This is a genomic window from Streptomyces sp. NPDC041784, from assembly GCF_055591025.1.
This window is the reverse complement of record NZ_JBVJAB010000004.1, coordinates 61,233-118,903: the sequence shown is the minus strand read 5'-3', so window position 1 is coordinate 118,903 and position 57,671 is coordinate 61,233. Positions and strand designations below refer to the sequence as shown.

The 57,671-nt window shown below is 69.8% G+C and carries 47 protein-coding genes and 1 pseudogene (2 of these 48 cut by a window edge); 26 read left to right on the top strand and 22 right to left on the bottom strand.

Annotation, left to right across the window (positions count from 1 at the left end):
• The 5 genes from ACZ6D7_RS09945 to ACZ6D7_RS09925 form a co-directional block, all read right to left on the bottom strand.
• Positions 1 to 712, bottom strand: the 5' end (the start) of a protein-coding gene (locus tag ACZ6D7_RS09945) for a peptidoglycan D,D-transpeptidase FtsI family protein (RefSeq protein WP_469486391.1). 746 nt of this gene lie to the left of the window's left edge; the window shows 712 of its 1,458 coding nt (coding positions 1-712); the start codon lies at positions 710 to 712; the stop codon falls past the left edge of the window.
• A gap of 49 nt (positions 713 to 761) precedes the next feature.
• Positions 762 to 2,147, bottom strand: a complete 1,386-nt coding sequence (locus tag ACZ6D7_RS09940; protein ID WP_469486388.1) for an FtsW/RodA/SpoVE family cell cycle protein — start codon at positions 2,145 to 2,147, stop codon at positions 762 to 764.
• Positions 2,148 to 2,508: 361 nt separating this feature from the next.
• Entirely contained in the window at positions 2,509 to 3,753 is a 1,245-nt protein-coding gene (locus ACZ6D7_RS09935) for an ATP-binding protein (RefSeq protein ID WP_469486385.1), read from the bottom strand.
• The gene (locus tag ACZ6D7_RS09930; RefSeq protein ID WP_469486382.1) at positions 3,750 to 4,598 is read right to left on the bottom strand and encodes a hypothetical protein; all 849 of its coding nucleotides are present in this window, start codon (positions 4,596 to 4,598) and stop codon (positions 3,750 to 3,752) included. Before ACZ6D7_RS09930 ends, ACZ6D7_RS09935 begins: the two co-directional genes overlap by 4 nt.
• An 88-nt stretch (positions 4,599 to 4,686) precedes the next feature.
• Positions 4,687 to 5,193, bottom strand: coding sequence for a protein-tyrosine phosphatase family protein (locus ACZ6D7_RS09925; protein ID WP_469486379.1), 507 nt, complete (start codon positions 5,191 to 5,193; stop codon positions 4,687 to 4,689).
• A gap of 134 nt (positions 5,194 to 5,327) precedes the next feature.
• On the opposite strand from ACZ6D7_RS09925, the gene ACZ6D7_RS09920 reads away from it, so the two are divergent.
• Positions 5,328 to 6,131, top strand: coding sequence for a nuclease-related domain-containing protein (locus ACZ6D7_RS09920; RefSeq protein WP_469486376.1), 804 nt, complete (start codon positions 5,328 to 5,330; stop codon positions 6,129 to 6,131).
• A gap of 266 nt (positions 6,132 to 6,397) precedes the next feature.
• On the opposite strand, the gene ligD is transcribed toward ACZ6D7_RS09920, so the two are convergent.
• Positions 6,398 to 7,288: a non-homologous end-joining DNA ligase gene (gene ligD / locus ACZ6D7_RS09915; RefSeq protein WP_469486373.1), complete on the bottom strand. Its 891-nt coding sequence runs from the start codon at positions 7,286 to 7,288 to the stop codon at positions 6,398 to 6,400.
• A 112-nt stretch (positions 7,289 to 7,400) separates the two neighbouring features.
• On the opposite strand from ligD, the gene ku reads away from it, so the two are divergent.
• Positions 7,401 to 8,450: a non-homologous end joining protein Ku gene (gene ku, locus ACZ6D7_RS09910; RefSeq protein ID WP_469486370.1), complete on the top strand. Its 1,050-nt coding sequence runs from the start codon at positions 7,401 to 7,403 to the stop codon at positions 8,448 to 8,450.
• 173 nt (positions 8,451 to 8,623) lie between these two features.
• On the opposite strand, the gene ACZ6D7_RS09905 is transcribed toward ku, so the two are convergent.
• Both ACZ6D7_RS09905 and ACZ6D7_RS09900 read right to left on the bottom strand, forming a co-directional pair.
• Entirely contained in the window at positions 8,624 to 10,000 is a 1,377-nt protein-coding gene (locus tag ACZ6D7_RS09905; protein ID WP_469486367.1) for an acyltransferase family protein, read from the bottom strand.
• Between the two features lie 79 nt (positions 10,001 to 10,079).
• Complete coding sequence (locus ACZ6D7_RS09900; RefSeq protein WP_469486364.1) at positions 10,080 to 12,128, bottom strand: SMI1/KNR4 family protein; 2,049 nt, start codon at positions 12,126 to 12,128, stop codon at positions 10,080 to 10,082.
• Between the two features lie 78 nt (positions 12,129 to 12,206).
• Between ACZ6D7_RS09900 and ACZ6D7_RS09895 the strand changes: the two genes are divergently transcribed.
• The 8 genes from ACZ6D7_RS09895 to ACZ6D7_RS09860 all read left to right on the top strand — a co-directional run bounded on the left by ACZ6D7_RS09895 (position 12,207) and on the right by ACZ6D7_RS09860 (position 23,379).
• Complete coding sequence (locus ACZ6D7_RS09895) at positions 12,207 to 12,626, top strand: DUF6336 family protein (RefSeq protein ID WP_469486361.1); 420 nt, start codon at positions 12,207 to 12,209, stop codon at positions 12,624 to 12,626.
• Positions 12,608 to 12,886, top strand: coding sequence for a DUF397 domain-containing protein (locus tag ACZ6D7_RS09890; protein ID WP_469487909.1), 279 nt, complete (start codon positions 12,608 to 12,610; stop codon positions 12,884 to 12,886). The genes ACZ6D7_RS09895 and ACZ6D7_RS09890 overlap by 19 nt, the downstream gene beginning before the upstream one ends.
• 164 nt (positions 12,887 to 13,050) lie before the next feature.
• Positions 13,051 to 14,247, top strand: coding sequence for an MFS transporter (locus tag ACZ6D7_RS09885; RefSeq protein WP_469486357.1), 1,197 nt, complete (start codon positions 13,051 to 13,053; stop codon positions 14,245 to 14,247).
• 283 nt (positions 14,248 to 14,530) lie between these two features.
• On the top strand, positions 14,531 to 16,312 hold the full coding sequence (locus ACZ6D7_RS09880; RefSeq protein ID WP_469486354.1) for a glycoside hydrolase family 35 protein: 1,782 nt from the start codon (positions 14,531 to 14,533) through the stop codon (positions 16,310 to 16,312).
• A complete protein-coding gene (locus ACZ6D7_RS09875) occupies positions 16,312 to 18,822 on the top strand; it encodes a beta-galactosidase (protein WP_469486351.1) in 2,511 nt (836 codons plus the stop codon). The genes ACZ6D7_RS09880 and ACZ6D7_RS09875 overlap by 1 nt, the downstream gene beginning before the upstream one ends.
• A 188-nt stretch (positions 18,823 to 19,010) precedes the next feature.
• The gene (locus ACZ6D7_RS09870; RefSeq protein WP_469486348.1) at positions 19,011 to 20,132 is read left to right on the top strand and encodes a LacI family DNA-binding transcriptional regulator; all 1,122 of its coding nucleotides are present in this window, start codon (positions 19,011 to 19,013) and stop codon (positions 20,130 to 20,132) included.
• Positions 20,133 to 20,281: 149 nt separating this feature from the next.
• Entirely contained in the window at positions 20,282 to 21,547 is a 1,266-nt protein-coding gene (locus tag ACZ6D7_RS09865) for an aldehyde dehydrogenase family protein (RefSeq protein ID WP_469486343.1), read from the top strand.
• The gene (locus tag ACZ6D7_RS09860) at positions 21,544 to 23,379 is read left to right on the top strand and encodes a thiamine pyrophosphate-binding protein (protein WP_469486338.1); all 1,836 of its coding nucleotides are present in this window, start codon (positions 21,544 to 21,546) and stop codon (positions 23,377 to 23,379) included. The genes ACZ6D7_RS09865 and ACZ6D7_RS09860 overlap by 4 nt, the downstream gene beginning before the upstream one ends.
• 36 nt (positions 23,380 to 23,415) lie before the next feature.
• On the opposite strand, the gene ACZ6D7_RS09855 is transcribed toward ACZ6D7_RS09860, so the two are convergent.
• Entirely contained in the window at positions 23,416 to 24,084 is a 669-nt protein-coding gene (locus tag ACZ6D7_RS09855) for a DUF899 domain-containing protein (protein ID WP_469486335.1), read from the bottom strand.
• Positions 24,085 to 24,249: 165 nt separating this feature from the next.
• On the opposite strand from ACZ6D7_RS09855, the gene ACZ6D7_RS09850 reads away from it, so the two are divergent.
• The 4 genes from ACZ6D7_RS09850 to ACZ6D7_RS09835 all read left to right on the top strand — a co-directional run bounded on the left by ACZ6D7_RS09850 (position 24,250) and on the right by ACZ6D7_RS09835 (position 27,040).
• Positions 24,250 to 24,867 carry a hypothetical protein gene (locus tag ACZ6D7_RS09850; RefSeq protein WP_469486333.1) on the top strand — a complete coding sequence of 206 codons (618 nt, stop codon included), beginning with the start codon at positions 24,250 to 24,252 and terminating at the stop codon, positions 24,865 to 24,867.
• 15 nt (positions 24,868 to 24,882) lie between these two features.
• Positions 24,883 to 25,167 carry a DUF7336 domain-containing protein gene (locus ACZ6D7_RS09845; RefSeq protein ID WP_469486330.1) on the top strand — a complete coding sequence of 95 codons (285 nt, stop codon included), beginning with the start codon at positions 24,883 to 24,885 and terminating at the stop codon, positions 25,165 to 25,167.
• 290 nt (positions 25,168 to 25,457) lie between these two features.
• Positions 25,458 to 26,792 (top strand): S8 family peptidase, encoded by a 1,335-nt coding sequence (locus tag ACZ6D7_RS09840; protein ID WP_469486327.1) that lies wholly within the window; start codon positions 25,458 to 25,460, stop codon positions 26,790 to 26,792.
• Positions 26,789 to 27,040 (top strand): hypothetical protein, encoded by a 252-nt coding sequence (locus ACZ6D7_RS09835; protein ID WP_469486324.1) that lies wholly within the window; start codon positions 26,789 to 26,791, stop codon positions 27,038 to 27,040. The genes ACZ6D7_RS09840 and ACZ6D7_RS09835 overlap by 4 nt, the downstream gene beginning before the upstream one ends.
• Before the next feature lie 5 nt (positions 27,041 to 27,045).
• On the opposite strand, the gene ACZ6D7_RS09830 is transcribed toward ACZ6D7_RS09835, so the two are convergent.
• Complete coding sequence (locus ACZ6D7_RS09830) at positions 27,046 to 27,720, bottom strand: hypothetical protein (protein ID WP_469487907.1); 675 nt, start codon at positions 27,718 to 27,720, stop codon at positions 27,046 to 27,048.
• Between the two features lie 229 nt (positions 27,721 to 27,949).
• Here ACZ6D7_RS09830 and ACZ6D7_RS09825 point away from each other — a divergent pair, with 229 nt between their 5' ends.
• The 3 genes from ACZ6D7_RS09825 to ACZ6D7_RS09815 all read left to right on the top strand — a co-directional run bounded on the left by ACZ6D7_RS09825 (position 27,950) and on the right by ACZ6D7_RS09815 (position 31,228).
• The gene (locus ACZ6D7_RS09825) at positions 27,950 to 28,234 is read left to right on the top strand and encodes a hypothetical protein (RefSeq protein ID WP_469486320.1); all 285 of its coding nucleotides are present in this window, start codon (positions 27,950 to 27,952) and stop codon (positions 28,232 to 28,234) included.
• Positions 28,235 to 29,095: 861 nt separating this feature from the next.
• Positions 29,096 to 30,469, top strand: a complete 1,374-nt coding sequence (locus ACZ6D7_RS09820) for a phosphatase PAP2 family protein (RefSeq protein ID WP_469487903.1) — start codon at positions 29,096 to 29,098, stop codon at positions 30,467 to 30,469.
• Positions 30,470 to 30,610: 141 nt separating this feature from the next.
• Positions 30,611 to 31,228 (top strand): helix-turn-helix domain-containing protein, encoded by a 618-nt coding sequence (locus ACZ6D7_RS09815; protein WP_469486317.1) that lies wholly within the window; start codon positions 30,611 to 30,613, stop codon positions 31,226 to 31,228.
• Positions 31,229 to 31,703: 475 nt separating this feature from the next.
• Here ACZ6D7_RS09815 and ACZ6D7_RS09810 read toward each other — a convergent pair whose 3' ends face one another.
• Positions 31,704 to 31,931, bottom strand: coding sequence for a hypothetical protein (locus ACZ6D7_RS09810; protein ID WP_469486315.1), 228 nt, complete (start codon positions 31,929 to 31,931; stop codon positions 31,704 to 31,706).
• A gap of 178 nt (positions 31,932 to 32,109) precedes the next feature.
• Between ACZ6D7_RS09810 and ACZ6D7_RS09805 the strand changes: the two genes are divergently transcribed.
• Positions 32,110 to 32,397 (top strand): SpoIIE family protein phosphatase, encoded by a 288-nt coding sequence (locus tag ACZ6D7_RS09805; RefSeq protein ID WP_469486313.1) that lies wholly within the window; start codon positions 32,110 to 32,112, stop codon positions 32,395 to 32,397.
• A gap of 140 nt (positions 32,398 to 32,537) precedes the next feature.
• On the opposite strand, the gene ACZ6D7_RS09800 is transcribed toward ACZ6D7_RS09805, so the two are convergent.
• The 9 genes from ACZ6D7_RS09800 to ACZ6D7_RS09760 form a co-directional block, all read right to left on the bottom strand.
• Complete coding sequence (locus tag ACZ6D7_RS09800) at positions 32,538 to 32,666, bottom strand: CPCC family cysteine-rich protein (protein ID WP_469486310.1); 129 nt, start codon at positions 32,664 to 32,666, stop codon at positions 32,538 to 32,540.
• A gap of 93 nt (positions 32,667 to 32,759) precedes the next feature.
• Positions 32,760 to 33,551, bottom strand: a complete 792-nt coding sequence (locus tag ACZ6D7_RS09795) for a class I SAM-dependent methyltransferase (protein WP_469486308.1) — start codon at positions 33,549 to 33,551, stop codon at positions 32,760 to 32,762.
• A gap of 13 nt (positions 33,552 to 33,564) precedes the next feature.
• Complete coding sequence (locus ACZ6D7_RS09790) at positions 33,565 to 34,026, bottom strand: transposase (protein ID WP_469486305.1); 462 nt, start codon at positions 34,024 to 34,026, stop codon at positions 33,565 to 33,567.
• A gap of 107 nt (positions 34,027 to 34,133) precedes the next feature.
• Entirely contained in the window at positions 34,134 to 34,250 is a 117-nt protein-coding gene (locus ACZ6D7_RS09785) for a CPCC family cysteine-rich protein (protein WP_469486303.1), read from the bottom strand.
• Between the two features lie 28 nt (positions 34,251 to 34,278).
• On the bottom strand, positions 34,279 to 34,785 hold the full coding sequence (locus ACZ6D7_RS09780) for an RDD family protein (protein WP_469487900.1): 507 nt from the start codon (positions 34,783 to 34,785) through the stop codon (positions 34,279 to 34,281).
• A gap of 299 nt (positions 34,786 to 35,084) precedes the next feature.
• Positions 35,085 to 35,417 (bottom strand): DUF6083 domain-containing protein, encoded by a 333-nt coding sequence (locus ACZ6D7_RS09775; RefSeq protein WP_469487897.1) that lies wholly within the window; start codon positions 35,415 to 35,417, stop codon positions 35,085 to 35,087.
• Positions 35,418 to 35,954: 537 nt separating this feature from the next.
• Positions 35,955 to 36,152: a hypothetical protein gene (locus ACZ6D7_RS09770; RefSeq protein ID WP_469486299.1), complete on the bottom strand. Its 198-nt coding sequence runs from the start codon at positions 36,150 to 36,152 to the stop codon at positions 35,955 to 35,957.
• A gap of 576 nt (positions 36,153 to 36,728) precedes the next feature.
• On the bottom strand, positions 36,729 to 38,414 hold the full coding sequence (locus tag ACZ6D7_RS09765; protein ID WP_469486297.1) for a transglycosylase domain-containing protein: 1,686 nt from the start codon (positions 38,412 to 38,414) through the stop codon (positions 36,729 to 36,731).
• A gap of 182 nt (positions 38,415 to 38,596) precedes the next feature.
• Positions 38,597 to 39,694: a sigma factor-like helix-turn-helix DNA-binding protein gene (locus tag ACZ6D7_RS09760; protein ID WP_469486294.1), complete on the bottom strand. Its 1,098-nt coding sequence runs from the start codon at positions 39,692 to 39,694 to the stop codon at positions 38,597 to 38,599.
• Between the two features lie 267 nt (positions 39,695 to 39,961).
• Here ACZ6D7_RS09760 and ACZ6D7_RS09755 point away from each other — a divergent pair, with 267 nt between their 5' ends.
• Both ACZ6D7_RS09755 and ACZ6D7_RS09750 read left to right on the top strand, forming a co-directional pair.
• Positions 39,962 to 40,498, top strand: coding sequence for a SigE family RNA polymerase sigma factor (locus ACZ6D7_RS09755; RefSeq protein WP_469486291.1), 537 nt, complete (start codon positions 39,962 to 39,964; stop codon positions 40,496 to 40,498).
• The gene (locus tag ACZ6D7_RS09750) at positions 40,488 to 41,375 is read left to right on the top strand and encodes a hypothetical protein (protein ID WP_469486289.1); all 888 of its coding nucleotides are present in this window, start codon (positions 40,488 to 40,490) and stop codon (positions 41,373 to 41,375) included. The genes ACZ6D7_RS09755 and ACZ6D7_RS09750 overlap by 11 nt, the downstream gene beginning before the upstream one ends.
• Positions 41,376 to 41,492: 117 nt before the next feature.
• On the opposite strand, the gene ACZ6D7_RS09745 is transcribed toward ACZ6D7_RS09750, so the two are convergent.
• On the bottom strand, positions 41,493 to 41,807 hold the full coding sequence (locus ACZ6D7_RS09745) for a S1 domain-containing protein (protein WP_469486286.1): 315 nt from the start codon (positions 41,805 to 41,807) through the stop codon (positions 41,493 to 41,495).
• A gap of 913 nt (positions 41,808 to 42,720) precedes the next feature.
• Here ACZ6D7_RS09745 and ACZ6D7_RS09740 point away from each other — a divergent pair.
• From ACZ6D7_RS09740 to ACZ6D7_RS09715, 6 genes and pseudogenes are all read left to right on the top strand, one after another.
• Positions 42,721 to 47,034 (top strand): DEAD/DEAH box helicase, encoded by a 4,314-nt coding sequence (locus tag ACZ6D7_RS09740; protein WP_469486283.1) that lies wholly within the window; start codon positions 42,721 to 42,723, stop codon positions 47,032 to 47,034.
• Positions 47,031 to 48,548: a nuclease-related domain-containing DEAD/DEAH box helicase gene (locus ACZ6D7_RS09735; RefSeq protein ID WP_469486280.1), complete on the top strand. Its 1,518-nt coding sequence runs from the start codon at positions 47,031 to 47,033 to the stop codon at positions 48,546 to 48,548. Before ACZ6D7_RS09740 ends, ACZ6D7_RS09735 begins: the two co-directional genes overlap by 4 nt.
• Entirely contained in the window at positions 48,545 to 51,724 is a 3,180-nt protein-coding gene (locus ACZ6D7_RS09730) for a helicase-related protein (protein WP_469486277.1), read from the top strand. Before ACZ6D7_RS09735 ends, ACZ6D7_RS09730 begins: the two co-directional genes overlap by 4 nt.
• Positions 51,705 to 53,507 (top strand): DrmB family protein, encoded by a 1,803-nt coding sequence (drmB, locus tag ACZ6D7_RS09725; RefSeq protein WP_469486275.1) that lies wholly within the window; start codon positions 51,705 to 51,707, stop codon positions 53,505 to 53,507. The genes ACZ6D7_RS09730 and drmB overlap by 20 nt, the downstream gene beginning before the upstream one ends.
• A 240-nt stretch (positions 53,508 to 53,747) precedes the next feature.
• On the top strand, positions 53,748 to 54,224 hold the full coding sequence (locus ACZ6D7_RS09720) for a transposase (protein ID WP_469486272.1): 477 nt from the start codon (positions 53,748 to 53,750) through the stop codon (positions 54,222 to 54,224).
• Positions 54,225 to 54,604: 380 nt separating this feature from the next.
• Positions 54,605 to 55,019 (top strand): annotated as a pseudogene (locus ACZ6D7_RS09715) (very short patch repair endonuclease).
• A gap of 47 nt (positions 55,020 to 55,066) precedes the next feature.
• Here the strand turns inward: ACZ6D7_RS09715 and ACZ6D7_RS09710 are convergent.
• Positions 55,067 to 57,671 carry the 3' portion of an FtsK/SpoIIIE domain-containing protein gene (locus tag ACZ6D7_RS09710; protein WP_469486270.1) on the bottom strand. It continues 2,444 nt past the right edge of the window, so the window shows 2,605 of its 5,049 coding nt (coding positions 2,445-5,049); its start codon lies beyond the right edge, outside the window; the stop codon is at positions 55,067 to 55,069.

Here is a 57,671-nt window from a genome sequence, read left to right as displayed (position 1 = left end):
GCTCGTCCAGATCCGTGATCACCCCCGCGTCCAGCGCCGCCGCCGCGGTGACCACCTTGAAGGTCGACCCCGGCGGATACGTCTGCCGGACCGCCCGGTTGAGCATCGGCTGGTCCGGATCGCCGTTCAGCCGCGCCCAGGCCCGCTCGGCCCCGGCGTCGTTCCCGGACAGCACGGACGGGTCGTACGACGGACTCGACACCAGCGCCAGGATCCGCCCCGTCGCCGGCTCCACCGCCGCCACCGCGCCCTTGCGGCCGCGCAGCCCGTCGTACGCGGCGCGCTGGGCCCGGCGGTCGAGGGTCGTGACGACGTTCCCGCCGGCCGGGCGGCCCCGCGTCACGTCGTTCCACAGCGGGAACGGCGCCAGCAGCGGATCGGCGCCGGAGAGCACACCGTCCTCGGCGTGCTCCAGGAACGTCGTCCCGTACTCCTGCGAGGCGAAGCCGGTCACCGGCGCGTACAACGGCCCGTCGCGGTACGTCCGTTCGTAGCGCAGCTGCTCGCCGGTGTCCCGGGAGCCGGTCACCGGGGCGCCGCCGACCAGGATGTCGCCGCGGGGCTGGCCGTAGCGGGCGATGGAGTCGCGCCGGTTCGCCGGGTTGCCGTCGTAGACGCCGGACTGGACGACCTGGACGCGCAGGGCGTTGACCAGGAGGGCCAGCAGGAGCAGCGCGCAGAACGCGGCGGCGTGCCGGATGTGCCGGGTCAACGGGCGCCCTCGGCCGTCGTGGGGCTCCCGCCCCCGCGCACCCCGTTCCTCATGGCGCCGCCTTTCCGTCGTACTGCCGCCGCGCCGAATTGCTCACCCTGATCAGCAGCGCCACGATCGCCCAGTTGGTGACGACCGACGAGCCGCCCTGTGCGAGGAACGGCATCGCCATACCGGTCAGCGGGATCAGACCGGTCACCCCGCCCGCGATCACGAACACCTGGAGCGCCACGATCGAGGCGAGCCCGATCGCCAGCAGCCGGCCGAACGGGTCGCGCAGGGCGAGGCCCGCCCGGAAGCCGCGCTCCACCAGCAGGCCGTACAGCAGGAAGAGCGCCGACAGCCCGGCCAGGCCCAGTTCCTCGCCCGCCGTCGCCAGGATGAAGTCGGACTTCACGGCGAAGCCGATGAGATGGGAGTGGCCGAGGCCCAGGCCGGTGCCGAGCATGCCGCCGGCCGCGAAGGAGAAGAGCGACTGGGCGAGCTGGTTGGGGCCGAGGCCCGCCTCGATGGAGGCGAACGGGTGCAGCCAGTCCTCGATCCGGCCGTGGACGTGCGGCTCCAGACGGCCCACGGCGACCGCGCCCAGCGCCGCGAGCAGCAGACCGACCGCGATCCAGCCGGTGCGGCCGGTGGCGACGTACAGCATGATCACGAAGAGTCCGAAGAAGAGCAGGGAGGTGCCCAGGTCCCGTTCCAGGACCAGCACGCCCACGCTCAGCAGCCAGATCGCCATGATCGGGCCGAGCACCCGGCCCGTCGGCAGCTGCATGAACCAGATCTTCCGGCCCGCGTACGCCAGCGCCGTGCGGTTCGCCGCCAGGTACGCCGCGAAGAACACCGCGAGCAGCACCTTCGCGAACTCGCCCGGCTGGATGGAGAATCCGGCGATCCGGATCCAGATCCGGGCACCGTTCACGGCGGGGAAGAAGATCGGCAGGGTGAGCAGGGCCAGCGCGGCCACCACGCACACGTACGCGTACCGCTGGAGCACCCGGTGGTCGCGCAGGGCCGCCACGACCAGGATGAAGAGCGTGATGCCGAGGGTGGACCACACCAGCTGGGTGGGCGCCCCCCGGTCGCCGGGCGTCTCCAGGTCCAGCCGGTAGATCAGCACCAGGCCGATCCCGTTGAGCAGCACACCGATGGGCAGCAGGAGCGGGTCGGCGCAGGGGGCGCGCAACCGTACGGCGGTATGCGCCAGCAGCGCGAGCACGCCGAGCCCGGCGCCGTAGCCGGCGGCGCCGGGCGGGACGGTGCCGTTCCTGGCCAGACCGACCGCGCAGTAGCCGTACACCGACAGCAGGACGGCTACGACGATGAGGGACAGCTCGATGCCCCGGCGCCGGGGGAGGCGGACCGCGGCGGCGGGCGCGTCGGCCGCCGCCACAGTGATCCGCGCACCGGTCCCGGCGCCGACTCCGGCTCGCGTCATGTCCGGAACTTACCCAAATGGGGCTCCTTGTGAGCCTTGGATGTGATGTCGGGTCAGATGGGTCGGACGGGTCGGACGGGTCGGATGGTTCAGACGGTTCAGACCGGTCGGACGGTTTGAGGAGGGTCAGCACCAGCGCGGTGCCTCGCCGATGGTGTCGATGACTATGGCGAGCCGGGTGAGGGCGGAGCGGCGCAGGGGCATGGCGATACCTCCACACGGGGAGTGAAACTGACCAATCGCCACATTAGGAGCACGGCCCGGGCCACGCCCGTCACGCTGGGCCATAGGGGCGCGCGGGCGAGGTCCACCCGCCCCCCGGTCCACCCACCCGCCCGCCGGGGCTCTCGCCCGCCGGTCGCTACGCCGAAGGCAGCGTCAGTGTCGCCACGGCCCCGCCGTCGTCCGCCGCGTTGGTGAAGGTCAGCCGGGCGCCCAGGACCTCCGCCTGGCCGACCGCGATGGTCAGCCCGAGCCCGTGCCCCTTCGCCCCGCCCTCGGTGCGGAACCGCTGGGGGCCGTGCTCCACGAGGTACTCCGGGAACCCGTCCCCGTGGTCCCGTACGGTGACCAGGGCCCCGTCCACGGTCAGCTCCACCGGCGCCCGCCCGTGCCGGTGCGCGTTGGAGACCAGGTTGCCCAGCACCCGTTCGAGCCGTCGCCGGTCGGTCTCCACGCGCGCGTCCCGGACGACCCGGATCTCCGTGTCCGTCCCCGACGCCCGCACCACCCGCCCGGCCAGCGCCCCCAGCTCCTCCGCGTCCAGCTCCAGCCGCTCCCGTCCGGTGTCCAGCCGGGAGATCTCCAGCAGGTCCTCGGTCAGGGTGCGCAGCGCCGCCACCCGGTCGCGCACCAGCTCAGTCGGCCGGCTCGCCGGCAGCAGCTCGGCCGCCGCGTGCAGTCCGGTCAGCGGGGTGCGCAGCTCGTGCGCCACGTCCGCGGTGAAGCGCTGCTCGCTCAGCAGCTTGCTCTGGAGCGTGGCCGCCATCGTGTCGAGGGCGACGGCGACCGCGGCCACCTCGTCCTGCGGCCGGCCCGGGTCCTTCGTGCGGGGGTCGCCCACCCGCGCGTCCAGATCGCCCGCGCTGATCCGCCGGGCGACCTGGGCGGTGGTGTGCAGCCGCCGGGTCACCCGGGTCACCGCGAACGCGCCGACCAGCAGCGTCGCCCCGATCGCCAGCCCCGACGACCACAGGATCGCCCGGTCCAGCCCCTCGATGGTGCGGGCGCTCTGCGCGTAGTCCACCTGGACGGCGAGGGTCCGGCCGCCGTCCACCGGGCCGGCCGCCCACATCGTGGGCCGCCCCCGGTGGTCGGCGACCATCGTGCCGCGCTCTCCGGAGAGCGCCAGCGTCCGCAGGGACGCGGGCAGTCCCGGCGGGTCGACGCCCGCGCCCGGGCCGAGGGTGTCCCCGGCCTCGAACGCCGTCGTCGCGTCCTCCAGCCGGGAGAGCGCGAGGTCGCGGGCCTGGCCGACGGTCTGGTGGGTCACCGAGACATGCACCAGGACGCCGAGCAGGGCGGCCAGCGCACAGCACATGACCGTGATGAACACGGCGGCCTTCACGGCGAGCGTGCCGGACCACCGGGGTCGCGCGAGCCTCATCGGCCACTCGCGGAGCGGGAGGGAGAGGGAGAGGAGGACGAGGAGGACGAGGAGGAAAACGAAGCGGAGGACGAGGCGGAGAACGGGGAGGGCGCCGAAGAGGAGGACGGGGACGGGGAACCGGCGGATCCCGTCGGACGGGGCGAGCGCTTGGGATCACCGGTCCGCAGCATCTCGTCATGGGTGAGCAGCATCGCCCGCTGCTGCGGGTCCCACGTCCACTGGAGCCGGTACTCGTACCCCGCGACCTCCGACGGGGCCCGGATGATCACGGACCGCCCGGCCAGCTCGACGCCGCTCACCGCGTCCTCGTAGGCCATGATCTGGACGAGCCGGTCGCCCCGCGCGGTGTAGACGCGGACGGCGGTCAGATTGCCGGGCAGCTGCTGGAAGCCCAGGGTCATGTCGTCCCGGCCGTCGCCGGTGAGGTCGCGGTAGTACGCCCGCAGCACCGGGCACCGGCGTCCGGCCTCGCCGCCGCGCCCGCAGTCGGCCATCCGCCGGGCCGTCTCGTCGTACGCCCCGTCGGCGTAGTCGCCCGGTGACGCGGCGATCTCCTTGCGCACCACCTCCACCGGGTCCACCGCGCGGATGTCGCCGCCGGGCAGGGTGACGCCCTTCACCACCTCGGTCTCGACCTCGCCCAGCTCGAAGGCCGGGCTGGAGGCGGGGGTCAGATCCGGCCAGAGCTTGTCCGGGCTGACCGCGGTCGGTGTGGCGCCCGCGCCCTGGAGCCCACCGGCGTCACCGCAGGCCGTGGCGGCCGAGGCCAGCAGGGCGACGGCCACTGCGGCGAGGGCGGTACGGGAGGGGCGACGGGGCGGCACGGGACTCCTGTGGTGCATGGTGTTGCGGGGCCCCGTACACCTTATTCGTAGGAAAGTCCTTTTTGTGCACCGGGCGGGTGTGTGCGGATGAAACGATTGTTCATGGTCACTCGGCCAGTTCCTCCAGCAGCCTGGCCGTCGGCAGCCCCGCCCGCAGGTACTCGACGAACAGCTCGTTGTGCAGGGCCCACGGTGAGCGCCGCGACCGTATCAGCCGGATCGCCTCGTCGGCCGAGTGCCCCCGGCGGGTCAGGGTGTGCGCCACCACCAGGCCCGAGCGGTTGTACCCGCTGTAACAGCGGACGAGGACCGTACGGCCCGCGTCCAGCGCGTCGCCCGCGGCCTGGGCCAGCCGGATCACCCCCGCGAGCTGGGTGCCGTCCAGCGGACCGTCCGGAATCGGCCACACATGGTGCTCCACGCCGGCGTCCGGCCCGTGTCCGGACCGGCGCAGCAGCGTCTGGACGAGATCGAACTCGTCGCGCACCACGGCGGACTCCAGCTGGCCCGAACGCCCCCGGAACTCATGGCCGCCCATCCACAGGCCGGGCACGATCTCGTCCCACGGACCGTCCGGTGCCGGTACATCGGGTTGCTTCCTGCGGGTCCGCAACGGCGCCTCCCCAACGCGCTCCCCGAGGGGCTGCGACATCCTTCTGGAGGGACTGCCCAACTCCCTCCAAAGGTAACCGCCTTCTTGCCCGTGGAGCATCCCGCCTGTTCCCATGGTCAGTGGGGTGATGGTGCATGAGCGGACTGCGCGTCGTACCGACCTGGCGGCATGGCCAGGAGCGGCTCTACGTCTGTCTCACGGACGGCAGGAACATCGCCTGGTACGACCGTGAGACGGCCCGGATCAACCTGCTCAGCGACGATCGCAGAGAGGACGTGCTGGAGGCCCTCGGCCCCTTCCTGACCGGCCCGGTCACGATCGGCCCGCCGCCGGTGCCGACCCCGGCGGAGCTGGCCCGGCTCGCCCTCCCCCCGGACGACGACCTGGCCCCCAACCGGCCCGGCGAGGCCCTGTTGGTCGCCCTGGACCGCGACCCGGGCCCCGCCCACCGGCTCCGGACCGACCCCCGCCGACGCGCGCTCGCGGCCGAGCAGACCGTCGGTGAGGCCCTGGACGGCCTCGACGGCGCCGGCTGGCACACCCTCCACTCGATCCCGCTCCCCGGCGGCGACCGCGTCCATCACCTGGCCATCGGCCCCGGCGGCCTCTTCGCGGTCCACTCGCTGTACGCCCGCAAGCAGCGGGTACGCGTCGCCGACCCGCTGGTCGCACTGGGCCGCCACGACCCGGATCCCCTGCTCCGCCGCGTCCGCGCAGAGGCCGACCGCGCCTCCTACGCCCTGACCGCCGAGGTCCGCCCCGTCCTGGCCCTCGTGGGCCCCACGGACATCTCCTTCACCACCCCACCCCGAGAGGTCCGCGTCCTCACGGACACCGACCTCCCCGACCTCTCCCGCCTGGGCGGTGTCCTGAAACCGGCGGACGTGGAGGCACTGCACGCGATGGCGCGGGACCGGAGGACGTGGGGGAGGGTGTGAAGGGCGGTCCTCGGTCCGACCAGTCACTCAGCCCGTCCGATGTTTGAGGGTGGGTCGGGGGCCGACCGCGTCTTCCAGCCCGTCCGGCGTTTGAGGGCGAGGCCCGTTCAGGGCCGAAGCGGGGGCCTGGGGGCGGCAGCCCCCAGCGGGGTCGAGGGGGCGGAGCCCCTGGGGATGGGACGGGTAGGGGCGGCGGGGGCGAGACAAGGCCCCGGGCCCCGCAGACCACGGCGGCGGCGGGTATGTGACACGGCACCGTCCCGCCCTCACGGCAGCGGCGCCGCCCGATCCACATCGAGCAGCGGCCCCAACAGGTCACCGTGATCGTGGACACGGGACGCCACATCCTCCGCCCGCAACACCAACCGCCCGGGCCCCCGAAACTCGGTGACCTCCTCCACCTCCTCCCAGGTCAACGGCGCCGACACGGTCGGCTCGGCCCGCGCCCGCAACGTGTACGGCGTAGCCGTGGTCTTCCGCGCCGCGTTCTGGCTCCAGTCGACGAAGACCTTCCCGGGTCGCAGACTCCGCGTCATCCGGTGCACCACCAGCCGCGGCATCGCCCGCTCCGCCTCCACGGCCAACTCCTTCGCGTACTCCGTGGCCCGCTCGGACGACGCCCCCCGCACCGCCGCCAGCAGATGCAGCCCCTTCGCCCCCGACGTCTTCGCGTACGCCTCGATCCCGTCCGCCGCCAGCCGCTCCCGCAGCCACAGCGCGACCTCGCAGCACTCGGCGACGGCCGCCGGCGCACCGGGATCGAGGTCAAAAACAAGCCGGTCCGCCTGTCCGGGCTCCTGGATCACCCACTGGGGCGTATGGAACTCGGTGACGAGATTCGCCGCCCAGATCAGCGTGGCCAGATCCTGTACGAGCACCATCCGGGCCGGCCCCTCCGACCGCGGCACCTCGGCGGTGGTGACCCACTCGGGCGTTCCCGGCGGCACGTTCTTGGCGAAGAACACCTGTCCGTCCGGCCCGTCCGGATAGCGCAGGAAGGACAGTGGCCGGTCCCGCAGATGGGGGAGCAGGGCTTCGGCCACGGTCGCGTAGTAGTGCAGCACCTCACCCTTGGTGAAGCCGGTCGCCGGATACAGCACCTTCTCCAGATTGCTGAGCGCGAGCCTCCGCCCCTCCACCTCTGTGATCGGCGTCATACGATGAGAATCACACGAAACCGGCACATAAGCCCCGACGTGTCCCGGCCGACCGCTCGCTGCTCTACCGCTCTACCGCTCTACCGCTCTACCGCTCAGGAGGATGCTGCACGTGCGATCCATATGGAACGGCGCCATCTCCTTCGGCCTCGTCAGCATCCCGATCAAGCTGGTGAACGCCACCGAGAGCCACACGATCTCCTTCCGCCAGATCCACACCGAGGACGGCGGCCGCATCCGCTACCGCAAGGTCTGCGAGCTGGAGGACCGCGAGGTCAGCTCCGCGGAGATCGGCAAGGGGTGGGAGGACGCCGACGGCTCGATCGTCCCGATCACCGACGAGGACCTGTCCCACCTGCCGATCCCCACCGCGAAGACGATCGAGATCGTCGCCTTCGTGCCGGGCGAGCGGATCGACCCGCTCCAGATGGACGCCGCGTACTACCTCCAGGCCGGCGGCGCCCCCGCCGCGAAGCCGTACACCCTGCTCCGGGAGGCACTGAAGCGCAGCAACAAGGTCGCCATCGCGAAGTACGCCCTGCGCGGCCGGGAGCGGCTCGGCATGCTCCGCGTGGTCGGCGACGCGATCGCCATGCACGGCCTGCTCTGGCCCGACGAGGTCCGCGCGCCCGAGGGCGTCGCCCCGGACACCTCGGTCACCGTCCGCGACAAGGAACTCGACCTCGCGGACGCTCTGATGGACACCCTCGGCGAGGTCGATCTCGACGACCTGCACGACGAGTACCGGGAGGCGGTCGAGGAACTCGTCGCCGCGAAGGCCGCCGGCGAGACACCGCCCGAGGCCCCGGCCCCACCGTCCGGCGGCAAGGTCCTGGACCTGATGGCGGCGCTGGAGAAGAGCGTGCGGGCGGCGAAGGAGTCGCGGGGCGAGGAGCCGTCGGCGGCGGAGGAGGAGGGCGAGGTCAGAAGCCTCCCTCAACGCAAGTCGGCCCGCAGCGCCCCCAAGCAGACGGGCACGAAGAAGTCGACGTCCACCGCGAAGAAGTCGGCCTCCTCCGGCACCGCCGCGAGAAAGACGACGGCGAAGAAGACGGCGGCGAAGAGCACATCGACGGCAGCGAAGAGCACATCGACGTCCAAGAAGACCACCGCGAAGAAGACACCGGCGAAGAAGACGCCGTCACGCAAACGAACGGCCTGACCCCGGCCGGGTCACGTCACGTCATGTCACGACGTCGCGGGGGTCCCGCCCCCCAGACGCGGGGAACGCCGACGCACGCCACCGAGCGGCCTCACACCCCCACCGCCGACCTCGCACAGCCCGCCCACCATCCCCTCAAACGGCCCCTCCCCGCATCGCCTCCCCGCGTTGCTTCACCCAGCCCCCTCCAACGCCCCCTCGACCCCGTCCCGCACCTTCGCCCCACCACCTACCTTCCTCTCCCCGTGTTCCCCGCGTTCCCTCCCTCCCCAGGGAATCGCCACAAGCGCGACCCCCACCCCCAGCCCCACTGCCGCCGGCACCGGAAACCGCCCCTCGTACGCGAACCCGTGCCCCGCGAAGTACGTCAACGCCCAGGCGCTGATCGCGACCCCCGCCCACACCCGCCCGGCGCCGGCACCCCGCACCCCCGCGGCGGGCCGGACCCGCGCCTCCGTCAGGGCCAGCCGCCGCTCCAGCGGTCGCAGCGCCCGTACGACGGCGGCCAGTACGACCCCCAGCACCACCAGCCAAGGCACCCGCAGCACCCACCAGCCCACCGAGCCGTAGGCGGGCTGCGGCGCGAGCCCGGTCAGATAGAACGCGGCGGCGATCACCAGTACGGGCAGCATGTGCCACAGGTACAGCGTCATGCTGGCGGCGCCCAGCCCCCGCACGGCCCGCCCCACCCGCGCCCGCCCGAGCACCCGCCGTACGGCGGGCGCGACCAGCAGCGCCAGCCCGGCCTGGGCGACGGCCCACGCCAGCATGGCCGCCGACGGCGGATTGGTGTTGCTGGGGTCCTGCCCGGTCACCAGGATCAGGCTGACGGGAAACGGCCCGAGCCCGACGAGCAGGGCGAAGCCCGCCCCGCCCACGGCCGCCATCCCGGCCGGCACGGTACGGCCCCGGCCCAGCAGCCCGTCCCGCCAGCAGAAACCCAGCTGGTAGACGACCCCCCACACCAGCAGGTAGTTGAGCGCCCCGACAGCCTCCGCGAACCCCGACTCCGCGTCCACCGCCACCACCAGGGCACCGATACCGAGCCCGGCCACCCCCATCCCGAACGGCACGGAGAGCCCGCCCCGCCGGTGCAGCGCGTACAGCACCGGAGTCAGCGTGCTCAGCAGCAGGTACACCGGCAGGAACCAGAACTGCATGGCCATCGCCCACCCCACGAGCGCGAGCGTGCCGGGATCCACGCCGACGGCCGCGCAGATCCCGACGGCGAGCAGCACCAGCCCGCTGTACACGGCCGTGGGCAGCAGCAGCCGTATCGCCCGCTGCCCCACCCACCCGGCGGCCGTCCCGCCGGCGGCCCGCGCCCGCTCCCAGGACCCGCCCGCCGCGTACCCACCCGCGAGGAAGAACAGCGGCATGATCTGGAAACCGAGCGTCAGCCACTGCGTCCAGGGCAGGGTCGCCAGCAGCTCCGGCGCGCGGATCTCTCCGTCCGGCAGCCGGACCAGCCCGGTGATCAGCCAGTGCCCCAGGACGACGAGCAGAATCGCCCACGCCCGCAGAAAGTCCACGTACCGGTCCCGGTTCATGTCCGCATGCTTCCGTCCTCTCAACTCCCTCACGCCCGAAAGCCCTTGTCGCAACCAACCCGTGCCCGTTACGACACCGTCAGTGCGTTCCCGGCGTCATCCCCGTCCCCGTTCCCGGCCCCCTCTCACCACTCGGCCGGGATCGTATGAAGCGCAGGACGGCGACCCGTTCGCCAGGTTCCGGTGGCCGCGTCCACGACCGCGTCGTGAAGGTGTGCGTGCGTCCCTTGGTCAGGGCGAACCGGGGCAGCCCGACACCGAACTCGTCCGACATGGCGTCCAGGAACCCCGCTTCACCGGACCCGCCGGACCCACCCGACCCGCCGGACCCACCCGACCCGCCGGACCCACCCGACCTGCCGGACCCGCCGGATCTACGTCCCCCGAAGAAGCGCTCCGGATCGAGCGATTCGGGTATGTCGCCCCGCCGCTCGGCCGCCCCGTCCTCCCGGACGGTGAACGCGTACCGCTCCTCGCCGTCCTGCGCGACGGAGAGGTGAAACACCCCCGGCTGTCCCGGGCGCAGGGCGGGAGCGCTCCACACCACCACAGCCCGGCCCACAGGCCGGTCCACCGCCCGGTTCGCCTCCCGCCCGCCCCGCGAGGCGGCGACGGCGGGCGACACGAACCGCGGCGCGTTGAACGGCTGCGGCCGGTCGTCGAAGGCGAAGCTCCAGTCGGCTCCGGCCAGCCCGACCGCCACCTTCGCTCGGTCCTCCCATTCCGCGGCCTCCTGGCCGGCACCGCGAAGCGACCCGAACTGCGCCTCGAACCGGCTCTCCGGTCCCCGCAGTTCACCGTCAACCCCCACCAGTGCGGGAAGCTCGTCCGGCCGGACGCCCTCGACGAGGAGGAACCGGTACCCCGTCCGGAGGTCATCGGCGCCCGCCTCGGCCAGCCATGACAAACCCGGCGGGTCGATGTCGGCCGCAGGCACGGGAGCCTCCCCTTTCTCTCCGGCCCGTGGAGTCGCCAGCAATTCCCGCCCCCGGTCCCGTACACCGCACACCGGACCGAGGATCGGATCCGCGAGCAAGCCGACCGGCGCCAGCTGCTCCGGCCCCCGGGGCCGCCACTGCGGCAGCGCGGCCCGCAGGATGCGCCATGCCTCGTCCGTCCGCCCCCACCGCGCCTGCTCCCGCGCCTCCTCCACGGCCCGCCCGAACGCCCCACCGGGCGCATACCGGAACGTCCCCGCCCGCATCTGCTCGACCAGTGCCCTGCCCAACTCCTCCACGGACGCGTCCGCATCGACCAGCCACAGGCCGCCGCCGCTCCGCCCGTGGTCCCGCACGTGGTCGGCCGCGAGCACGGGCAGCAGCTCGGGCGCGTACAGCGGATCGCAGGCGAGCAGACCGAAGTCGGCTCGGTAGGGGTACCCCGAGAGCCGACGGATCTGGTCGTGCAGCCCCCGCGCCCGCGGTCTGCCGTACGCCATCGCCTTCGCCAGCACCGCCTCCGCGCGCTCGTACCGCCCACGCAGCGCGTCGAGCCGGGCCTCCTCCACCGAGGCGTCCAACGCGCGCGTCGTGTCGTTGACGAACGCGGTCCCCAGATCGCCCGCCCGCAGACTGTGGAACTCCGTGTGCATGGCCTCCATGAACTCCCGGAAGGAGTCGTAACGCTCGGGCGGCGCGGCACGCCAGGACGCCCAGACGTAGACGGCCCACTCACCGGAGTCGTCCACGTCCCCCGGATCCATCAGCACGTACGTCGCGTCCGACTCCGCGTCCAACTGCAGCGCCCGCTCCCACATCCCCGCGCGCAGTACCTCCTCCGGCGTGGAGTCCTCGTTCAGCTCCTCCCGGTCCCACTGCCCGAGCCCAGCCTCGTCCTCATGCCAACGGACCTGCCCGGTCCCGGCGAGCACCCAGACGAACCCCCCGGCGTGCCGCCACCCGTCGCTCACCTCCAGAAAGGCTCGGTAGGAAGGCGGTAACCGACTCCCGAGCCCCTCCTCGACGGCAGCGATCCGCTGCTCGTCCGCCCCCTCGAACCCCAGCCACCGCTCCCGCCGAAGCCCCTCGTCCCCCTCCCCGAGCGATTCCTCGGGCTTCCGCGCATCGGCCCACTCCCCGCTCCAACGCACCAGGAACTCACGCCAGTCGAACCCACCCGTCACGGCCATGTCCCCATGCTGACACCAGCCACTGACAACGCGAGGGCACCGACCGGGGACGGTATCCAAGACCGATAGGTTGCCGGAATGCCCGCCAAGTCCCCGGCACGCGAGCCCGAAGTGCACGAGCCCAGACTGCGCCTGGGCCGGATCATCCTGCGCGGCTTCCTCTACGGCCTCGCGACGGTCCCCATCCTCCTCGGCGTCACCCTGTGCATCAGGGACCACGAGTCCCGCCGCGCATTCCTCGGCCTCACGGGCGGCCTGGCCGCCTCCGGCGCACTGGTGGCCCTCCTGTTCGGCGCGTCCCTCTGGAAAACCCTCGACGGCGACATCCGCCGCCTCCGCGACTGGCGCACCATCGAGGGCCAGACCGACAGCTACGCCGTAGCCGTCCCCCTCCTCATCCGCACCGGCGCCTTCGCCCTGGCCCTCTCCCCAGCAGCCTTCACCCTCCAGTCCCTGGTGACCGACGCAACGCCCACCACCTGGCTGCACAGCCGCTGAGCCGCCAGCGGGGCGCGGTCACCGAGGCCCGGCCTGCTTGCCTGCGCTTCTCGCCATCCACGCCTGACAGCACCAACGAGCCAGAAGGCCGACGCCGAGCGAGACAAGGACAGCACCCCAATGAGGGCGGCGAGTGCCTGGAGGCCGCCACCGCACCCGGCGCCATCCACATCCGCGACTCCAAGGCCCCCACCCGCGCCCAACTGGCCTTCGCGGCCTCACGGTGGGCCCCGTTCGTACGGTTCGCGGCCCAGGGCTGATCACACGCAGCCGGCGTTGCGCCGGGGTGGCCGACAAGGGTCCACCCCGGCGCTCACTGTTTCCGGGGCCCTTGACGCGCTGAATGTTACCGGTAACATCGACGCCCGTCGGAGCTTCACCACCCGTACCCACACCGTCGTGGGCCGTCCGCCCTGGAGTCCGCGTGACCGACCAGCCCCTGGCCCAGCGCGCCCCGGCGCCACCGGCACCGTCGGACAGCCCGCTCTTCACCGCCCCTGCCGTGGCCGCCTCCTGCATGGGCTTCGTCCTGATCGGCGCACTCCAGGCCCTTTACGGCCCCGCCATCCCGGCTCTGCGCGCGGAGTTCGGCCTCTCGCCCTCCACCGCGGGACTCGCCCTGAGCGCCCACTTCGTCGGCGGGGTGGCCGGCGTCCTCCTCTTCGACCGCCGCTACGGCCGCACGGGCAACCGCCACATCCTCGGCACCTCGTACCTCCTCATGGCCGCCGGCGCCGCAGGCTTCGCCCTCGCCCCGAACTGGCCCCTCGCCCTCACCGCCGCCCTCCTCGCCGGCCTCGGCTTCGGCGGCATCGACTACGGCCTCAACCAGCTCTTCGCCGTCGGCTTCGGCCACCGTTCCACCGCGCTGCTCAACATCCTCAACGCCCACTTCGGCATCGGCGCGATCCTCGGCCCCGCCCTGATCGGCGCGGTCGGCGCCGACCACTACCCGGCGATCTTCCTGGCCTTCGCCCTGGCCAACCTCCCTCTCCTCCTCTGCCTCCGAGGCGTACGCAACCACACGCCACAACCCGCAAAGGGCTCCCGGAGCGACACCCCCGCCACCCACGCCCTGCGCTCGGTACTGGCCGTCTTCGTGGTCCTCTACGTCCTGCACGTAGGCATCGAGGCAGGCGTGGGCGGCTGGGAACCCACCCACCTCGAAACGGCCGGCTACACCGCGGGTCTCGCCGCCACCGCCACCTCCGTCTACTGGCTGATGATGACCGTGGGCCGCTTCCTCATCGTCCCCCTCGCCCTGCGCTTCTCGCCCCAGGCCATCATCACGGTCTCCTGCGCCGGCATGACGGCCTGCCTCCTCCTGGCCGCCGTACCCGACCTGGCCCCCTACGCCTACGCGGGCGTAGGCCTCTTCATCGCACCGATCTTCCCGACCGGCCTCCCCTGGCTCCACCGCGCCGCCCCTCGAGCCCGCCGCGCCGGCGCCCTGGTCATCGCCGCCTCCATGGTCGGCGGCGTCGCGGCCGGCCCGGCCCTCGGCAAGGTCATCGAGTGGTCGAGCGTCACCGCCGTACCCCTCCTCCTGGCGGCCGTCTCCGCCGTATGCCTGGCCGCAACGCGATGGCTGATCCGCGCGACCCGCACCACGACCGGATGACCGCCGCGCCACGACGCGCCCGCGGCCGCCCTACCACGGGAGCGGGTCGTGGCGGTGCGGCGCAGCCCGTCGCGTAGCTCGTCACTGCCCCGTTCGACTGTGGCAGCGGGCAGCAGTACGCCCAACGCGCGACGGGCTCGCCGCACCGCCACGACCCCGACCCACCGACGGCACCGAGCGCGACGGCCCGCCACCCACCTCGCACGCACCCACCTCGCACCCCCCCACCTCGCACGCACCCACCCCGCACGCACCCCCCGCACTCACCCGAAGGGACCGCCCCATGCCCGCCTTGACGACGACACAAGACGGCTTCCTCCTCCACGGTGCCCCGTTCCGCATCATCTCCGGCGCCCTCCACTACTTCCGCGTCCACCCCGACCAATGGCCCGACCGCCTCCGCAAGGCCCGCCTGATGGGCCTGAACACCGTCGAGACGTACATCCCCTGGAACCTCCACCAGCCCACCCCGGACACCCCCGACACCCCCGTCACCCTCGACCTCGACGGCCTCCTCGACCTCCCCCGCTTCCTCCGCCTGGCCGCCGCCGAAGGCCTCCACGTCCTCCTCCGCCCCGGCCCGTACATCTGCGCCGAGTGGGACGGCGGCGGCCTCCCGTACTGGCTCACCACCGACCCCACGATCCGCCTGCGCACCAGCGACCCCCGCTTCACCGACGCCGTGGACCGCTACCTCGATCACCTCCTCCCCCCGCTCCTGCCCCACATGGCGGCGGCGGGCGGCCCGGTCATCGCCGTCCAGGTGGAGAACGAGTACGGCGCCTACGGCGACGACATCGCCTACCTCAAGCACATGGAGTCCGCCCTCCGCTCCCGCGGCGTCGAGGAACTCCTCTTCACCTGCGACCAGACCGCCGGCGACCACCTCAAGAACGGCAGCCTCCCCGGCGTCCTCGCCACCGGCACCTTCGGCAGCCGCGTCGACCGCAACCTGGCCCGCCTGCGCGAGCACCAGCCCCAAGGCCCTCTGATGTGCGCGGAGTTCTGGATCGGCTGGTTCGACCACTGGGGAGGCCCGCACCACGGCCGGGACGCCGCCGACGCGGCCGCCGACCTGGACCGCCTGCTCGCCGCGGGCGCCTCCGTCAACATCTACATGTTCCACGGCGGCACCAACTTCGGCTTCACCAACGGCGCCAACCACCACCACGCCTACGTCCCCACGATCACCTCGTACGACTACGACGCCCCGCTCACCGAGAGCGGCGACCCGGGCCCGAAGTACCACGCGTTCCGCGAGGTGATAGCCCGGCACGCCCCGGTACCGGCCGACCCACCCCCCGCCCCCGCACCCAAACTTCCGCTCGCCACAGTGGAGTTGACCGCCAGCTCCCCCCTCCTTCAGAACCTCGGCACCGCGGTCCGCTCCGCCGACCCCCTCACGGCCGACGAGCTGGGCCAACGAGCCGGATACGTCCACTACCGCGCCACCCTCCCCCTCCTCCCCCTCCCGGGACCCGGCCTGCTGCACTTCGAGTCCGGAGTGGGCGACCGAGCGCAGGTGTTCGTCGACGGCGCCCCCGCGGGCGTCCTCGAACGCGAGCGCTACGACGAGACCCTGCCCATCCACGTCCCCCGCCCGGGCGCGGTCCTGGACGTCCTGGTCGAGAACCTGGGCCGGGTCAACTACGGCCCCCGCATCGGCGTCCCCAAGGGCCTCCTGGGCCCGGTCACCCTCGACGGCGAGCCCTTGCGGAACTGGGACTGCCACGCCCTGCCGTTGGACACCCCACCGGACCCGACCGCCTTCACCCCAGCCGAGGGGGCCGGTTCCGCCGAACCGTCCTTCCACCACGGCACGTTCGAGGTGGCCGACCCCGCCGACACCTTCCTCTTCCTCCCCGGCTGGTCCAAGGGCCAGGCATGGATCAACGGCTTCCCCCTCGGCCGCTACTGGAACCGAGGCCCCCAGCGCACCCTCTACGTCCCGGCCCCCGTCCTGCGCCCCGGCACCAACGACCTCGTCCTCCTGGAACTCCACGGCACGACCACCCCGTACGCCCACCTCACCGACACGCCCGACCTCGGCCCGGAGCCGTCCTGATGCACCACCACCTCCACGTGCCCACCCCCTCCGCGCCCCCGCACCGCGGCCACCTCCCCTTCGCCGACGCCCCCACCGCTCCCGACCCCATCGAGGTGACCAGCCGCTGGCTCACCCGGGGCGGCCGCCCGTGGTTCCCGGTGTCGGGCGAGTTCCACTACTCCCGCCACCCGGCCCGGCACTGGGAGGAGGAGCTGCTGAAGATGAAGGCGGCCGGCGTGACGGCGGTCGCCTCCTACCTCATCTGGATCCACCACGAGGAGACCGAGGGCCGCATCCGCTTCGACGGCGACCGCGACCTGCGCCGATTCGCCCGACTCTGCGCCCGCCACGGCGTGGACTTCATCCCCAGGATCGGCCCGTGGTGCCACGCGGAGGTCCGCAACGGCGGCCTCCCGGACTGGGTGCTGACCCGCACCACCGCGACCCGCACGGACGACCCGGCGTACCTCGCCGCCGTACGTCCATGGTTCGCGGCGATCGCGGCCCAACTGGCGGGCCTGGAACGGGCGAACGGCGGCCCGGTCGTCGCCGTCCAGATCGAGAACGAGCTGTACGACCGCCCGGACCACCTGCTGACACTGAAGCGCATGGCCCAGGAGGCCGGCCTGACGGCACCGCTGTGGACGTCGACGGCCTGGGGCGGGGTCCAGCTCCCGGGCGACGAACTCCTCCCGCTCTACGGCGGCTACCCGGAGGCGTTCTGGACGGAGGCGGACACCGGCTGGCCGGACACCTGCCGCAAGCACTTCTTCTTCACCCACCAGCGCGACGACGAGGGCATCGGCGCCGACCTTCGCCCGGCCACCGTACGCGGCACGGATCCCGAGCCCCACGCGGACCGCTTCCCCTGGGCCACCTGCGAGCTGGGCGGCGGCATGGCGGTGGCGTACCACCGCCGCCCCCGGGTCGACGCGGCCGACATCGGCGCCCTCGGCCTCACCAAGATCGGCTGCGGCTCGGTCTGGCAGGGCTACTACATGTTCCACGGGGGCACGAACCCCAGGGGCGACCTGTCCACGCTCCAGGAGTCCCACGCCACCGACTACCCCAACGACCTCCCCGTCCTGACGTACGACTTCCAGGCGCCGCTCGGCGAGTACGGCCAGTACCGCCCGTCGTACGACGAACTCCGCCTCCAGCACCTGATGCTGGCGGACTTCGGTGCGACGCTGGCCCCGATGGAGTCGGCGCTGCCGGGGGCGGGGCCGCGCGATCAGTACGACCGCGACACCCTGCGTTGGGCGGTCCGCACGGACGGCCGGGGCGCCGGTTTCCTCTTCGTCACCAACCACCAGCCGCACGAGCCCCTCCCGCACCACCCGGGGACGAGCTTCACGGTGGAGTTCCCGGAGAGCGCACCGCTGACCCTGCCCAGCACGCCGGTCACGGTCCCTTCGGGTGCCTACTTCTGCTGGCCCCTGCGCCTGGAGGTGGCGGGCCTGCGCCTGGACTGGGCGACGGCCCAACCGATCTGCACGGTCACCGACCCCGCCCCCGACCCCGCCCCCGACCCCGACCCCGACCCCGCCCCCGAAACCGGAGCCGGAGCCGGAGCCGCCCGCACGGTCCTCGTCCTGGCGGCAACGGACGGCATCGCACCGGAACTGGCCCTGGACGCAAGCACGGTGAGGTCGATCGTCACCCCGGAGGGCGCACGGACCACCACCACCGACGACCGCATCCTGATCACGGACGTGCGCCCGGGCACGGACGCGCTGGTGGAGGTGGAAGTGGAGGTCGAGGCGGCCGCAGAGTCGGCGGACGAGAGCGGTGGTGGCGCAGGCACCCCCCGAACCGTCGCCCTCCTCGTCCTGGACGCGGCAACGGCCCGTACCGCGTACCGGGGCAGGGCCTGGGGCGCGCAACGCCTTGTCCTGTCGTCCGCCGGGGTGGTCTTCGACGAGCCGGCGGACGAGGTACGACTCCACACCCGCACCCCAGCCGAGCCCACGTCCCTCTCCGTCCTCCCGGCCCCGCCGGTCCCCCCGACGGCACCCGGCGCGCAGCTGAAGGAGAGCAGGGACGGCGCCCTGACCCGCTACACCCTGCTTCCGGACACCGCGGACCCGGAGGAACCGCCCACGACCACTCTCCCCTTCACCCTCCTCCGCAGGCCGGGCCCACCCCCCACCCCCGAGACGGGCCCCCTGAACCGCGCGAGTGCCCCCGCGGACCACCACTACGACACCACCGCGGCGGTCTACCGAGTGGACCTCCCGCCCGCCACCACCCCTGAAAGCACCCTCCTGCGCCTCCACTGGACCGGTGACACGGCACGGGCCTACATCGGGGACGACCTGGTGGCCGACCAGTTCTTCACGGGCCGCCCGTGGGACATCGCCCTGGACCGCCTCCCCCCGGGCGCGCCGCTGACGGTGAAGATCCTGCCCCTGGCCGCCGAGGCGAAGGTCCACATCGCGGGGGAGAGGCCGGCGCCCGGCGTGGCGGAGATCCGGTCGGCGGAGTTCGTGACGAGCCAGAGGTGGACCCTGACACCCACCCACTGACCTCGGCCCGCGTCCTCCTGTCCTGCCCCTCCTGCCCTGCCCCCTCCTGCACCCTGTCTCCTCGTCCTCCCTGCCCCTCTCCGGCCCCTCTCCGGCGCCTCCCGGCCCCACCCGGCCTATCCTGTGGTGGCCCGCCGGGAGGGCAGGGCACGGCAGAAGACACAGGCCGAGGGAAGAAGAGCCCCACGATGACCCCAAGCGCCGCCGACGGCCCGGCGACCAAGGGCCGCAGCCGCCGCAACTTCGCGGGCGCCCGTCCCGTGATGGACGACGTGGCGAAGCTGGCCGGTGTCTCCAAGCAGACGGTCTCGCGGGTGCTGAACGACAACCCGGCCGTCCGCGCCGAGACCCGCGAGGCGGTCCGGACGGCGATGCGGACCCTCGGCTACCGCCCCAGCCGCAGCGCCCGCTCGCTGGCCAGCGGCCGTACCCGCATGCTCGGCGTGATCTCCTTCGACGCGGCCCGCTACGGCCCCGCCTCCACCCTCACCGCGATCAACGCCGCGGCGCAGGAGGCGGGTTACCTGCTCAGCTCGATCGCCCTGGACACGGCGGACAAGGACACGGTGCTCCAGGCGGCGGACCGGCTGGCGGCGGAGGGGGCGGACGGCGTGATCGCCATCGCCCCGCAGCTGTGGGTGGCCAGGGCCCTCGCGGAGGCCCACCTGGACATGCCGCTGGTCGTCATGGACAACGACCTCGGCGACGGCACCCCCGTGGTCACCTCCGACGCCCGCACCGGCGCCCGCAAGGCCACCCGTCACCTCCTCTCCCTCGGCCACCCCACCGTCCGGCACGTGGCGGGCCCGACCGGCTGGACGTCGGCGGACCGCCGAGCGGAGAGCTGGCGGGACACGCTCAAGGCGGCCGGCGCCGAGATCCCGGCCCCCCTGATCGGCGACTGGAGCGCCGACTCCGGCTACGACCTGGGCCGCGAGCTGGCGAAGGACCCCACCGTCACCGCGATCTTCGCGTCGAACGACCAGATGGCCCTGGGCGTGCTGCGTGCCCTGCACGAGGCGGGACGCAGGGTCCCCGAGGACGTCAGCGTGGTCGGTTACGACGACATCCCGGAGGCCGCCCACTTCCTCCCGCCGCTCACCACCGTCCGTACGGACTTCACGGACATCGGCACCCGTTCCCTGCACGTCCTGCTGAACCGCATCGACGACGCGTCCCCGCCCGCGCCGCCCCTCACCCTCGTACCCGTCGAACTGCGCGTCCGCCACAGCACCCACCCGGCCGGCACCCACCCGGCCGGCACCCACCCGGCCGGCACCCACCGGGCCGGCACCCACCGGGCCGACTGACGCCCTTCGAACGCCTGTCTGTCCGCCTGCTCGGCACCGGCGCGTGCGTGGACCCCGCACCTGTCGGGTACATCACGCCCACGGCACACCCCCACGGCATAACCACCGGATACCCGAGGCAAGCACGCCATCCGAGGCCAGGAGGAACCATGCCCGAGCCGCACCTCGTGGACCAGGCGAACCAGGCGCATCAAATGAACCGGGCGAACCGGGCGAACCAGTCTGACCAGGCGACGGCCGTCCTGCGCCGCAACCGCACCGAGCTCCTCGCCGCGCTGGAGTCCGTCACCACGAAGGCGGCCGCCACCGCCGAGTTCGACAGCTCCCTCGCCGCGCTGCGCGGCGCGCGGGCCGAGACGGACACCCATCGCCCGCGCACCATCACGGAACTGGGCGTCTTCCTCCCCTCCAACAACATCCTGTACTCGTACGTCCTCTTCGGCCTGATACCGAGCCGGTTCGCGGAGCACATCGTGATGCGGCCGTCCCGCAGGGTGGGGGAGGAGTCGAGGGAGATCCACCGCATCATCACCTCCGACCCCGCCTTCCGCGACCACAGCCCCATCGAACTGACCGACTTGACGCAACGACAGTTCATCGCGAGGTGCGCCACATCGGACGCGGTGGTCTTCAACGGCCGCCCGGAGAACGCCCAGGACGTCGGCGGACGCCTGCCGCCCCGCGCCCTCCTCCTCGCCTTCGGCTCCGGCCCGAACCCGATCGTCATCGGCCCGGACGCCGAACTGCGCACCGCCGCCCGGGACATCGTCCGCACCCGCACCCACAACTCCGGCCAGGACTGCCTCTGCCCGGACGTCGTCTTCGCCCATGACACCATCGCGGACGACCTCCTGACGGCCCTGCGTGAAGCGCTCCGCGCGGTACCGGTCGGCCCGCTGACCGACCCGGCCACGACGGTGGGCCCCCTGTGCTACCCGGACGCCGTACACCAGGCGGCCGCCTTCCTCGAAGCCCACCACGACCGCGTCAGGGAGGGCGGACGCGTCGACCACCGCGCCGGCCTCATCACCCCCACCCTCCTCGACCTCGCCTGGGACGACTCCTTCTTACCCCCCGAATTCTTCGCCCCCGTCGTCTGCGTGATGCGCTACACCACCGCCGCGGACGTCCTGCGCTGGCTGCACACCCCGGCGGAACGCCGCAGAGGCATGTACGTCTCGGTGTACGGCGAGCCGGCGATCCGGCCCGGAACCGCGGCGGGGGAGGACCGGATCGCCACCAGCGTGGCCCTGGACTCCCGCACCGCCCTGGACGCGGAGAACGGCAACGAACCCCTCGGCGGCTACGGCCCGGACGCCGGCCACGTACGCACCCACGGCACCGTCACGGCCCGCCCCCTCCTGCTCTCGGCCGAGTTGGGCAGGCCCCGCACCGAGGAAGGAGCCGAGGCATGAGCGGCACAGTGCCCTCGTACGGCGACGACTGCTGGGACACCGTCGCCCACACCCTCGCCCACTCCGGCGTACGCCACGTCTTCGGCCTCCCCTCCGACGAACCGGGCCTGCTGGACGCGGCGTCGGCCGTCCCCGGCCTCGACGTCACGGTCATCGGCGACCAGCGCACCGCCGCCTGCGCGGCCACCGGCTACGCCCTCACCGCCCGCGAACCCGCCGTCCTGGCCCTCAACTCCGGCCCCAGCTTCACCAACGCGCTGGCCGGTCTGCTGGAGGCGTCCTCCCTCGCCGTACCCCTGGTGGTGATCACGACCGCCGTCCCGAGGGAGAACATCGGCCGCGGGGCGTTCCAGTACGTCGACCAGCTCGCCATGATCGACCGCCTGGCGGCGTGGACCCACCGCGTGGACCACCCCGACCAGATCGCCTGGGCCGTCCGCCAGGCCGTGCACAGGGCGGTGAACGGCCGCCCGGACCTGACCGTGCTGGAGATCGCGGACGAACTGACGAGCGCGGAGCGGGAGCCGGAGCGGGAGCCGAAGCCGGGGCGGGAGCTGAAGCCGGGGCGGGAGCTGAAGCCGGGGCTGGAGCCGGGGCCGGGGCTGGGGCCGGAGGCGCCGGAACCACAGCCCGCCCCCGCCCCCGCCTCTGCCCCCGCCCCCGCCCCCGCCCCTGCCCCCGTCTCCTCCCCCTCCCCACCACCACCCCCCGTACACCGCCTCCGCTCCCTCCCACCCCCCACGGACCTGGACGAGGCGGCCGAAACCCTGCGCGGGGCCCATCGCCCCCTGATCGTGGCCGGTGGCGGCACCCGCTGGCCGCACGACATCGAGGGCGTGGAGGAGCTGGCCGACCTCCTGGAAGCCCCCGTCTTCACCACGGCGGCCGGCCGCGGCGCCGTGGACGAACGCCACCCGCGCTCCTTCGGCCTCCTGGGCCTGTACACCACACCCCCGGCGACGGACCTCCTCGACGCGGCCGACACGATCCTCCTCCTCGGCACCCGACTGGAGGAGACGGCCCGCATGGGCTGGACGTCCTGGCGGACGACCCCGGTGATCCAGGTGGACACCTCGCCGGCGGCCTTCGGCGAGGGCTGCCCGGTGGCCCACCCCCTGCTGGGCGACGCGCAGCTGGTCGTGAACGAGCTGACCACCCGGCTGCGCGGCACCACCCGCCGCGCGGAAACCTGGACGGCCCTGCAACGTCAGATCGCCGGAGCCCAACAGGCCCACCAGCAGGCGGACTTCACCACCTCACCCGTGAGAGCCACCCTCCACCAGCTCTCCCGAACCCTCGGCCCGCACACCCTCCTGGTCCAGGAGAACGGCCTGCACGACATCTGGACCTACCACTACCCGGTCCTCACGGTCGCCCACGGCGCCCGCCCGGTCTGCCCCGGCGAACAGACGATGATGGGCTTCGGCCTGGGCGCCTCCATCGGCGCCGCCCTGGCCCGCCCTCGGGAACCCGTCGTCCTGGTCACCGGCGACAGCGCGCTCCGCCTCGGCATCGGCGCCCTGGACGCCCTCCGCCACCATGCCCTCGGCGTGATCGTCATCGTCCTCGACAATCAGGGCTTCGGCTGGCCCCGCCGTCTGCGCGCGGGCACGCAGGGCCCCCACGTCAGCACGACCTGGGACCCCGACGCCCCCGCCGACCACCTCGCCCGCGCCTTCGGCGGCCACGGCACGACGGTCCACGACGAGGAGTCCCTCACCACAGCCCTCCACGAGGCCGAAGCACGCGCCCGCGACGGCCGCTTCTCACTGATCAGGGTCCCGGTCCCCGACGGAGACGTACCCGTGGGCATCGAGGCGGCGGGCTACTGACGGCAGGCGGCCGAACCCTGTAGAGCACCGCCCGCCTCACGGACGCCCGTACGCGTCATGCCAGCTCCACCACTCATAGGGCGGGGTCTGCGGATACCCCTCGGGCGAGTCCTCCCACTCCTCCTGCCGCCCGAGGGCGGTCATGTCGAGGTAGCTCCAGGTGCTGCCCAGCGCCTCGTCGCCACGGGCGTTGATGAAGTACGTACGGAAGACCCGGTCGTCGTCCCGGATGAAGGCGTTCGTACCGTGCCACTCGTCCACCCCGAAGTCGGCGTCGAAGCCGTCGGTGAGCGTGTACCAGGGCATCGACCAGCCCATCCGCGCCTTCACCCGCTCGATGTCCGCCTGCGGCGCCCGCGAGGCGAAGACGAGGGTGGTGTCCCGGGCGTGCAGATGAGCGAGGTGCCCCACATGGTCGGCCACCATCGAACACCCCACACACGCGTGCTCGGGCCATCCGGTCACCCCGGGCTCGAAGAAGGCCCGGTAGACGACCAACTGCCGCCGCCCCTCGAACAACCCCACCAGGTCCACCCCACCGCCGGGCCCCTCGAACGCGTACCCCTTCTCCACCTCCACCCACGGCATCCGCCGCCGCTCCGCGGCCAGCGCGTCCCGCTCCCGCGTCAGCCGCTTCTCCTTCACCAGCATCCGCTCCCGAGCGGCCTCCCACTCCTGCGCCGAGACAACCGACGGCATCTCCATACCGACCTCACCTCCGGTCCCGTCCGGTCCCCTCCCTCCAGGGTCGACCGCGGGACCCCGGAACGCACGCTCGGCCCTCGGCAAGGTTCCGCACCTGGTCCGCGTTCCGCACCTGGTTGGCGTTCCGGACCTGGTGCGCGAGATCGCTCTGGCTACCATCCGCTCATGAACACTCCTGGTCAGGTGCTCGATCTCCAGCGGTTCACCGTCAAGGTGAAGCGGTGGCTCGCCGGTGCGGCGACGGGAATCTGGCTGCTGCTCCTGCTCGTGGTGATCCCCGAGACCTGGAAGCTCCTCGACCGCGCCGCCCTGCTCGGTGCGAAAGCCACCAGCGGCACGCCGTCCGCGGCGGCCGGAGACGCGGCGTACACGAAGCTGTTCACGGCGGCCTACCTCGGTTCGATCTCACCGGCGATCGTCGCCGTGCTGATCTACCTGCTGTGGCGCACGCGGCACACGGTGCAGGAGCGCTTCCCCACCCTCCTGCTCCTCACTCTCGCAGGCCTGGCGACCTGCCAGGCGGCGTCCCTGACGGCCGCGTGGGGCGACCAGTACACCGGGGCGGCGATCGGCGAGGAACTGGAAGGCGCCGGCATCAGCCTGTGGGGGCGCGACGCCATAGAACGCGGGTGGTACGTGGGTTACGCGGCGTTGGTCGCGGGCGCGGCGGCGCTGTCGTTCTCCTTCTCCCGGCAGCCCCGGCACCAGATTCCGTGGGTCCTGGGCCTGATGCCGTTCGCCGTAGGGGTTCCGTGGGTGCTGCTCGCGGGCCCGTACCTCTGACGTAACCTCCCGCGCATGACGGTCTACCTGCTCTGGCACATAGGGCACCAGAACGAAGCCGGCGCCGATGGGGGCACCGTGCACGTCGACGGCGAGACGGTGTACGTCGACGAGCAGGACGGCGACGACGTCAAGCTCCTCGGCGTCTACTCCACCCTGGACAAGGCGCAGGAGCGCATGCGCCGGGCGAGGCTCCTGCCCGGCTTCTCCGGCGAGCCGGACTGTTTCGTCGTGGACGAGCACACACTCGACGAGGACGAGTGGACCGAGGGGTTCGCGCGCGTCCACCCGGAGCGCTAGGCAGGGGCGACTCGAGAGCGTCGCGCATGGTGGCTCTGTGTTGCGTACCCGTGCACCCAGTGCGACCGTGGTGAGTGAGGGGACGATGCCGTCGGCCTTGCAGGCGATGGCGGCACGTGCCGATACACGGCCCACCCGCGCGCCCCGACATCTCCGGTACCCCCGGTATCTCCGGCATCCCCGAAACCCCCGACATCCCTGGCCCCTGCCACTCGGCGGATCGGCGCGCGTCCATGAACTGGGGAAAGCCTGAGGAAACCGGCGGAAACGCACAGAAGGCGGAAAACATCATGGTGAACGGACCTATGGAGAGGCGCGGCTATGGCGCGCGGCCCGAGCGGTCCTCCGACCACCTCACGGGACCGAGCACGGAGTACACCGGTCGGTACGTGATCCTCCTCGACCCGCGTGAGCAGGACAACGGCCTGAACGCACTGCGTTCCGCGGCCGACATCAAGCCCGTGGAACGGGTCCGAGGAGCCGAGGCCGCGCACGTCGCCGAACTCCTCGAGAGCCCCGAGGTGTCGGTGCTCTTCGAAGACCTGGCCGCCGCCGTCGTCGAAGTACGGCCCGAGCAGCGCCACGCGCTGGTGACCACGGCCGAGGCGGAAGGCTCGATCCTCGCCGCCGAACCGGAGCGCTGGGTCTACGCCTCGCCGGTCACCGCCCCGCAACAGGCGCCGACCGAGTTCTACCCGGCGTACCGCAGTGACGAGAGCGTGCTCGCCCGCCACTCCCAGACCGAAACCGCCGCGTCCCTGGGTGCGGCCTGGGACGAGCAGCTCATGACCTGGGGCCTCCAGGCGACCAGGGCCAACATCTCCGGCCTGACCGGACGAGGAGTGAAGATCGCCGTACTCGACACCGGCGTGGACACCGACCATCCGGACCTGGCCGGACGCATCGACGAGGCGGTCTCCTTCGTACTCGGTGAGAGCGTCGAGGACGTCGACGGCCACGGTACGCACTGCATCGGCACGGCCGCCGGCCCGGCCAACCCCCAGCAGAAGCCCCGCTACGGCGTGGCGACCGAGGCACGCATCCTCGCCGGCAAGGTGCTCGACAACTCCGGCTTCGGCACGGACGGCCAGATCCTGGCGGGCCTGGCCTGGGCGATCGACCGTGGCGCACGGGTCGTCTCCATGTCGTTCGGTGCTCCGGTCCTGGAGGGTGAGCTCTTCCCGCAGACGTACGAGATCGTGGCCAAGCGTGCCCTCGAACGCGGCACGGTGCTCGTCGCCGCGGCGGGCAACAGCAGCCGGCGGCCCGGCTTCGTGGCCCCCGTCGAGCGCCCCGCCAACTGCCCCTCCATCCTTGCCGTGGCCTCGCTCGACAAGGCCCTGAAGACGGCGGCCAGTTCCTGCGGAGGCATCAACGGCCAGGGTGGCGAGGTCAACATCGCGGCTCCCGGCAAGTTCGTGCACTCGGCGGCCCCTGGCGGCGGCTACGCGACGATGTCGGGCACCAGCATGGCGGCGCCGCACGTCGCGGGTGTCCTCGCCCTGCTCATCCAGGCCAACCCCCACGCCTCCGCGGCCGAGCTCACGGCCATGCTGCTGTCCAGCGCCTTCCCGCTGACGCAACCCGCCCGGGATGTCGGCGCGGGCATGCTCCAGGCCCCGTGACCGAGCCGTCCCGGTCCGAGCCGGTCGGGGTCATCCTCGCGGTCGACCCCGCCCGGTTCACCGAAGTCGTCGACGCCCTACGGCGGGCCGGCCTGACGGTCACTGCCGAACAGCCCACCCTCGGCACACTCTCCGGAACCGTCCCGGAGCACCGGATACCAGCCTTGCAGGCCCTCGACGGCGTCGATTCCCTCGACCGGGAACAGACCATCCACCTCCACCCACCCGACTCTCCGCCCCCATGCTGAACGTCTCAACTCGTCGCCCAGCCGATCTCCGCAACGTCCTGCGCGAGGTCGGCCAGGGCGATTTCCGGGTTCAACGCGCTGACCATGTCTTCGGTCAGAGGACGCGAGGAAAAGATGTGACGAACGGCCCTCAAGTCGACAGGGACCCCGTAGTAGTCCTCGGCCCATTGCTGAAACGCTTCTGGTGAGCGATCCACCCATAGTCGGAAGAGGTACCCGGCGCCGTCCGGATCTTCCGTTGCCGTGCTGGGAAAATCGATCGATCCGGCTTTCCAGCCGCCGTCGCCCGTCTCTCGCCACATACACGCAGTGACGAGAGGAATTCCGTCCTCATCCGAGAAGGCGGGCTCCTCGACGTACGGCCTGAAGACGTCGGGAACCTCATCGAGCACTCCGGGCCACGGCCCGTCCTCTGCGGAGGATGCGTAGGGGCTCATCGGTGATTCGTGATCGAACCCACGGACGTAGGCTCCGGCGGCGGAGAAGACGATCGAGTACTCGTCGCCCGATCCGTTCCGCATCGAGGCCATCGACTCGTTCTCGGACCAGTGGTCGTTGAAGGAGTGGTAGCGGTCCGCCCACTCGGGGCTGAGGACTGCTTCCAGGATGGCCATGGAACGGCAGTGCTCACGGAGGACGGCTGTCTCGGGCAGTCGCCGAGCAACATCATGAACGGTCACCCGCTCATCCAAGCGCACACCTTTGACACGTCCGGTGACACGTCTGGTGACACGTCCGGTGACACGTCCGGTTCCGGCGGGGCAGTGTGTCCGGGACGGAAGCCGCCGTTCGGATCGCCCAAGGCGGCTCTTCAGGTGATTGCCGGATGTCTCGTGAGCCAGGCAGTTGTCGCAGGGGTACGACGTCTCAGCAGAGGACGATCCCAGAACCCCCGTGAGGAGCTTGGCGATGTACGCAGCGGTCCGACGGTACGAAGGGGTGACCGATCCGGCCGAGGCGGGACGCGTCGTGAACGAGGGGTTCGTGCCGCTCATGCGCCAGGTCCCCGGCTTCGTGGCCTACTACTGGGTCGATGCCGGGGACGGAGTGATGATCTCGACCAGCGTCTTCCGGGACCGGGCCGGTGCGGAGGAATCGATCGCGAGAGCGGCGGACTTCGTACGGGACAACCTTGCGTCCCTGCTCCCCAACCCTCCCCAGGTCACGGCCGGAGAAGTCCTGGCATCTGCATGACAGCCTTCGGGGCGGCCACATGAGCCGGCCGGCCTCCAAGGGGCGGTGATCCGCGGCACTGCGGCATTGCGGCATTGCGGCACTGTGGCCGCCCGCGCCGAGGACCCGGCGGAACTCGACGCCATGCTTCCTCGACGTCGCCCGCGCGCAAGTGAGCGCCGGCGAGGACCGGCCTGGGCGGTCCCGACTCGCACGTCGGCCGAGTGGGTTTATCCCGACTGTGCACGTATACCCGACCGTGCACGTATATGCGTGTCCGTTCTCTTGACACCCCGCTGGAGGACCGGCATCCACCGCCGACCTCATGGGTGAAGTCGTCGCCGATGCACTGCGCCGCGCCGCGCCCTGACCTGAGCCGATGTGCGGCCGGGCGCATCAGGCGCGCCGCTCGGACGTTGTCGGCGCACAGGGTCTCGTCGGTGTCGCCGAAGGGCTGGAAGGACTCGGCCCTCGGCGGCCGGACCGGGCACCTCTCGTTCGCACGTGGTCAGCAGATCCCGCCGCTCGTCGTGCCCGTGTGAGGGCGCAGGCTCCCCCCTTCCCTCCCCCTTGCCTCCCCGGAAACCGGTCCAGGAACCGGCGGGTGACGTGCGGGGCGACGACGGGCTCGCCGTCCAGCACGGGCCCGGTTCCAGCGCGGTCCATGCCGCATGTCAGGATCCGTGTTCGCCTCGTCGAGCCGGAACGAACGAACGATCGGGCGACGCGTCGCGTGCCACCCCGACAACGAGGCCGGAACCCGAACTGTGGTCTTTCCGTCTTCCCACATCGGGCGGGCTGCTCTTCGTGACCCACATCCAGCAAATAGGAGAAGAATTGAGATATGTACCATCGTGGGTTTCTTCACGAATATCCGGCCGAATCGCGCTCTCCGAGCGGCGTCAATCACGGGCGAGACTCTGGGCCGTAGCGGGTGTCGTGGCCCTCGGATTCCAGATTGCGCTGGAGATCGCCGCACGTCGCTATGGCCTGCCAGGGCCCGTCACCTGCGAGATACGAGAGGTGGTATTCGCCCCCAAATCAGGCACTTTGTTGTATGCCGGTATGGCGTTGATGATGGTGGTGCTCACCTGGCGGCAACGGTTCATCGCGGCTGGTGCCGCGATCGGTATCGACGTCGCCTTCTTGGTGGTCCGGTGGGCGGTCGACGCCAAGGTGACCGAGGGCCATCCCTTCGGCAACGGCGCTTTGTGGGTGCTTCTGGGCTATGCGGTCGTCGCTGTCACCCGCCGCACCGGCCGGGAACGTGTTCTGCTGCTGAAGGGCGTCGGGCTGGGCCTGCTGCTGGTGGCCGGCCGCAAGACAGGTGATACCTGGCTGCTCATCACTTCCAAGGCCCGCCCAGCGGTGCTCGACCAGTACGTGGCAACCGCCGATCACGCGCTGGGCAACCCGTCGTGGGTGGTAGGACGGATCGTCACGGCCACCGGCCCGATCGGCTTCAATTTCCTCGACGTCGTCTACGGTCAACTCGGGTTGGCCGCGGTCCTCGTCGCGCTGTATCAACTGCGTGGCGTGGCGGTCGAGCGCCGCTTCCCGGGCCATCATCTGGTGCGCACCTTTCTGGTGATCGGCCTCCTCGGGCCCGCCTTCTACATGATCTTTCCGGTGGTCGGACCGATCTTTGCCTACGGGACCGGCACCGAGCACTGGGCGACGGTCAGCCTGTGGTCGGAAACGTGGTCCACCGGGCACTGGGCGGTGGCCAACCTGTGGCCGGAATCGCCGCCGCCGATGAATACCCCGCACCCCATACCGTTCGACGAGATCACCCCACGGAACTGCATGCCGAGCCTGCACACAGCCTGGGCGGTCGCGATCTTCATTCATACCCGGAAGGGCCCGCGAGTTCTGCGATTCGCAGGCACGTTCTGGCTGATCGCCACGCTCGCCGCAACACTGGGTTTCGGCTACCACTACGGCGTGGATCTCATTGCCGGAGTGGTATTCACGCTCACGATCGAGGCGGCTCTGCGCTCGCTCGACCGCGGCTGGGATCGATCAGGGATCCAGCTGGTCGCTTACGGTGCAACGGTCTTCGCCGCGCTCTTGCTGTCCTATCGCTATCTGCCGTTGGAGATGGCCAGGCATCCGTGGGTGTCCGGACCACTTCTCCTGCTGGCGCTGACCTCAGTGGTGTACGGCTACGTACGGACCACCAGACGGTGGGAACCGAAGTCCGCTTCGGCGCGGCAGCCGGAACCGGAAACGGAACCACAAGCCGAACTGGTCTGACCTGTATCCAGGGCTGATCGTGGGGACAGGGGACAGGGGACAGGGGACAGGGGACAGGGGACAGGGGACTGGGGACTGGGGACTGGGGACTGGGGACTGGGGCGGACAGGTTGCTGACGTGGTTGCTGACGTGGTTCCTCGGTGCGGGACGGCGGTGGTAGAACATGCGCGGTAAGGGACGGTCTGAGCGGACTTGCAGCTCGGTTGCGGCGGGTGGGGTGTCTTCGCCGCCGAGGGGGGTGTGGCGCCATCACTGGACGTCCCGGTTTCGGGGAGGTGTTACGCGCTCATCGGCGTGCGGTACGTCTGACGTTGGAGCAGTTGGCCGAGGGGTCGGGGGTCAGTGCCCGGACGCTGTCGGACATGGAGCGCGGACGGAGCAGGGGGCCTCAGCAGCGGACCGTGACCGCCTTGGCGGACGCGCTCGCGCTGGAGGGCGATACCCGCAAGCAGCTGATCGAGTTGGCGCGCGAGGGCCGGCTGCGGGATCACTGGACGCGTCCGACCGGGCCTGTGCGAACTGCCCCGGTCGGTCGACGACTTCACCGGCCGTGCCGCGGAACTGATCTGGGTGAGCGAGCTGGTGTACGCCGAGAGTTCGCCGGGTGTCGGAGTGGTGGGGCTCATCACCGGCTCCGCGGGCCTGGGGAAGACCTCGTTCGCCGTCCGTGCCGCCCATTCGGTACGGCCGAGCTTTCCCGACGGGGTCTTCTTCCTCGATCTGTTCGGCATGCCCCAGCGGCCTCTGTCCGCCGATGACGCTCTGCGGTTGTTGCTGCGCGCGCTCGGTGTCGGGGACCAGCAGATCCCGGGCGACATCCAGGGGCGCGCCTCCTTGTACCGGTCGCTGCTGCGGGACAAGCGGGTCCTGGTCGTCCTCGACAACGCGGCGTCGGAGGAACAGGTGCGCCCGCTGCTGCCGGGAGGGGGCGCGGGCCGGGCGCTGATCACCACCCGGCGGTTGCTGTCGGGTCTGGAGGGCGTGCGCAGGCTCGTCCTCGGGCCCCTGCCGTTGCCGGAGTCCACGGAACTGCTGACCGGGATCCTGGGCGAACGCGCCGCGTCCGACGGGGAATCGGCGCTCACCCGGCTCGCCGAGTTGTGCGGCGGTCTGCCTCTGGCGCTGCGGATCACCGGAACCGCCTGGTCAGCCGGCCCGGATGGGATGCCGCCGAGCTGGCGGCCCGGCCGGCGAACGAGGAGCGCAGGCTGGATCAGTTCAAGGCCGCCGACCTCAAGATCGCCAACGCGTTCGGGATGTCGTACGAGCAACGCCGAGGAAGAGGCCGAGCTGGGCGGAGACCTGTACGCGGCCGCACGGACCGCCCACCACAGCACCCGGCTCCTCATCGGCGATGTGCGCGGCAATGGCCTGGCCGCGATCAACAACACCGCCCTGCTGCTGGGTGCCTTCCGCGCGGCCGCCCATCGGCAGGCCACCCTGCCCCGCCTCGCCGTCCACCTGGACGGCGCGTTCCGCTGGACACCAGCCAGTGGCGGCCACAGGCGGAGCAGGACACCAACGAGGACTTCGCCACCGCCGTGCTGCTCGACATCCCCGACCACGATCCGGTCGTCCACCTCATCACCTGCGCCACCCGCCGCCGCTCCTCCCGCGGGGGAATCACGTCACCCCACTCATGGCCGAGGCGAGCCACCTCCCGATCGGATTCGGCGGGGTCGCCGCCTACGACGTCCAGACGTTCCCGTTCGAGGTCGGCGACCTGCTGCTCCTCTACACGGACGGCGTCAGCGAAGCGCGCTATGCCGACGGACTCTTCCACCCCTTCACCGAACGGGCTCCACAGTGGACCAAGGACGAACCCGACGAACTGCTGCGCCACCTCCAGGACGACCCGCTGGCCCACGTCCACGGACACCTCGACGACGACGCGGCCGTCGTGGCCATCCGCCGCCTGGCGGTCTGATCCTCGTCGGCGGCCAACCGCATGCGGAGTCCGGCGTGCAACGCGCCTGAAGGATCTTGGAGGCGAGTGGATGAGACGAACTGGGATGGGCCGCTGCCTGCGTGCCGGCAGCGTCGGCGACTCGGTTCACCACTGCTCAGTCAGTCGGGCCGCGCACCGGGCTCGCCGATAGCGTGCTCGTGGGGCAGCGGGGCACGCACGAACCAGGTGCAGCGCTCGTCGCATGCGCCGATCTCCTGGTAGTTCCGGCGGGCCTCTCGGAGGCTCAAGCCGGCTCAGTGAAGGGAGTGGGGGTCGGGCTGGCACAGCGCTCCACTTGGCCGTTCGGAGACACGGCCGTCTCGGCCGGCCCCATGGCTGGGTCAGCCCGGCTTGACCGCCAGCGTCGCAAAATAGTTCGACATGTATTGAGCGGATGCGTTGGATTGGTGCGGCGCTTCCGCGAAGCCGGTGAGGACGAACCCCGCGGCGAGTTGCCCGCCGATCTGGTCGGTGAGGGTGTGGCTGTATTCAAGAGCGGCATCCGCGCCGAACTTCGTGGCGCGTTCCTCGGCGGAGTACTGCGTGACATCGCTGTAGGGCAGCTTGTGCACGACGATCAGCTCGCCGCGCTCGTCGAGCGCCTCGTGGTCGAACAAGTACCCATCAGGGTTGAGGAAGCCCGCGAGCAGAGTTCCGCCCGGTCGCAGGACGCGGAAGCACTCACGCCACACCGGTGCCAAGTCCGGTACGAATAGGTTGGAGACCGGATGGAATACGACGTCGAATGTTGCGTCGCCGAAGGCGCTGAGGTCGCGCATGTCGCCTAGGACGGTGCGCAGGTCGAGTCCGTCGCGCGCCGCCACCATCTGGTCCTGGCCGAGCTGGCGGGGTGAGTTGTCGAATACGGTGACCCGCGCCCCTGCGGCGGCGAGGATCGGACCCTGCTGGCCACCGCCGGAGGCCAGGCACAACACGTCCTTGCCGGTCAGGTCCGTCGGCAGCCAGGAGCGGTCGACTGGCTCACGCCCGATGAGAACAATCGACCAGTCGCCCATGCGGGCGCGCTCGACATCCTCAGCACTCACCGGCCTCGACCACTCGTTGCCCTCTTGGACATACTTGTCCCAGGCTGCCCGATTGTGGGCAACGGGGTCGACAACACTGTCTTGCACGTTTAACTCCCTGCTACAGCCAAGCGGACACCTGCGGTACCGACAGTTCGGTGCCGCCAGCCAACACGATTGCGGGGTGCGGGCTCAACGAAATTGGCGGGCGTCGAGGTGTCCACGGGCTCGACGGGTGGTTGCGCAGCGAGTGCGTACGGTCGGTGCCTTCGGAGCCGGCGTTGGTGATCCCAGTGTGCAGGAACGCAAGGATCTCTGGCCACCATGTCTCGACGGTTGTGGCCAGGCGCTGCAGTTCGGGAAGGTCGGCCTCGGCGCATCGGCGGTAGAACCGGTACAGCAGATCGCGGACCTGTTCCCGGTCTGGGCGGGTCCGGGCGGTGGCAAGCAGGTCCAGGAGGTCTTCCTTGACGTTCCACGCAACGGTGATCGGCGCGCCGATCACCCTGGGCAGGTTGGACAGCTCGTCGAGGAGAGCGTCGACGTGCTCGCCGCGCATCCGGGCGGCGGAGCGGTTTGCCACGTCCGTAGCCGGCGCTCAAACCCCCACCAATTTCGAAGAGCCCTCAAGCCGCGGTTCGGGCCGCCCCGCACCTCGCTCGCGTCGTGCTCGTCTTGGCCGTCGTCCTCCTAAATGCAGACACGGCAGATCTCGTACGCTCCTCGCTCGGCGAGGGTGATGAAGCCGCAGCAGGGACACCGATACGGTCCGGCCCCGGCTCCGCCCTGACCATTGATGAATGCCACGGCTCCATCCTTGTCCACCAGTACACCCTCACCTGCGGTGGATCACCACACTGCCGACAGCCTTGTCGTGCGTGCCCTGGCGATTCGCACTGAGGTTGATCGAGGACACATGGGCGACAAGGAATACCGGCACAGTCGTCACCACCACGTTGATGATGTGCCGCAGAACTGCGGCTCCATAGCCGAGCCGTGCACCGTCACTCTCGCGGACCACTTCCACACCCATCACGCGTTTGCCCAAGGTGCCGCCCCAGCGTGAGACGCACAAAGGCGAGTAGCCCAGGACGAAGACGAGGGGCCACACGACGGCCGCAGTGAGCCAGATGGTTCCCGCTCGGTGGTCCGGGACGGCGAGGAACTGCAGTATTCGGTCCAGCGCGAGAAGCGGGCCCAAGACCACGGCCACGGCAAGGGGAAGGTCGATGGCGACAGCGGCACAGCGTCGCATGAGGCCGCCAGGGGAACCCGGACGTGGGCGGGAGCCGACGGTTCCTCCCAGCGACGGCAGAGAGACGAGATCGTCGCCTGAGAACATCGACACGCGTTTCTCCTGATCGCTGGTCCGGAACGGCGGGAACTGTATCGCGTAGGTCGGCGGAGTCTTGATGGGCGGGTCAAGCGCCGCTGGGTGCGCTCGGTAGCCGAGAGATGAAGGGGAGATCGCGTATGCGGACCGGGGCTGAGCTGACGAGTCACTGAGGTGCGGGTCCTTGGGCCCGTCTTTGGTGTTCCCGCTGCTCCCCGCTGCTCCCCGCTGCTCCCCGCCGGTCTCTGCTCGATCGGGCACGCGGGGACACGGGCCGCACCCCGTGCCTCTGCTGTGTGACCTACGGCCTACGGCTCACCCCACTCGGGGACGCACATCATGCGGTGAGCCGGCACGACGGGTTCGCTCGGCAGTGGATCGATTCCGCGGACCCGTACAGCCACGATGTCCGTGGGGATGGAGGATCGGTCAGGAAGCCTGGTCAAACGCCACCTGAAGGCCTCTGGGACGTCCTTGGCGGGCAGTTCCACCGTGGCGAGGCTGACCCATCGGTCGTAGTTGGTGGGGTACACGCGAACCAAGGCGCCACATTCCAGGCAAACCGGTGGCTCGATCCATGTGACGTCGTCGGGGTCAGGGTCCGGTCTGGGCGCGGCTGTGGCCCCATCGGCTTCGGCCATCTCGTTGGCGAAGGTGTTCCAGCATGTCTCGCAGTACCTCGCCATGAGGCCAAACCGTCCGCGTTCGCGCACAGTGTGGCTTGTCTCCTCGCAGCGATGGCATACGAACTGGTCACGATCCTGAATCGCCCCCATGTGTCTGAGTGTGAGCGAATCTGGCTGGGTCGTAGTAGGTCGCGATTTGGCCTCATTTGGCGATCGCGTACCCGCGAGGGCGGTGGAGCCGCAACAACCGAGTCGAGGTGCTCCACGGCCTGCCCTGTCGATGCGAACTACGGGCGGGGCGGTTGCTGAGGTCTCCCGGCCTGGTCACGGGGGCGCGATAGCGGCTCGGAGCTCAATGACCCCCGTCTGGCGTTGATGCTGCTGCCGTGGATGTCAGGAGACCTTCATATCCGTAGCTCAAGCCCGTTCGGCCAGCGACCGTCATTCCGGTCGCTGATGCCTACGACCGCTGATGCCTACGACCGCCCGGAGTTGCCGGCGTCCGGCGCTGTTGAGGTCAGCCGTGGATGCCAGTTGACCCGCCTGGTTCGGCTACGGGCGACGGTAGGCGGCACGGTCGGCTCCGGGTACTGGAGCCCGGGACAGGTCCATGTAGCACGGGTAGTCGGGGTCACCTACCTCCATGAGCACGAACTGGTCGACGTCGTGATTGGCGAAGCGATGGAGGTACTGCAAGAAGAGTTCCAGTTCGTCGTCGGAGAGGGGTTCGTCGTGTCGGTCGTTTCGCACGCCCTCACCCTACGGCTGGCCTGGGTAAGGACGTCTTTGTCCCGAACTCTCGGCTGGGAGGCCATCGGGGTCTGGTGGGCTGGTCGTCGGCCATGGACGGCTGGCCGGCGCGGGCCGGATACCGTTCCCCGGCATGAAGATCGTGATCTGGTCCTTCCTTGCCCTGTTCCTCATCGTCGGCGCCATCGGCGGCTTGCTCAGCGCCGCACATGGACACGACGCCCCAAGCGTCATTCGCGGCCTGGCCGCCAGTGCCTGGTTCTCGTGGGGGGCCTGGGGCAGTTGGAAGAGGGCATCTCGCCCCCGGACCCCGGGAGTCGCCCGTATCGAAGAACCGCACCAGAGACCTTGGCGGCGACGATGACCCTGCTGCCCGACACCTCCCGAAAGTCACCACGCTCGGCTGACGGCTGGCACCTTCGATGCGACGAGTCCGAACCTCAGCAGACGACAGCCCTGCTGTCCATGAGGGATGGCACGCCCTGCTCCAGGCCGCCCTGGAGCAGGCCGGGTCTCGCCGACAGCGGCTTCACCACCCATGTGCTGCTCGCCGCCACTCCACGTCAGTTCGCCACGTCACTCCGCCACGTCACTCTCCGCGGCACTCTTCGACCCGCCCTTCGTGGCAGCCTCCCAGATCCCCGCCGCCACCCTCTGTGCGAAATCCGTCGGCGACGGCTCGTTCGGCAGCTGCGCGGGCAACGTCGTGCCCTTCTTGCTGCCTGCCCGGTCGGCGAACAGTGCGACCGTCAGGGCGAGTCGGCTGTCGTACCCGGTGGTCCACACGGTCCGCCGGGTGATCCCGCCACCCGCCCCGGCGACGGCGAAACCCCTCGCCTCCGCCGAGCCTGCGGCGAGGTCGACGTCGACGGCGACGGGCGTCGGTCCGGCCCCCGATCGCGCGCCCGCCATCAGTGCCTCCTTCTCGTCCAGGACCTGCCGCACGTCGGTTCGCGCCTGGTAGACGGTGCGGCCCTCCCTTGTGATGCGCGCGACGGTATACGGGGTGGCGTACCTGCCGTCCGCCGCCACCGTCGCGTACGCCGATGTCAGGTTCAGCGGGGTCGGCGCCGCCGTCTTCAGCAGCTTGCCCAGTGGCTCGCCCGCGTGCCCCACCTCGCTGAACGGTTCCAGGGCCGTCCCCGCCTCGACCGCCCCGCTCACCGCGTCGTTGAAGGACTGCCGCGCATAGTCCGAGCCCCCGTACAGCAGCCGTACCGCTCCGTCGCCGGGCACCATGCCCACGATGGCGGTGTGCACCCGCACGCCTTTGCCCCCGGGATGCTTCTGTACCAGTTGTGCGGCGCTGTCCTGAAGCGCCAGTTCGAAGGTGGTCGTCACGCTGTAGCCGCCGCTCGCGAGCCGGTCCTCGGTGATGCCGAGCCGGTCGGCGGCCTCCTTCGCGGCGACGTCGATCAGGTACTGCCGCTGCCCCTCGGTCTCGCCCGGCGGATAGAACCGGAACGCCGGGAAACGCGCCGCGGCCCGCTGTTTCGCCGTGATGCTCCCGCTCGCGGCCATCGCGTCGAGCACCCACTCCCAGCGGTTCTCCAGCTTCGCGGTCACCTTCGTATCGGAGCCCGCCTTCTCGTAGTACGAGGGGATGTTGACGATGGCCGCCAGCGCGGCGCCCTGCGCGACCGTCAGGCTCTTCGCGTCCACGCCGAAGTAGTTGCGCGCGGCGGACTGGATCCCGGCGGCACCCCGCCCGAAGTACACGGTGTTGAGATAGCCCTCGAGGATCTCGTCCTTGGTGAGGGTGCGGTCCAGCTTGATCGCGATGAGCGCCTCACGGGCCTTGCGGGCCAACGAGTGTTCCGGACTCAGCAGCGCGTTCTTCACGTACTGCTGGGTGATGGTGGAGCCGCCCTGCGGGTCGCCGCCCGTCAGCGTCGCCAGCGTGGCCCGCGTGATGGCCCGTGGCGAGATCCCGCTGTCCGTACGGAAGGAGCGGTTCTCCGCGGCGATCACCGCGTCCTGCACATGCCGGGGGACCGCGGACAACGGCATGTCCTGCCGGTCGACCGGTCCGCGCCGGCCCAGATAGGCGCCGTCCGAGTCGAGGAACACGGTGCTCTGGGTGACGGTCTCGGGGTGTGGCTTCGGAATGGACGTCAGGTGGTACGCCACGACGGCCGCCGCGCACAGCGTCGCGAGCAGCGTGAGGAAGGCGTACAACAGCCGGCGAAGCCGCCGCCCCCGGTTGCGCCGGAACCGGATCCGCAACGGCGCGCGCTCGCGGTGCCGGCGCTCCGACAGCATCCCCTTTCTCGGTCGCCGTGCGGGGCGCGCCGGTCGCGGCAGCCTGTCCGGCCCGTCTCCGTGCCCGTCCCCGTGCCCGTCTCCGTGCCCGTCTCCGTGCCCTTGCCCGTGCCCGTGCCCGTGCCCTTGCCTGTCCCGGGTCCCGTCCCCGTCTCCGTCCCTGTCCCCCTTCCCGATCACGTTCATTTCCGCCACCACTCGCGGTCCGACCGTGCGGCGACCCTGCCCGAGGCGTCGTACACCGTGACGATCCGATCGTCCCCGCCCACGGACATGAGCCCCTGCACGTTCTTCCTGGGCAGTGGCGTGCTCGCGTACCAGAGGCCCCACCCCGGACTGCCCGCCAGGACGAGGACATTCGCGGTGGTCCTGCCGCCGTCGCCGGTTCTCACCTCGACGCGGCCCGGCTCGCCGCTCAGGCCGTGGAAGAGGCCCGACAGGAAGAACCCGCCGTTCACGCTGTCCAGCCGGAGGGAGACGCCCGGTTCGTCGAGTGGGCGGGCGCTGTCGTCCCCGGGGAGGGGCACCGACCAGTGCCCACCCTCGGCCGTCAGCCATATCCGTACCCCCGTCCCGGCCGTCACCCGCTCGCCCGGCGCCACCACCCGGATCGGGCTCGTGGCCTGACGACTGCCGTCCCCTGGCCGGGCTCCGGACGTCCCGTCCTGCGCATCGCCACCCCCGAGACGGTCGGCGGCGAGGAGGGTGACGGGTGTGAGCAGCGCCGCGCAGGCGGCCGAGGCCACGGCAAGGCGGCGTCGTCGCCGGATGCGGCCCCCTGCCTGAAGGCCGGCCAGCGGCACCTCGGACGGGACGATGTCCCGGGCGGCACGGGTGAACACCTCGCGCAGTTGCCCGGGGTCGGTGCCGGCCTTCCTGGCCTCCTTCAGACCGTGTCTGGCATGGGCACGCACCGCCCCCACCGAGCAGCCCAGCAACTGGGCGATCTCCGCGTCCGCCAGCCCCTCCCAGACCCGCAGCACGACAACGGCCCATCGGCGCGCGGCCCGCCGTCCGCTCACCCGGCGCAGGTGGTTGCGCACCAGACAGCGCCGCACATGGAAATCCACGTCGTTGCGCGGAACGCGTCGCCACCGCGCGCACATCCGCACCAGCGTTCTCCGCGCCAGTTCCTCCGCGGCACCGGGGTCGTCGGTGAGCAGCCGAGCGGTCACGACCAGCCGGGACCAGTGCGTCCGGGCGTACGTGGCGAAGTCGTGGCCTGCGGGGAGTGCGGGGGATACGGGGGGTGCGGGGAGTACGTCGGGGGTCGGTGGCACGTGGGCGGTCCTTCGGCTCGGGAACTCGGTCGTGGCCGGACGCATGGGGCCGGCCGTCCGTCCTGGTCGGCAACCGTTCGGTCGTGCACGTAGGTTGAGCAGGCAGCGAGCCAACACCGTTAGGGAAGGAGGGAGCCTGGAACCCGTGTGCCCCGTCTTCCCGGTGGGGTTGCGCTTCGCTGGATGCGACCTACGCGGCCTACGCGACCTCTACGCACGGCGGAGGTGGCCAGGTTGCAAGGAAAGGGCAGAGATTCCGGTGGGGGAATGACCGAGGACGAGTTCGACGCCTTCTACGCGACCGCGTTCCCCCGGCTGACCGGACAGCTCTACGCCTTCACCGGAGACCACGGCGAGGCCCAGGACGTCGTACAGGAAGCGTTCGTACGGGCCTGGGACCGGCGACAGCACTTCCTGTCGGACAGCGCTCCCGAGGCGTGGATCCGCACGGTGGCCATGCGGCTGGCGGTGAGCCGCTGGCGGCGCGCGAGGCGCTGGCTGGAACTCGTACGGTGCACTCCGCCGCCCGACTCCACCCCGGGACCGGGCCCTGAGCACACCGCGCTCGTGGCCGCCCTGCGCGAACTGCCCCAGGCTCAGCGGATGGCGATCGTCCTGCACCATTTGTGCGACCTGAGTGTGGAGCAGGTAGCCTCCGAGACCGGCGCGCCCGTGGGGACGGTCAAGGCGAGACTGTCCCGGGGGCGGGCGGCGCTGGCGAAGCGACTTGCGGGGGACGAGGCCGACGAGCGTGTCGACGAGGCCGACGGGCCGGTCCGGAAGGAGAGCCGCCGTGTCCGATGAACTTTCCGCCGCGCTACGCGAGTTGGCCGCCACCCGGGCGACCGCTCCGATCGTCGGCGGCCCCGCGACACGTGCCCGGGCGACGCGCCGCAGGCGCCGCCGCCGTGCCGCCGCGACCCTGGGTGCGGGGGCCGCGGCCCTCGCGCTGCTGGGCTTCGCCCTGACCCAGTATCTCGGCCAGGACCCGCACCATCCGGCCGGGCGTCGAACCGCCGCCGCGGCACCTTCAGGTTCCGCCCCGCAGACGGCAACCACCCCGGCACCCGTCTCCGGCACGCTCGACCTGCCCGGGAGCGACCTCACGTACGGCGGCCGGGTGATGCCGATCCTCTCGACCTTCGACCTCCCGTCCGGGTCCACGAGCACGACCCCGATGACCGTGGTCGCGAGGCAGGTCCGGGTAGCGCTGGCCGTCGACGTGCCCTCCAAGGGCCGCACCGTGGTGAACGTCGCGTATGCGGTCGAGCTGCGCGACGCAGAGGGCGGCCCGCTCTACGTCGGCGCCTTCGCCCCGGACATCGAGGCCCGGGTGGACTACGACGTCAGCGGCGGCGTGATCGCCCTCGGCGCCGAGGACGCACAGTGGTTCTACGCCCGGATCAGCCTCGGCGACAGCATCTCGGTGACGACCGGCACGGCGCCGACAACCACCACCTCGGCCGTCACCACGGCACCCGACGCCACAGCGTCCCCGTCCGACGAGGCACACGTCGTACCCCCCGTCCACGCCTCGGTGCCCGCCGGGGAAGGAGTGGATCAGGGCTGGGTGAGAGCCCGCACGGCGGGTCGTTCCGACGATCACCGTTTCGGCGCGAATATCGAACTCGCGCTTCCAGCTTGGGGAGCTGCGGAACTATGGGGAGGCTTCATGGGCTGACCAGCACAAATGGCTGCACGGGGGCTCGGTGAGCCCGTGCGTCTTCACCGCGCTTCCCCGCTGTTCCCCACTTGATCTGGTGCGGATGCGGTGCAGGGCTGAGACACCCGGAGGTGATCAGCCGGGCACGTTCCATTCATCGAGTCTGATCCTCACCTGACGGTTGCGATCCGCGTGCCAGATCACTTCACCGGCGACGGTGGACCCCATGGCCGGCAACTCCATGTGGTGAGGCATGGCACTGATCTCGGCGAGGCCGACTGCGTTCGGCACGCCATCGAGCAGGATGAAGACGCCGAACGGCTGTCGGCCGATGACCTGTCCGCTGACATGAGACCCAAGGGGCAGCGCGGAAACGGTTGCCGGCCAACTTCGGTGTACAGCCTCTGAGGTCGGTACCTGGGAGCGGTCCGGCCAACTGAACTCGGGCATCGGCCCATCATGGCCAGAACGGCCAAAGTTGTCGACAAACAGTCTCACCACCCGCCCGCGGGTCACGGGAAAAAGGCCCACCAAGATCATTACGTTCGCCATTACGTGATCACCGGCAAACCGCTGCTTCCGGCGGCACCCGCCTGCACATACGCGAAGACCCCGTCCTCAGCGTTTCCGCTGGTGACGGGGTCCTTGGGCACCTACTTCAAGGTGCCCCCGGCAGGATTCGAACCTGCGCACACGGCTCCGGAGGCCTCTTCCTGAGGCGCAAACTCCGCAGGTCATGGGCGTGTGGACCGGCAGTGGACGGTTCTGTGTCCACGTGTGGTCCACAGCCCCGTGCGGGTGCTCGTTGCACTCATCGGACAGGCAACAGAGTTCGCCACTTCAGCCGTCCTGGCTCAGCACGAGGTCGGATCGGCCGTTATCGGCTGCCCGCAGTGAGCCGGGGCGCAGCATGGTGGTAAGGGGGCGCACGGTAGGCGCACTCCGTCCCTGCTGTGCCCCCGGTGGGCGTAGTCCAATTCGACAGAAGCGCTTCCACATGGCCAGGAGTTGCTGAAGCCTTGACGAAGCGCGAGCAGGGGAGTTGTGAAGGCTGGTCCATGTGCATTGAGGCAAAGGTGTCTGGTTGCTGTCGAGGCATCCAGTTGTGCACGGTTGACGCGGTTCCCGGGCAGAGGTGCATTGCCTGGGAGGCAAACCCGTTGACGGCGAGTCAACTCTGACCGCATGCCGTAGGTGATCTCCAGATTGCGAATCAGTAACGAGGGGTTCCCCGTGGTCGAGATTTATTGAACGCTTGAGCTTCACGAATGTGGGGGACCTGTGAAGATCGCTGTGTGTCTGGTGCGTGTTCAGGCTAGTTGTCTGGGCCGGTCGTTGACCCTGCGCTGACGCAAGAGAAGCCATGTACATCTGCGTGCTGGGGCGGGGTGACGTCGATCCGCCTCTGAGGGCGAGCATCGCCGAGGTCGGTCACGCGGTGCCGGGCCACGGGGTCGATCGGCGGCGCTGGTATCGGCCTGCGGCCGAAGACGCGGAGGCCGAGTTCGCCAAGGACCCGATCCTGGCCGAGCTGGCGGAGTGGGCGGTGACGATCGTCAGGCTGCCGCATGCGACGAGGCTGGATAACCTCAAGAAGGAGATCGAGGAATTCCGCTCCGAGTTCCTCCTCTTCGTCAACTCGGTGCGCGAGATCCGGCTTCGAGTCGTCGGAGCCGAGGCGAACTTCGTGACGAGCCATGTGTCGCGCGACCTGGGCGACGGCAGGTTCGGGATCGAGCGTCCCGACGGTGATCACGACGAGTGGTACGTCGACAACCGAATGCACGCACCCAGTCCCGAGGCCCGGACCGAAGTCGGCGAAGCGGTGTCGCGTGACCGAATGAAGGTCACGGTCGCGATGCCGGCGCGCTTCGCCCAGCTGAGAACGGGCGAGTTCTGGTCGTACTTCCCGCTCCAGGACAGGACGTCGGCGTCCGCCCTTTTCAACGCCCCCTGGAGCGTCAACGACGACCGCACCACCCTGCTCTCGAACACTTACAACCGAGAGATCCTCGTGACTCTCTCGGGAATGTTCCTCGACATGCTGCCGAAGGTCTCGTCCGTCGACGATCCGGCGGCCCACCTGGACTACATGCCGGCGCGTGGTCGTGAGGCCCACTCGTTCGGCGACGAGATCCTCTGTGCCCACGTCCCACAGCTCGGATCCGAGAAGGCCCTGATCCCTGACGCGACCGGCGTGCTGCGCACGCCGCCGGAGCTCCGGCCCCTCGACTTCGGCGTCGGCGACGCGTCCGAGCGTGACCACGAAGAGTGGATCAAGTCGCCCCACACCGACGACGCCGTGCCGCACTGGCGTTGTTATGCCAACGGCCAGCAGCGTGTGACCCGTTTGAGGACGCTCTACGCGTGCAGCGTCTCCTCCGCCTTCGCCGACTCACGTCCCAGGGACGAGCTGAAGGCGTTGGAGAAGATCCCCAAGCGAGGCGTCCTGTCCTGGCTGCGCGAGTGGGCGGAGGGACCCGACGTGGCCTCTGCGGCGAAGGCGCTCGATTTCGTGCTGCGGAATCCCAACGGCTTCGGCCCCGCGAAGGTCATACCGACGACCGACGGCATGCTGTCCCTCAAGGACCGTGACCGGGTCTTCCTCCATCGCGCGGAGGACGCCGACATCGAAGGAGCGTGCTTCGTCGATCCGGACTTCCTGGCCGTTCCCGGCGTCGAGAAGAAGCTCGGGGACAGGGGATTCCGGAACCTCGATCCCCTCTCGATGCTCGAGGCCAGGATGGCCAAGCTGTCACCGGAGGCCGAGGACGACGAACTCCCGAAGTTCTGGGACGCTGCCACCGATGTGCCCATGGCGCAGGCACAGAAGGTCGTGGCGGGCAACAAGACGGGTGCTCTCAAGGTTCCGACGCGCGACGGTGGTTGGGCCCCGCCCACGTACGTGCTGGACATCGACGGCCTCGGCGACAGCGCCCCCGATCGAGTCCTGGACCGGACGAAGTGCGTACCCCAGCTCGCACACGCGGCAGGCGTCATCACCGAGCCGGTGAATTCGTACTCGCTCGAGGACGAGGTCCACTTCGAGGACTACTGCGAGTACGTGCTGGACGAGGTGAACCGGAGGCTCGGGCCCGGAGAGCGCCCCGTCGAGCGGGTCGAGTTCGACAGGGGGGACGGCCCCGGTCCGTTCTCGGCACTCCTGATGCTGGAGGACGCGGGCGCGTCCGAACTCGTACGCGAGCGGTGGACGGAAGGACTGCTCAGGCTCGACCAGGCAGGTCACTGGCTCTGCACGGACATCGACACGGGGCTCAGCCACCGGGTCCTGTCCCCTGTTCGATGGGCGGCCGGCCGAGCCGGCCTGCTGAAGTCGACTCGCGGCTGTCGGACTCCCGACCGCGTCGTCTCCGCGTCGCTCGTTGAGTACGAGGCCCTGCTGCCTCTCTTCCGAGGACCGCGCCACGTCGAGGCCGCTCTGGCACTGCCCAAGGATCTGGGCGAGGTTCCCGCGGAGGTCCTGCGGGAAGCGCTCGAGGCGGAGGTCACCTCGCAGATCAGCAACACGGCGCTGACGGGGTTCGTCCTCACCGCGAGTCGGTTCGCGTTCCCGGAGGGGCGTCCGGTCTTCATCCCCGCCCGGGTGGGACGCGCCATCGAGAGGAGGCGGCCCGACGCGGTGTACTTGGCTACGACGGAGGAGGAACGAGAGTTCCTCACTACCAAGCAGAAGCCGTACCTCAAGGTGGACGAGGACGAAGCGGAGCAGTTCGTCGAAGTGGTCGGATGCCGCCGGTTCGAGGACAGCTTCTCCTTCGACCTGCTGGTCGACGGCCGACAGGTCGAGGAGCGCGTCATCGACCTGTACACCGGACTGCGTTCGACGTTCGTCGAGGACAAGGTCACGAACGCGACCGTGGCGAAGGCCGTCCAGATCACGAAGCGTGCGACCACCGAGGACGGGGTCGAGGACCAGTCGCTCGAATGGCACCTCCAGGGACTGACCCTCGTGGTCCAAGCGGATCTTGACGAACGTCGTGTCCTGCAGATCGTCAACGGGGCGTTCGACCTGCGCCTGTCGAACGCCGAGCTGAGCGACATCCTCCAGGCACGCGTCGACCAACAGCTCGAGACCCAAAGGCAGGAGGCCCGGGCCGCGTCCAGCGACGCGGAGCGGCTGGCGATCTTCATCGGTGACGACACGCTGAAGGAGAACCTGCCGAAGGGACTCTGGCAGGCGCTCGAGGGACAGGGCCTGGTGGACGACTCCACGTCCGTCGCGGAGCTCTTCCTGACCGTCTACGGCAGCGACTCGATCAAGCTCCTCGCAGAGGGGTTCAGCGCCGAGGGGTACACGGACGTTCCCACGACATGGACGGGCGGAGCGTCGACCGTCGCCTGGCTCCGGAAGATGGGGTTCGGCACCAAGTACGCGGGGCGTCGCACCCGGCACCAGGACGACGAGTTCGTCGTGCCCGGTGCCGTGAAGCTCAAGCCCCTGCACGACTTCCAGGAGAGGATCAGCGAGGAACTGCGGGAGGTCCTGACGGCCCGGGAAGCCGACGGTCGCGCACGCAAGGGCATGGTGGAGCTTCCGACGGGAGCCGGGAAGACCCGGGTGGCCACCGAAACCGTGCTGCGGCTGTTCGTCGACGGTGACATGAGCGGAACCGTGCTCTGGATCGCGCAGTCGGAGGAGCTCTGCGAGCAGGCGGTGCAGACGTTCAGCACCGTCTGGCGTTGGCTCGGGGACGAGCGTCCGTTGACGATCGGTCGGCTCTGGAACACCAACGTCGTCCACGAGCCCGACACCGAGTTCAGCGTGGTCGTGGCCACCGACGCCAAGCTCGACCGGGTGGCCGGCACTCCTGAGTACGAGTGGCTGAGCCGGGCCTCCGCGGTGTTCATCGACGAGGCGCACCGGGCCGGCGGGTCGAAGATGTACACGAAGATCCTCAGGTGGCTCGGAGTCGACGGCCGTAGCTGGGAGCGGCCTCTGGTGGGCGTCTCGGCGACACCCTTCAAAGGGAAGAGCGACGTCGTCACCAAACCGACGGAGGAGCTGGCGGCCCGCTTCGGTCACCACATCATGAGAGCTTTCGGCGGTAACGCCTACGAGGAGCTGTCGAAGAGAGAAGTCCTCGCCCGGGTCCGACACGAGGTGTTGCCGGGCGTGGATGTCGCACTGAAGCCGGATGAACTCGAGCAGGTGCAGTCGTGGCGCAAGCTGGAGCCCAAGGTTCTCGACCGCATCGGTCGGGACCAAGCACGCATGCGGATTCTCGTGGAGCACATTCTCCGCCAGGACCCGGAGTGGCCGATCCTCGTGTTCACGCCGAACGTCCTGTCCGCTCAAGTCCTGGCCGCGACACTTCGTTACCGGAAGGTCGCGGCCGAGGCGGTCAGCGGTCAGACCGGACGGCAAGCACGCCGTGACGTCATCGAGAGGTTCAAGAGGAACGAGATCCGGGTTCTGGCCAACTGCGACCTGCTGATCCAGGGCTTCGACGCGCCTGGCGTCAGGGCGCTGTACATCGCGAGGCCGACGTTCAGTCCCAGCGCGTACATCCAGATGGCCGGCCGTGGTCTGCGCGGCCCCGCGAACGGCGGCAAGCCGGAATGCCTCATCGTGGACGTCGCCGACAACTTCGGTGCGGTCAACGACTTCCTCGGATACCGCGCCTACGAAGACCTCTGGCGGAAGCAGGGAGCATGATCCTCATACCGGACCTCGCCGACATCGAGACGACGACCACCAGCAACGCCGAACGGCGGGTGGCCCGACTGCTGCGGGCGGTCGACGGCCCCCACGACGCGGTCGCCTTCCACTCCGTGAAGCTGCGGAGCCACGCGGTCAAGCAGCAGGGGGAAGCGGACTTCGTCGTGCTCTGGAACGGCGTCGTCGTCATCGTCGAGGTCAAGGGCGGGGGCGTCAGGAAGTACGACGGCGTCTGGTACTCCATCGACCGCCACGGCGACTGGAAGAAGTTGCGCGAGTCGCCGATGGACCAGGCGCAGTCGGCGATGTACGCGCTGCGCGACATCCTCCACGAGGAAGGCGTCGGTTGGTTCGCGACCGAGGCCGTCGCCCTCACCCCCGACATAGACGCGCCTCCGGCTGCCGTCGAATGGAAGGGAAGCCACTGGTGGGCCAAGGAGCAGATGAGCATTGCCGCGCTGACGGAAGCCTTCGAAAAGGTTGCCGGTGAGGCAAGGACCGCCCCCTTCGGAGTCAGAGTCACCCGGCCCGAGACCCTCCGGGCGCGTCTCTTCGGCGAGTTCACGAGGATGCCCGTCATCGATGCGCAGCGGGGCGCCGTGCTGGAGGAGCAGAACCGAGCGACCGAGGGCCAGGCCAGGGTCTTGGCCGCGCTCTCCCGCAATCCGAGGATGCTCGTCTTCGGCGGCGCGGGCACCGGGAAGTCCCTGGTGCTGGCGGAAGGCGCGAAGCAGGAGGCGGGCGAGGGGAAGTCTGTCCTCATCACCTTTCACTCGCCCGCCCTGGTCGACTTCTTCGGCCCGCGGATCGAGGGCAGGGACATCGATCTCCTTCCGTTCGCGGACCTCTCCGGTGACAAGCAGTACGACGTCGTCTTCGTCGACGAGGCACAGGACCTCATGAACGCCGAGGGCATGGACGCACTGGACGCCGTGATCCGCGGAGGTCGCGAAGGCGGCCGGTGGAGGATGTTCCTCGACCCCAACAACCAGGCACGCGTCGACGGAGAGTTCGACCCGGACGTCTGCGAGTTGGTCCAGCAGGAGGCACTCCAGTACGACCTGGACCGGAACGTCCGCAACACCCGTGCCATCGTCCATGTCGTGCAGGAGTACCTCGGCGCCGATGTCGGAGACCCTGGCATCGTCCACGGCGACCGAGTGGAATGGCGGTGGTCCGACGGGACGGCCGGCGTCTCCGCGGCCGAGGCTGTGGCTCGGGACCTCGTCGCGAACGGGGCCCGCCGCCAGGACATCTGGATCATCAGTGTCTCCGAGGACGCCGAGCCGCGCAGGAGCGAGGCCGGATTCCTCGTGACGAACCCTCGCTTCGCCAAGGGGCTGGAAGCAGAGCACGTCATCGTCTGCGACCTGCCCCAGGAATACGACGACCGGGGACTCGCCGCGTTCTACGTGGCGGTCACGAGGGCGCGGGTCACGCTCCACGTGGTCGCGTCCAAGGACGACAAGAAGCGGCTCCAGGATCTTCTTCGAAAGCAGGTTGGCAAGTGAACCTCACAGCGGCCCAGAAGGAGGCCCTGCAGCATCTTCGAGCCTCCTACGTGGGACCTGAGGCGGGAGCCGAGGAGGTCACGGCCAACCTGCCCCACCGGCAGTACGCCGTCGGCATGCTGTTCCCGGTCGAGGCCGAGGCACGCGGATCTCACGACGGCGGAGACACGGACGAAGACGTCTCCGCCGACGTCCCCGACGGTGATGTCGAGGAGAAGGGGGCCGGGGTCCCCCTGGCCGAGGACTGGAAGCCCTCGTCCGTCGCGCTCTCCTTCGTCACCGACGGCGACTCCGTCGACGTCGACTTCTCGTGCGGTACGTACGCCGCCATCGAAAAGGACGGACCGCCTGGGTGGCGGCGCGCCCCGTTCTCCGTCGACGGCCTCGACCTTCGGCGGGACAAGGGACCCGAGTGCCTCTCCGTGGGCGGTGTCTCGGTCGAGATCGGATCGCGTTGGCGCGACTTCCAGGGCGACTCGCTGGTCACCGTCCACGTACGGGTCCTGACCGAATCCACGAGTGACGACCGACTCGACATCCCCCGAATGCTGTTCCAGGTTCACCTGGCCGTCGCTCCCTCCGCCGGGGCGGAGATCCTGGAGTACGACACGACGCGCTCGATCGACACCGACCCGGAAGCCGCCGAACTGCGCCTGCGATACCGCAACCGAAAGGTCTACGCGGTCGGGCACGGAATGGCTGCGGACTGGGAGTTCACGGCGGACCGTTGCACCAAGGTCTTCCTCGATCCCGTACCGGCCTTCGTGGTGCCCGCCGTCGAGACCACGGGGTTCGACGAGGGGACGGCCGAGGCCAAGGCCCTGGAGCTGGGGCACCTCCAGCAGATCGACAGGGATCCCGAAGCGGTCCTTCGATCGCTGGACGCCTTCGTCGAGGCGTTCGCCGGCTGGGCCTCCCGACAGATGGAACGGGCGGAGGCGTTCGGCGACGACGGGACCGTGGCCGTCCGAATCGCCGGGCGCTCGCAGGACGCCGTCGACAGGATGAAGGAAGGCATCGACCTCCTCCGGACGTCGGGACGACAGGACCTTCGAACGGCCTTCTCGCTCGGCATGACCGCCATGCGTCTTCAGATGCGCCAGGCGTCGATCAACCGCGGGAAGCCCGAGGAGCAGGTGCCGGAGCCACAGTGGCGCCCTTTCCAGCTCGGCTTCCTGCTCGTGTCGCTGGCCTCCACCGTCGACGAGAGGCACGAGGACCGTGACCTCGTCGACCTCATCTGGTTCCCGACCGGTGGCGGCAAGACCGAGGCGTACCTGGGTCTCGCCGCGATCGAGGTCTTCCGCCGGCGACTCGCCCACGGCACGATCGGTGGGGGAACCGCCGTCATCACCCGCTACACCCTGCGGCTCCTGACCTCTCAGCAGTTCCAACGGGCCGCGGCGCTGGTCTGTGCGATGGAGAAGCTGCGGGCCACGGACGACCGGGCGAAGGGCATGGCACCGTTCTCGATCGGTCTGTGGGTGGGCAACGAGGTCACCCCCGGCACGCGTGTAGAGGCACGTGAAGCACTCAAGCGGCTCCAGAAGGCCGCGCGTCCGGAAGAGGCGAACGAGTTCCAGGTCGAGAGCTGCCCGTGGTGTCTGACGCCGTTGGTGCCGAAGCTCAGGAGCGACAAGCCACAGGACTACGGCATGCGCCTGGTGGGCGCGGACGTCGTGCTCCACTGTGTCGACGAGTCGTGCGGGTTCGCCGGCGAGCTTCCGCTCGCGGTCGTCGACGAGGTGCTGTACGAGGAACCGCCCACGATCCTCCTGGCCACCGTCGACAAGTTCGCGCGTCTGCAGTTCAGACCGGAAGCGGGAAGGCTGCTCGGTCTCGGGACCACCTTCAAGCAGCCCTCCATGATCATCCAGGACGAGCTGCACCTGCTCTCGGGACCGCTCGGGACCACCGTCGCCGTCTTCGACGCGGTGATCCAGCTCCTGCTGAGCCGGTCGGGCTCCAGCCCTAAGATCGTGGCCTCGACGGCCACCATCCGCGCGTCCGAGGAGCAGGTGGAGGGACTGTACGGGCGTGAAGTCGCCCTGTATCCGCCATCGGGACTCGACGACGACCGCACCTTCTTCTCCCGCCCGGTGGAGAGCGGGGAAGGACGTCTCTACGTCGGCCTGATGCCGCAGTCGGTCTCGCAGCCGTCGGCCGTCATCGCCGCCGTCACTCCCATGGTGGAGATGCCGGAGGCGCTCGCCGCCCGTGCCCCGTCCGCCGCGTCACGGGACGCGTACTGGACGCTGGTCATGTACCACAACAGTCTTCGTGAGCTCGGGCGTACCGGGACACTGGTCGTCGACGACGTCAACGGCCGTCTGGAGCCCCGGGCCGAGAGGCTCGGCTTCCCGCTGCGGCCCGTCAGGGCCGGGAAGGTCCTGGAACTGACGAGCCGTCGCGGAGCCGAGGAGCTGCCGAACGATCTCCGCGCGCTCCGGGTCAGGGCCGACGAGTCGCCGGAGGCCGTCGACGTGGTCCTCTCGTCGAACATGCTCTCCGTGGGCATCGACATTCCGCGGCTCGCGCTGATGCTCATGGTGGGGCAGCCGAAGACCACGGCCGAGTACATCCAGGCCACGAGCCGTGTCGGACGTGGAGACACGAAGGGCGTTGTCGTCACGCTGTTCCGGTCGGGCAGGGCCCGTGACCGGTCGCACTTCGAGACCTTCCGCGGCTACTACGAGGCCCTCTACCGGAGCGTGGAGCCCACGAGCGTCACGCCGTGGTCGTTGGCCTCGCGCGAGCGATCGCTCGCCGGCGCGCTCGTGGCGCTTTTGCGGCAGTCGTTCACCGCACTCGCCCCGAACGACGCGGCGGGTCGGTTCGACCTCGGGGACGACAGGATCAGCGAAGCGGTCGATCGACTCGTGGACCGGTTCCTCGGCTACGTGACGCGCGCCGATGATCTCGAAGCCCCGGAAACACGCTCCGCGGTATGGAGCCTCCTGAGGGACTGGGACCGACGGGCAGCGCAGGCACGAGAGTCGGACGAGCCTCTGTACTACCAGCGGACGACGAAAGACCAGGCAGCTTTGTTGAAGAAGTTCGGTCAGCCCGGCGAGGGGTGGCTCGTCGGAGACTCGATGAGGTCCGTGGAGCCCAACGTGGCGGTCGAGGTCCAGGAACCGCAGGAGGAGGTGCACCATGGAGAAGATCAGGCATGACCTGCGCCTCTCCGAGACGATCTCACCGTTCGGTGTGGGAGCGATCGTCGACGTGCGAGGCGAGTCGCTCGTGGCGCCGGACACGTCCTGGTGGGACAAGAAGTTCGCCCACGAGATCAGCTGTGAGCGTCTGATGGCCCGCCTCGGTGCCGGTGTCCTGAGGCAACCGCCGGCGCATGCGGGTCGTGCCGCCAAGGAGACTCCCGCGCTGCCGTACTGGCGCTTTCCCGCTTGGCGGTTCTGCGAGCGCTGCGACAAGCTCTCGAAGCTGACCGGGAGGAAAAAGGGCAAGTGGAGCAACACCTGCGACTGCGGCGGCGCACTTGTCCCGATGCGATATGTCGCGGTCTGCGAAAAGGGCAGCCATATCCAGGACGTCAACTGGTTCAAGTGGGCGCATCGTGGGCGTGCGGCGAACCTGAACGAAGCGGTCCGCGTCTGCCGTGACTACAAGGCGCTCAGGTTCCACAAGCTGGCGACCCGCGGCGAAGGCCTCGCGGCCTTGGTTGTGAAGTGCTACGGATGCGGGAACGAGCGCAAGCTCGCGGAACTTGTGACGAAGGGGGCCCTGCACCAGAACGGGATCCGTTGCGCGGGACGGCAGCCCTGGGAGCCGGAGAGCTCTGTCAAGAAGCCCTGCCCGTACGAGTTGGTCGCCGTGCAGCGCGGTGCCACGGGTAACTACATCGCCGAGAGGATCTCGGCTCTCGACATACCGGAGGAACGTCCGCAGTCCGCGGAGACGGCCGACAAGATCCGTGGTCACATGCTCTTCGGGAAAGTCGTGACCGACAACGGCGGACCCCAGTCGGAAGTACTGGCGCAGCTGATCGCCGACGATCTCGGAGTGACGGCGGAAACCGTCCTCGGCGTCGCGGCAGGGGAAGAAAGTCCTGCGGGCGAGCTGCTGCTCGACCTGAAGGATGGTGAGTGGTCGGCATTTCTGAAGAAACTCGAAGAGGGGCGCGACCGCTCGGGAAGCGACTTCGTCGTCGACGCGCGAAGCCTCGAGGGGCTCGTGGGGCCACAGAGCCTGCTCAACAAGATCAGCGGCATCGGACAGGTACGCCGGGTGCGGGAGGTCCGTGCCCTGCGGGGGTTCCGACGCCACCACGCGGAAGCGGCACTGATCGACGCCGACCTGGGGGCGGACCGGTCGTATCGGCCCACCTACCCGGCGATCGAACTGTTCGGGGAAGGGATCTTCCTGCGGTTCGACGAGGAGAAGCTCGCCGCATGGGAGGCGCAGCCGGAGGTGCAGGGACGCGCTGGCATCCTCAAGACGCGGAGGGCCGACTCTCCCTGGGCCGGCCGCCTCGACGTGCCGGAGCCCAGGTACATCGCCCTGCACACGTTGGCGCACCTGCTGATCCGGCGGCTGGCGTTCGCCAGCGGCTACGCGTCCGCCGCGCTGCAGGAAAGGATCTACGCGAACTCCGACCGCACGGACAAGACCGCCGGGATCCTGATCTACACCGCGGCAGGCGACGCCCAGGGGACCCTCGGCGGCCTCGTCAGGCTCGGGGATCCCAAGAAGCTGATCCCGCTCCTGGTGACAGCCCTGGACGACGCGGACTTCTGCTCCAACGACCCGGTCTGCATCGAAAGCGACCGTCAGGGAGCCTCACAGCTGAACCTCTCGGCCTGCCATGGGTGCTCGTTGGTGAGTGAGACCTCCTGCGAGACAGGAAACCGGCTGCTGGATCGACAGCTGGTCCTGGGTGGAAGCGACGTGAGAGGACTGCTGGACGACGTCCTAGCGGACGTCCGACGGCCCAGGTGACGATCTTCAGTGCCTCTGCGGCCCCGTAGCAAATGCCTGGGGCCGCAGAGCGGCCGTCTTCGGCCGCTGCCGGGTAGGGTCGGTAACCGTCGCTGCTTCCAGACTCCGAGCCGCTGATCAGCCTGCCCGCGGAAGACCCTACGGTTTTCGCCGGTGGATGGGTTCGGTCTATTGCGCTGCCCTGCTGCAACAGTTCCGAAGGCCCTGTGCGTCTCACGAGTCTCCGCAGGTCAGGGACCTATGAGTGGCATGCTGAGCCTTGTCAGTCCATTACTAGGCCGCTCCTTTTGGAAGGCGCCGTTGCGAAAAAAAGGGGGAGCCGACACCGATCCGTCGCCGGTCGACCGACGGAAGACGGGTAGCAAACACCATCTGATCTGCGACGGACGGGGCACCCCGTTCAAGGTCCTCACTACCGCGGCCAACGTCAACGACATCACCCAGTCCCTGGCTCTGGTCGACGGCATCCCGCCGGTGGCCGGACGGCCCGGTTGTTCGCGCCACCGCCCCAACGCGCTGCTAGGCGACAAGGGCTACCACTCCAACCCCAGCCAGAGCGACTTGCGCAAGCGGCGGACCCGCTGGTCACATCCCAAGTCGGAGCCAGCAGCGAGTGGGATCGCCGGGCAATGGTTCTTGAGCCACGACCTCTTCATCCCGAACGAGGATCGGTTAATGATCTTTCCTGCCTGGATCGTGTTTGTGCAGTTCAGCTAGGCGGTCCCGGTTGGTCTCGGGTGGTGAGGAGAGGGCTTCGGGAGCGGGTCGGCTCCCAGATGGCTTCCAGCGGGAATCGGCTTCGCCGACGGCATCAGCATGGACTACTCCATTGCCGGATCGCTGAAGCGCCTGGGTTGCCCCTGCCGGGCTCAGGCGAGTTGGTGAGTGCGAGACTTGCGGCTGCCCGTCCCACCACGGGAAGCGCCGAGAGTAGAGCTGAACGGACAGGAACGGGTCCTCGCCAGGCCGGCGGACCCGGAGGATTCCGTCCCTAAGCTGCTTGAGATATGAGCGAGCAAAGACAACCAGAAGCACCGGCCGCGCAGTGGACACTGCCGGAGGGGTCGTGGGCGTCGTTGGCCGCGAACCGGCGGAGCATGCTCGGCAACCGGAATCACGATACCCGCACCCGAGCTGCTCCTCCGCTCGCTTGTCCACGCCGCTGGACTGCGCTACCGGGTGGCTGCAAAGCCGCTCCCGAAGATGCGCCGCACGGCCGACATGGTCTTCCGCCCTGTGAAGGTGGCCGTCTTCATCGATGGCTGCTTCTGGCACGGCTGCCCGGAACACTTCGTGATGCACAAGACGAATTGGCCGTACTGGAAAGACAAGATCAGCCGGAACATCCAGCGGGACAGATACACGGACAACCGCCTTGCAGAGGCAGGCTGGCTGGTGCTTCGCTTCTGGGAGCACCTCGAACCACAGGCGTGTGCCGCCACTGTCATTAAGGCAGTGGCCGCCCGGCGGCAGGAGGTCGAAGCCTCGAATCATCCGAGGAAGACCTCCTGACCGCCGCGTCGCTGGCGGCAGCGGTCAGCCATGGCGGTGCCGCCTGGTCAGCTCCCGTCGTAGGCCACCTGCAGCCGCATGGTGCCCTTGGCCGTGTGCAGAAAGGCGTCGCCCTGTCCGGCCAGAGCCTCGGCTCCGGTCTCGTCCAGAATGATGCGGCTGTCGGTCGCGGTCTTGACCCTCAGGGCGAGTTGGGCGGGGAAGTTAGAGCGGATGGTTGTCGAGATAACGTCCGCGCTCGGGCGCTGCGTGGCAGCGATGACGTGGATGCCCGCAGCGCGGGCCTTCTGCGTGAGGCGCTTGAGCAGCGCTTCGATTTTCTTCTTCTCTTCGGGATCGCTGGTGAGGTCGGCGTACTCGTCCAGGACAATAACGATCCAGGGCTTTCGGTCTGCTTCATCGACCTTGGCGTTGTACTCGACGAGCTTGCGTGTGCGGATCGCCTTCATGTCCTTGTAGCGCACGGCCATCTCTTCGACAGTTTCCTCAAGAATCTCGATGGCGTCGGCGGCATCCATACCGATCGTGCCATCAAGGTGAGGGTCGTCCTCGAAGTCGACAAGCTCGGTGCCCTTGGGATCGACGAGGCGGAGTCGCAGGGTGCTCTTGTCGTACCGGACCAAGCCCTTGAGGATCGTGTCCAGGGCGACGGACTTTCCTGATCCAGTAGTGCCGGCCACCAGCAAGTGCGGTGAGTCCGCGGAGGACAGGTCGATGGCAACCGGGTTGCCTTCGATGTCGGCGCCAAGGGGGGCGATGAGGCTCTCGGGATCGGCCGGGCACAGCTGCCATAGCGCCTTGGCGGCGACCCCGTATTTCTCGTCGTCGATCTTGGGGATCTCGAAGAGCACGGAGCCGCGGTCGCTGCGGGTACGAATGCTGAACCCGGAGGGTAGTGCCAGGGCCAGGAAGATTTCGTCGCGTCGGTTGGTCAGCTTGTCCACGGTGACCCCAGGACTGGGGATGAACCGGAAGATGTAGAAGCCGGGTCCTTCCTGCCACTTGCCCACCTCAGGGGCGGTCACCACGACCTTGTGGCGGGCGAAGACGTCGACAACCTTGTTGTATCGAAGCCTCAACTCCTCCTCGGAGAGCCCACCGCAATGAGCCTTCAGAGGGACAGGATCTACCTCTGTGGCAGGGGGATGCACAACTACCGTGCTCGGCGTGGTGGCTAGAGCAGTTGCTTCGACAACCTCGACGGGCGCCGCTGGTTCTTCCTCAGTAGGCAGTTCGGCGCCAATTTGTGCTGAGGAGGTTTCGACGCCAGTATCGGCAACGCTCACGGTCCCACCGTGGTCCTCAGATACAACAAGGGGGTCGGCGTGGGCGGGGTCCTGGTTGGCGCGCAGAGCGCCGATGAGGTTCAGCAGTTCGTGCTTGTTCAGCCTCACCAGGATGTGCTTGCCGAGGCGTCCGACCGCGGGTGCTGACTGGTCGTCCTCGGCTGAGACGGCCACGGCAATGCCGGTGACTTGACCGAGCTGGACCTCCGCGGAGCGCAGGGCATCAAGGACCTTCGCCTCAACCTGACGGTGATCGACATTGCCGATCAAGGTACGAGCTGGAAGGTCTGCCGCGTCCAGGGCGTTTCCACTGGTCTGAGCGATTGCGGCGGCAAGCTCGTCCAGCCAGAAGGGACGGTCATGGCGAGCCTCGCCGTCCGAGCGGAAAGCGTCCTTGCACAGGTCGGTGGTGCGGTTGAGCTGTTCCTCAGCCGAACCGACGTCGAAGGTCTGGCGGAACTTGGACTCGGCGACCAAGACATCGAGGCGAACCGTGTCGTCGTCCTGGACGGTCAATACGAACCGGCCGAGATCGGCACGGGTTTTGTGTCCGCGACCGAACCAGCGATGGTGCTCGTCGAAGCTAATCCAGGTGACCAGGCTCGTGCCCTGCCGGGAAACGGGAAACTTCTGGTCGATGACGAACCGCGTGGCGACTAGGCCTACGACTTCGTTGACCGTAGTGCCGATACCGAGGGAGCGCAGCACGGCGCCAGGAGCCACGTTGCGGCCGACCTCGTAGATCCGCTTGGCGGTGCCTTCGGAGTCCTGCAGAGTGACGACACCGATCTGCTCCAAGCGGCGTCGCAGTCGCTGGACGACGAACTGCTGGCCGGTCTGCGAGCTGACAATGAGGGTGTACGACTCGTTCTTGCCGACATTCGGCTTGACGAGAATGACGTCAGGACGGTTGCGCAGTGCATCGATCTGCTCACGGCCGATGAAGCTGTCGAGAGTGACGACCCAGTGGGCCACGCGGTGCAGATCGGCGAACAAGTCCTGATGCTGGTCGAACTGCACCTGCATCTCGAAGTAGTCGATGCCGTCGACACTCTCTCGGGAGACCGGGGAACGGCGGTCGTAGCGGACGCACAAGGTGGACCAAGACTCAAGAGCCTCGTCGGCGGTTTCGGGCAACAACGCTCTCACGACATTCTCGCTGGTCTGAGCCAGGTTGTGTGAGGCCGGGTGCTTCCAGGGGTTGAAGAAGCCCGACAAGGATTCCTTCTTGGTGCTCTCCTTGATGCTGGTCTGGGTGCCAAACAGTGCCGGCGCCAGGACGAGATCTATGGTGTCTTCCAGCCCTGACAGGTCTGCTTTCTGGTCGGGCTCCCATGCCTGCAGGATGAGTTGAACGTCGGGCAGG

Bases quoted from the DNA above. Each gene is read 5' to 3' on its own strand.
- ACZ6D7_RS09940 (WP_469486388.1), bottom strand. From the start codon at position 2,147: ATGACGCGAGCCGGAGTCGGCGCCGGGACCGGTGCGCGGATCACTGTG.
- ACZ6D7_RS09935 (WP_469486385.1), bottom strand. From the start codon at position 3,753: ATGAGGCTCGCGCGACCCCGGTGGTCCGGCACGCTCGCCGTGAAGGCC.
- ACZ6D7_RS09930 (WP_469486382.1), bottom strand. From the start codon at position 4,598: ATGCACCACAGGAGTCCCGTGCCGCCCCGTCGCCCCTCCCGTACCGCC.
- ACZ6D7_RS09920 (WP_469486376.1), top strand. From the start codon at position 5,328: ATGAGCGGACTGCGCGTCGTACCGACCTGGCGGCATGGCCAGGAGCGG.
- ligD (WP_469486373.1), bottom strand. From the start codon at position 7,288: ATGACGCCGATCACAGAGGTGGAGGGGCGGAGGCTCGCGCTCAGCAAT.
- ACZ6D7_RS09905 (WP_469486367.1), bottom strand. From the start codon at position 10,000: ATGAACCGGGACCGGTACGTGGACTTTCTGCGGGCGTGGGCGATTCTG.
- ACZ6D7_RS09900 (WP_469486364.1), bottom strand. From the start codon at position 12,128: ATGGCCGTGACGGGTGGGTTCGACTGGCGTGAGTTCCTGGTGCGTTGG.
- ACZ6D7_RS09895 (WP_469486361.1), top strand. From the start codon at position 12,207: ATGCCCGCCAAGTCCCCGGCACGCGAGCCCGAAGTGCACGAGCCCAGA.
- ACZ6D7_RS09880 (WP_469486354.1), top strand. From the start codon at position 14,531: ATGCCCGCCTTGACGACGACACAAGACGGCTTCCTCCTCCACGGTGCC.
- ACZ6D7_RS09875 (WP_469486351.1), top strand. From the start codon at position 16,312: ATGCACCACCACCTCCACGTGCCCACCCCCTCCGCGCCCCCGCACCGC.
- ACZ6D7_RS09870 (WP_469486348.1), top strand. From the start codon at position 19,011: ATGACCCCAAGCGCCGCCGACGGCCCGGCGACCAAGGGCCGCAGCCGC.
- ACZ6D7_RS09865 (WP_469486343.1), top strand. From the start codon at position 20,282: ATGCCCGAGCCGCACCTCGTGGACCAGGCGAACCAGGCGCATCAAATG.
- ACZ6D7_RS09860 (WP_469486338.1), top strand. From the start codon at position 21,544: ATGAGCGGCACAGTGCCCTCGTACGGCGACGACTGCTGGGACACCGTC.
- ACZ6D7_RS09855 (WP_469486335.1), bottom strand. From the start codon at position 24,084: ATGGAGATGCCGTCGGTTGTCTCGGCGCAGGAGTGGGAGGCCGCTCGG.
- ACZ6D7_RS09850 (WP_469486333.1), top strand. From the start codon at position 24,250: ATGAACACTCCTGGTCAGGTGCTCGATCTCCAGCGGTTCACCGTCAAG.
- ACZ6D7_RS09845 (WP_469486330.1), top strand. From the start codon at position 24,883: ATGACGGTCTACCTGCTCTGGCACATAGGGCACCAGAACGAAGCCGGC.
- ACZ6D7_RS09840 (WP_469486327.1), top strand. From the start codon at position 25,458: ATGGTGAACGGACCTATGGAGAGGCGCGGCTATGGCGCGCGGCCCGAG.
- ACZ6D7_RS09825 (WP_469486320.1), top strand. From the start codon at position 27,950: ATGTACGCAGCGGTCCGACGGTACGAAGGGGTGACCGATCCGGCCGAG.
- ACZ6D7_RS09805 (WP_469486313.1), top strand. From the start codon at position 32,110: ATGGCCGAGGCGAGCCACCTCCCGATCGGATTCGGCGGGGTCGCCGCC.
- ACZ6D7_RS09780 (WP_469487900.1), bottom strand. From the start codon at position 34,785: ATGTTCTCAGGCGACGATCTCGTCTCTCTGCCGTCGCTGGGAGGAACC.
- ACZ6D7_RS09775 (WP_469487897.1), bottom strand. From the start codon at position 35,417: ATGGCCGAAGCCGATGGGGCCACAGCCGCGCCCAGACCGGACCCTGAC.
- ACZ6D7_RS09765 (WP_469486297.1), bottom strand. From the start codon at position 38,414: ATGCTGTCGGAGCGCCGGCACCGCGAGCGCGCGCCGTTGCGGATCCGG.
- ACZ6D7_RS09755 (WP_469486291.1), top strand. From the start codon at position 39,962: ATGACCGAGGACGAGTTCGACGCCTTCTACGCGACCGCGTTCCCCCGG.
- ACZ6D7_RS09745 (WP_469486286.1), bottom strand. From the start codon at position 41,807: ATGCCCGAGTTCAGTTGGCCGGACCGCTCCCAGGTACCGACCTCAGAG.
- ACZ6D7_RS09740 (WP_469486283.1), top strand. From the start codon at position 42,721: ATGTACATCTGCGTGCTGGGGCGGGGTGACGTCGATCCGCCTCTGAGG.
- ACZ6D7_RS09735 (WP_469486280.1), top strand. From the start codon at position 47,031: ATGATCCTCATACCGGACCTCGCCGACATCGAGACGACGACCACCAGC.
- drmB (WP_469486275.1), top strand. From the start codon at position 51,705: ATGGAGAAGATCAGGCATGACCTGCGCCTCTCCGAGACGATCTCACCG.
- ACZ6D7_RS09720 (WP_469486272.1), top strand. From the start codon at position 53,748: ATGAGTGGCATGCTGAGCCTTGTCAGTCCATTACTAGGCCGCTCCTTT.